Below are 46,538 nucleotides of genomic sequence, written 5' to 3'. Positions count from 1 at the left end.
CGACGGCACCGGCCTGACCATGGCGTCGAACCTCTGCCTCGACTTCCGCTGGCTGCACCCCACAGCGTGGGTCTACTCGCCGCCCGTGTCCGGCGGCTGTTCACCGGCGCCCCCGAGGACCCGCGCTGGGCCCGCCCCGCCCTGTGGGCGGTGCTCGTGCTGGCGACGGTCCTGTACGCCTGGAACCTGTCCTCCGTCACCGGCAACAGCTTCTACAACGCGGCCGTCTACAGCGGTACTCGCAGCTGGAAGGCGTTCTTCTTCGGCGCCCTGGACGCCGGCAGCTTCATCACGGTCGACAAACCGCCGTTCGCGCTGTGGGTGATGGGCCTGTCGGCACGCGTCTTCGGGTACGGCACCTGGCAGTTGGCGCTGCCGATGGTCGCGGTGGGCGTGGGCTCGGTGGCCCTGCTCCACCGCATGGTGAAGCGGGACTTCGGACCGGTCGCGGGCACGATCGCGGCGCTGGCGCTGACCCTCACCCCGATCACCGTCGCGATCACCCGTGACACCAACCCGGACCCGGTGCTGGTCTTCCTGATGCTGCTGGGCGCCGCCGCGCTGATGAAGGCCGTGCGCACCGGACGGCTGATGCCGCTGGTGTGGTCGGGCATCGCGATCGGCTTCGCGTTCAACACGAAGATGATGCAGGCGTACGTCGTCCTGCCGGCGTTCTTCCTGGTCTACCTGTGGGCCGCGCGGGGCGGCCTGGGCCGGCGGATCCGCAACCTCGCCGTCGCCACGGTGGCCCTGGCGGTCTCCAGCGCGTGGTGGATGGTGGTCGTCGACCTGATTCCGGCGTCCTCCCGCCCGTACATCGGCGGTTCGACCGACAACACGGTCTGGGACCTGGTCATCGGCTACAACGGCTTCGGCCGTATCCTCGGCGCGAGTTCGCCGGCGGGCTCGCAGGGCAACGGGGCGAGCTTCGGCGGCGACGCGGGCCTGTACCGGATGTTCAACGAGATCATGGGCGGCCAGATCTCCTGGCTGATCCCGTTCGCCCTCGTCGCGCTGGCCGGCGGGCTGGTGCTGCGCGGGCGCGCTCCCCGTACGGACGCCCGGCGGGCGGCCCTGCTGCTGTGGGGCGGCTGGTTCGTCCTGCACTACCTGACCTTCGCCCTCGCCGAGGGAACCTTCCACCCGTACTACGTCACCGCCATGGCTCCCGGTGTCGCCGCCCTGGCCGGTGTCGGCGCGGTGATGCTCCACCGGGCCTTCGTGGAGCGCCCGGCGGTGAAGTGGGGGTGGGTGCTGCCGGCCGCGGTCGCGGGATCCGCCCTCTGGGCGGTCGTGCTGCTCCAGCGGGTCTCCGGCTCGGGGACGCTGTACACGGTCGCGGAGGTGGTGGCCGGGGTGGCCGGCGCGGCCTCGGTGATCGGGCTGCTGCTCGGCCGGTTCACCCGCAGGCGGCGCCTCATCGGGGTCGCGGCGCTGGCGGCGGTCGTCGCCCTGCTGGCCGGCCCCGCCGCGTACGCGGCCTCGGCGGCGGGCTCCGCGCCCAACGGCACGAATCCCACGGCGGGTCCGGCCACCGGGGGCGGCATGGGTGGCGGCGCCATGGCTGGCGGGCAGCGGCCCGGCGGGACGACCGGGACGACCGGCGGTCCGGGGACCGGCGGCGAGAGCGGGGGCGCGACCGCGCCGGGCGGATCGGGCGAGACCGGTGCCGCTGCCCCGGGCGGGACGGACGTGAGCGGGGGTGGCGGCGGTATGGGCGGCGGTACCCAGGTCTCGTCCGAGATGATCACGTACCTGAAGAAGAACCAGGACGGCGCCGCCTGGCTGGTGGCCGTGGCCAACGACCAGACCGCCTCCTCGGTCATCCTGGAGTCGGGCGAGCCCGTGATCTCCATGGGCGGCTGGTCCGGCACCGACGACGCCATGACCCTGGCCAAGCTCAAGAGCCTGGTGCGGTCCGGCAAGCTGCACTACATCGTGATCAGCGACAGCGCGCAGAGCAGCGGGAGCAGCGCGGAGATCGCCGAGTGGGTCGAGCAGAACGGCACGTCCGTGACCGCGTACAGCGGCCTGTACCGCCTGGACGCCTCCGACGTCGGCTGAGCCGACCGGACACGATGAGCGGGGCGGGCCGCCGGTCGCGGCCCGCCCCGTCCACCGTCAGGCCACCGCCTGCTCCCCCGCCGTCGGGAACCCCGGTGTCCGCAGCACCCGGCGTTCGGTGTCCACGGCGAAGAGCTCGCAGGCGGGGAGTGCGGACGCCCAGTGGATGCCCTCGGGGCCCATCGCGAAGGCGGCGGTGGCGACCGAGTCCGCCTCGGTGAGGGTCGGGGCGACGACCGTCAGGCTGAGCAGGCCCGTCGCCGGGCGCCCGGTACGGCCGTCGATGATGTGGTCGCCGCGCTCGTAGCGGGCGGAGGTCGCGACCGCGCCGTCGGTGAGCTCCAGGACGGTGCACAGCCGGTCGGCGTGTTCGGGGTGCCGTACGCCGACCCGCCAGGGGCCGCCGGCGGCGACCACGTCACCGCCGGCGTTGAGGCAAAAACGCCTCGCCCCGGCCGCCGTCAGCAGCTCCGCCGCCCGCTGCACCGACCAGCCCTTGACCACCGCGCAGGGGTCGAGGCCGCGGCCGGGCAGGCGGACGTCGAAGGCGCCGCCGGTGGCGAGCCGGTAGTGCTCGCACAGGTCGAGGATCTCGGTGAGGTCCGCGCTGAGGTCCGGCAGTTCGCCCCGGCCCAGGCGCGACACCTCGCTGTCCGGCTTGAACGGGCTGAACCGGGCGTCGGCCTCGCGCAGCCACCCGAAGACGGCGTCCGCGGCCGACTCGGGGACGTCCTCGTCGTCGACGCGCAGCGAGACCGGGAACCCCATGACGTGTTCGACGCGGTGCACTGTCAGGCGCCCTTCGCGTCGAGGGCGGCCTGGAGGGACTCGCGGTAGCCGTCGCTGGTGATGGTGGCGCCGGAGACGGTGTCGATGTCCGCGCTCTGCGCCTGAAGTGTCTCCGCGATCAGCTTCGGCACGGCCGCCGTGGTCTGCGGGTGGTTCGGCTGCTGGAGCATGCGGACCGAGCCGATCGCGTCGCCCTCGAAGGTCACCTCGACCTGGACGGGACCCTTCTCGGTGGTCACCGTCGGGCCCGCGACGACCTCGGACGCGGCGGACGCCGAAGGGGAGGGCGAGGCGGACGCCGCCCGCGCGTTCTCGTCGATCGCGGCCTGGAGCGACTCCTTGTAGCCCTCGGTGGTGATGGTGGCGCCGGAGACGGTGTCGATGTCCGCGCTCTGCGCCTGAAGTGTCTCCGCGATCAGCTTCGGCACGGCCGCCGTGGTCTGCGGGTGGTTCGGCTGCTGGAGCAGCTTCACGGCGGTGATCTTCTGGCCCGCGAAGGTCACCTCCACCTGCACGGGACCCTTCTCCGTGGTGACCGTCGTCCCCGCGACGGTGGAGGATCCCGGTGCGGCACCCGGCGAGGAGGCCGCGGACGGCGCGGGCGTGGCGGCCTGGACGGTGGACGTGGCCGCCGACGGTTCGTAGAGCCAGACGGGGACCAGCCCCGCGATGCTCAGGACGACGACAGGTATGGCTCGTTTCACGGTGACTTCCTCATCCCGCCAGGCTGAAGCGCTCGAAGTGGATCTGCGGCCCGGGCACGTCCAGCTCGCGCAGGCTGCCCAGCACCGCGTTCATCATGGGCGGCGGCCCGCACAGGAAGACGTCCCGCTCGGCGATGTCCGGCACGAGCCGTGCCAGCTCGCCCGGCGCCAGCCTGTCGGGGACGGCCGGTCCGGTGACCAGGTGCAGCTCGGCGCCCTTGGCGAGAGCGAGGTCGCGCAGCTCGTCGTAGAGGACCGCGTCCCGGTCGGTGGCGACCCGGTAGATGACGACGGCGTGGCCGTGCAGCTCCTCCAGGAGCGCCCGGATGGGGGTGACACCGACGCCGCCGGCGATGAGCACGGACTCGGCGCGGGTGCGGTGCATCGCGGTGAAGGCGCCGTAGGGGCCCTCGGCGAAGACGCGGGTGCCGACCTTGACGTGCCGCAGGGAGGAGCTGCCGTCACCGGCGGCCTTGGCGGTCAGGCGCAGGGTGCGGCCGTCGGGCGCGGCCGACAGGGAGAACGGGTTGGCCTGCCACCAGCGGTCCCGGGTCAGGAAGCGCCACAGGAAGAACTGGCCGGCCCGGGCGGGCATCCGGTCCAGGTCGCGGCCGGTCATGTAGACCGAGACGACGTTGTCCGACTCGGGGACGACGGCGGTCACGCGCAGCTGGTGGCGCCAGTTGCGCCACAGCGGCAGCACCAGGCGGCCGAGGGCCACCGAGCCGAGGGCGACGCCCCACAGGCCGTACCAGTACGCCGTGGCGGCGTCGGAGGCGGTGAAGGTCGTGCCGACGGCGACCTGGTGGGTGAAGGCCAGCACCACGGCGACGTAGGTGTACAGGTGGATGAAGTGCCACGTCTCGTACGCCAGCCGGCGCCGGGCGTAGCGGGCGGAGACGGCGCCCACGGCGAGGATGATGCCGAACGCGACGACCGCGCGCAGCACGCCCTCGACGGTCTCGGCGAGGTCGACGATCTGGTTGAGGGGGTCCAGGTCGGACGACTCGGCGTAGCCGAAGGTGATGAGGACGGCGTGGGCGAGCAGGGTCCACAGGAGGCCGAAGCCGGTCCAGCGGTGCCAGGACGTCAGCCGGTCCATGCCGATGCGGCGGTCGAGCCAGGGCAGCCGGGCCACCAGCACCAGCTGGAAGGCCATCAGGAGCGCGCCGTACAGACCGGCGAGCCGGCCCAGCACGATGAGGGTGTTCGAGGCGAAGCCGGCCTGCGTGAAGAAAAAGGTGACCACGGCCACGTTGGCGGCCAGCACGGTGTACAGGCCCGTACGGGCCACCACCCTGGGGCGTATCACCGTGGGGGGCGCCGGGGGTGATTGGACGGTCGTCACGGACTGAGCTCCTTGATCCGGGTCCGGGGATACCGAGCTTGTCCGGCAAAAGCTGTCGATCAGCTGTCGTACGACTTTCAAGAGGTTATCGATGTGGCCATGGCGGTGGCCCACCTCTGGCTTCGGCCGCCTGGTGACGCACTATGAGCAGGTGGAAAAAGTACGCCTCCTCGTCGTGGACGACGACCCGCCGATCGCCGACCTCGTGGCGACGGTCGCCCGCTACGAGGGCTGGGACGCGGTCACCGCGAACACGGGCGAGGAGGCGCTGAGGCGCGCCGCCGAGTTCCGTCCCGACATCGTGGTGCTCGACCTGATGCTGCCCGACATCGACGGCTTCGGCGTACTGGACCGGCTGCGTCGGTCCGGGACCATGGTGCCCGTGGTGTTCCTGACCGCCCGGGACGCGGTCGCCGACCGGGTGGCCGGACTGACCCGGGGCGGGGACGACTACCTGGTCAAGCCGTTCGCGGTGGAGGAGCTGATGGCCCGGCTGCGGACCGTGCTGCGGCGCAGCGCCGGGCCCGGTTTCCAGCGCTCGGTGCTGCGGGTGGCGGACCTGACGATGGACGAGGACACCCGTGAGGTGCGGCGCGGCGAGAAACTGCTCACGCTCACCCCGACCGAGTACGAGGTGCTGCGCTACCTGATGCGCAAGTCGCCGACCGTGCTGACCAAGGCGCAGATCCTGGACCACGTGTGGGAGTACGGCTTCGGGGGCCGCTCGAACGTGGTGGAGCTGGTGGTCAGCCGGCTGCGCCGCAAGCTCGACGACACGGGCGAACCGCTGATCCACACCGTCCGCGGCTTCGGCTACGTGATCCGGCAGGCCGCCGAGTGATCGGCCGGCTGCGCCGCACCTACCGCAGGATGCGGCTGGGCACCCGGCTGGCCCTGGGCCTGGGCGTCCTTTCGCTGGTCGTGTTCGCCGTGGTCGGCACGGCCCTGACGACGTACATGCGGGACTATCTGTCGGCCCAGCTCAACGACCAGCTGAAGCTCGCCCAGATCGCCCAGTCCAAGAGCATCGCGGACACCGGCACCCTCCAGGGCAAGCGGTACTACCGCTGGTACTACGCGGTGTACGACGTCTCGGACGGCACCCCCGTGCTCCGCACGCCCGAGAACGCCGGCGACGTGCCGGCGGACGTCGACGAGTTCACCTCCCTGGCCCGTGCCCAGGCCGCGTCGGGCTCGGAGCTGCTGCGCACCGAGCACCTCAAGGGCGAGGGCGTCTACCGGCTGCGCGCCTGCGAGGTGGAACCCGGGGTGCTGCTGGTGAGCGCCGCGCCCATGGACGACATCGACGACACCGTCCAGCAGCTGATCACGATCCAGGTCGTCACGTTCGTGCTCGCGGTGCTGGCGCTGGTGATCTTCGGCCGCAGGATGCTGCGGCGGGGCCTGAAGCCGCTCAGCGACATGGCGTCCACCGCCCACGGCATCACCTCGCACGACCTGACCGAGTCCGCGGCCCGGCTGTCGCTGCGCGCGGACGGCCGGGACGGCGGCGCGGAGGTGGACGAGCTGCGCACCGCCTTCAACACGATGCTGGAGCACATCGACGACTCCCTCGCGGTCCGCGCGGAGGCCGAGCAGCGGCTGCGCCGCTTCGTCGCGGACGCCTCGCACGAACTGCGCACGCCCCTGATGTCCGTACGCGGCTACGCGGACCTCTTCCAGTACGCCGCCGCCAACGCCCCCGGGGAACGCGACAAGCACCTGGCCCGGCTGCGCGCCGAGGCGGCCCGGATGGGCGTCCTGCTGGACGACCTGCTGCTGCTCGCCCGGCTGGACGCGGCCGAGGTGGAGACCCCGCTGCGCCCGGCACAGGCGGACCTGGTGCGGCTGGTCGAGCACGCGGCGGACGCGTTTCGCGCGAGCCACCCGGACCACCCGCTGACGGTGACGCCCGGCCCCGGCACGCTCAGGCTGCGTCTGGACCCGCAGCGCATCCGCCAGGTGCTGGACAACCTGCTCACCAACGCGGCCGTGCACACCCCGCCGGGCACGGAGGTGACGGTCGGCGTCCTGGCCGGGCCGGGCCGGGCGCTGGTACGGGTCGCGGACGCGGGCCCCGGCATCCCGCCCGCCGACCGCGCCCAGGTCTTCGACCGTTTCTACCGGGTCGACAAGGCCCGCAGCCGTGACCGCGGCGGCAGCGGTCTGGGCCTCGCCGTCGCCCGCTCCCTGGTCCGGGCGCACGGCGGCACGATCGAGCTGAGCGACGGACCCGGCACGACGGTCTTCACGGTGGCGCTCCCGCTGACGCCCCCGGGCCTTCCCGCGCCGTGAGGTGACCTCCGGGTGGTCAGCAGCCCTCGGCCCCCTGGAACTGTCGTCCCGACTCCAGCTGGGCCGTCGTCTCCATGAGGGCCACGGTGAAGGGGTGCCGCGGTGCGGTCAGGATCTGCCGGGCCGGGCCCTGCTCGACGAGTTCGCCCGCGTCCAGGACGGCGATGCGGTGGGCCGGCCGGGCCGTGTCGAGGTCGTGGGTGATGAGGACGAGGGACAGGTCGTCGCGTTCGGCCACCAGGTCCGCGAGGAGGTCGAGGAGGCCGCGCCGGGTGACCGTGTCGAGGCCGGAGGTGATCTCGTCGCAGATCAGCACCCGGGGGCGGGCGAGCAGGGCGCGGGCCAGGGCGGCGCGCTGGAGTTCGCCGCCGGACAGCGCGCCGGGCGGGCGGCGCGCCTGGTCGGCCGCGAGGCCCAGCCGGGCCAGGGTCGCCGACGCCTCGTCCCGGGCGGCCGGTTCGCCGGCGCCGCGCAGGCGGACGGCCGTGCGGGCGATCTGGTCGAGGACGGGGCGGTGCTCGTCGAAGGCGGCCCGGGCGTCCTGGAAGACGTACTGCACGGCGGCGAGTTGGGCGCGGGTGCGGTGGCGCAGGCTGCGCGGCAGCGCGGTGCCGTCGAGCCGGATCTCGCCGTCGTGGTCGCGGTGCAGGCCGGCCAGGCAGCGGGCCAGTGTGGTCTTGCCGCTGCCGGAACGCCCGACGACGGCCAGACACTCACCGGAGCGCAGGGTGAGGCGCGCGGCGCGCAGCACCGGGGTCCGGCCGTGGAAGGCGGTCACGTCCCGCAGTTCGAGAAGCGGGCGCCCGGTGCCGCCGTCGGTCTCCTGCCGCGGGGCCGCCGTGCGGGCGTCGAGCAGTCGGCGGGTCCACTCGTGCCGCGGGGAGTGCCACAGCCGCCGCGCCGGGCCCGACTCCACGACCCGGCCCGCGCGCAGCACGAGCACGTCGTCGGCGAGGGCCCGCACCACGTCCAGGTCGTGGCTGAGCAGCACGACCGCGATGCCGCGCGCCGCGACCGCCGCCAGTTCCTCGACGATCCGGCGCTTGGTCAACGCGTCCTGGCCGGTGGTGGGTTCGTCGGCGACCACGACCCGGGCGCCGAGCAGGAGTGCCTGGGCGAGGACCACCCGCTGCTGCTGGCCGCCGGACAGCTGGTGGGGGTGGCGGCGCAACAGCGCTTCGCCGTCGGGGAGCTGGGCGGCGGCCAGCGCTTCGAGGATCCGCTCGCGGGCCGCCGTACGGCGCTCCGCCCGGGGCAGCCCGCGGACCTGGAGGCGGGCGAGGTCGTCGAGCAGCGCGCCGACGCGGCGGGCCGGGTTGAGGACGGACGCGGGGTGCTGGGGCACGTACCCCACCGGGCCGTCCCCGGTCCGCCGCACCTCGCCCGTGACGCGGGCGCCGGGCGGGTACTCCCCCAGCAGCGCCAGACCGGTCGTGGTCTTGCCGCTGCCCGAGGCGCCGACCAGCGCGGTCACCTTCCCGGGCAGCACCCGCAGGTTCACCCCGTCGACGATCGGGCGGCCGTCGATCTCGACCCGCAGACCGCGGATCTCCGCGACCGCTGCGTCCGGTGTGTGGCTCACGGGCGTCGTGGTCCCTTCTTCTCCAGTGCGGCGTCGAACAGCAGGTTGGTGCCCGTCGTCAGCGCCACGATCAGCAGGGCGGGCACCACCACGGCCCACGGCTGGACGAGCAGGCCGGTGCGGTTGCGGTCGACCATGACCGCCCAGTCGGCGGCGTCCGGGGCGACGCCGACCCCGAGGAACGCGGCCGTGGACACCAGGTACAGCACGCCGGTCAGCCGGATGCCGGCGTCGGCGGCGAGGGTGCGCAGAGCCGACCGGCCGACGTAGCCGACGGCGATCCGCCACCACGTCTCGCCCTGCATCCGCAGCGCCTCGACCGCCGGACGGGCGGCGGCCTCCCCCGCCGCCGCCCGCACGATCCGGGCCGCGTCGGGCACGTTCACCAGCGCCACGAGCAGCGCGAGTCCGGCGGTGCCCGGTGAGAACACGGACGCCACCAGCAGGATCAGCAGCAGCGACGGTACGGCGAGCAGCACGTCCAGCGGCCGCATCAGCAGGTCCTCCAGCCGCCGTACGTGGGTCAGCGCGCTGACGAGTCCGACGGGCAGGGCGACCAGGTAGGCGAGGACGGTCGCGGCGAGAGCGGTCAGCACGACGGTACGGCCGCCGTGCAGGACCTGCCGCCAGACGTCCCGGCCGACGAAGTCGGTGCCGAGCCAGTGGCCGTCGCCGAGCGTGAAGGAGGCGGCGCGGGGGCCGGGCCCGCCGGCGAACAGCGGGCCGAGGAGCGCGAGGACGAGGGGGACGGCGACGACGGCCAGCCCCAGGAGGAAACGCGGGGCGACCCGGTGCCGCCGTGCGGGTCCGGTGGTGGTCCGGGGGGTCACGCAGCCACCCCCGCCCGGGGCGTCAGCCGGTGGGCCACCACGTCCGCGCCGAGGTTGAGGACGACGGTCAGCACCCCGAACACCACCGCCAGTCCCTGCACCACCGGGACGTCCCGTTCGGCGACCGCGTTGAGCAGGACCGTGCCGAGACCGGGGATCACGAACAGCGCCTCCACGACGATGACTCCGCACAGCAGCCAGTCGACGGTCCGGGCGAGTTGCTGCGCGGCCGGGGCGAGGGCGTTGGGCAGGGCGTGGGCGTAGCGGACGCGGGCGCCCGGGACGCCGTAGCGGCGGGCGTGGGCCGCGTACGGCGAGGCGAGGGCGTCGACCATGCCCGCCCGGACCAGCCGGGACAGCGAGCACACCGGGCGGGAGAGGAGGACCAGGATGGGCAGGACGAGTGCGGCGGGGTGGGCGAGCAGGTCGGTGCCGTAGCCGACGGCGGTCGGCGGCAGCCAGGCCAGCTTCAGGGCGAAGACGGTCACCAGCAGGACCCCGAGGGCGAACTCGGGGACCGCGTACACGGCCAGCGTCACGGAGCTGACCAGCCTGTCGACGAGCCGGCCTTCGTGACAGGCGGCGAGGACACCGAGGCCGAAGCCGAGCGGGACGAGCAGGGCGAGGGTGAGCGCGGCCAGCAGCAGGCTCGGGCCGAAACCGTCGGCGATGTACCCGGCCACCGGACGGCCGGAGGCCAGGGAGGTCCCGAAGTCGCCGCGGAGCAGGCCCGCCGCCCAGTCGGCGAGCCGCTCGTACGCCGGCCGGTCCAGGTCCATCGCCTCCCGGATCGCGGCGATCCGCGCCGGGTCCGGCTGGTCGCCCGCGAGGGCCACCGCCGCGTCGCCCGGCAGCGCCTCGGTGAGCGCGAAGACCAGCAGCACGACGGCCACGGTCTGCGCGACGCCGAGGAGCAGCCGCCGGGCGACGAAGGAGCGCAGACCGCTCGCTCCCGTGCCCGCCCTCGCCCGTACGCTCACGCCAGCCAGACCTTGTCGAAACGGGCCCAGTCGAGCGTGTTGGCGGGTGCCTTCGTCTCGACTCCCTTCACGGTGCGGGCGGTTCCGATGATCCAGTCGGCGAACCCCCAGATCAGGAAGCCGCCCTCGGTGTACAGACGGCGCTGCATGCGCTGGTAGACGGCGGCCCGTTCGGTCCGGTCGCGGGTGGACTGCGCCTGCTGGTACAGGGCGTCGAAGTCCTTGTGCTGCCACTTGGTGGCGTTGGTGGTGGAGTCGGTGAGCAGCCGCTGGGAGATGTGGGCCTCGATGGGCATGGCGCCGGAGCGGTAGCAGCACAGGGTGCCGTTGTCGAGGATGTCGGCCCAGTAGGAGTCCTTGCTGCCCATCTTCACGTCGACGGTGACGCCTGCCTTGGCGGCCTGGTCGCGGAAGATGCTGGCGGCCTCGGTGAAGCCGGCGGCGACGGCGGAGGTGTCGAGCGTGACCTTGAGCTTCTCGGCGCCGGCCTGCTTGAGCAGGGCGCGGGCCTTGTCCAGGTCCTGCTCGCGCTGCGGGAGGCCGTCGGCGTAGTACTCGTAGCCCTTGCCGAACAGGTCGTTGCCGACCACGCCCGCGCCGGACAGGGCGCCGTCGACGAGTTCCTGGCGGTCGGCGATGAGGAAGAAGGCCTCCCGCACCCTCCTGTCGTCGAAGGGCGGCCGGTCGGTCTTCATGCAGAACGCCTGCATGGCGCTGCCCCGCAGCCGCACGATCTCGATCTGGCCCTTGCCCTCGTGGGCGCGGGCGGTGGTGGGGTTGAGTTCGTGGGCGTACTCGACCTGGCCGCCGAGGAGCGCGTTGACGCGGGCCGACTCCTCGTTGGCGACGACGAGTTCGAGCTCGTCGAGGTGCGGGGCGCCCTCCCAGTAGTCGTCGTAGCGCCGGAAGACGGCCGAGCGGCCGGGGGCGAAGGAGACGAAGCGGAACGGGCCGGAGCCGATCGGCTCCGTGTCGAAGTCGCCGTTCTCCCCGGCGCCCTCGGGCACGATGTACGCGCCGAACGCGGCCAGCACGTTGGGGAATTCGGCGGTCGGCCGCTTGAGCACGAACTCGATGCCGCGTTCGCCGGTGGCGCGGCTCGCGTCGAGGTCGATGGGCTCCAGGGACGCCTTGGCGCGGTACGTCTTCTTCGGGTCGGCGATGCGGCGGTAGCTGTAGAGGACGTCCTTCGCGGTGACCGGCTTCCCGTCGTGGAAGGTGGCGTCGCGGAGGGTGACCTGCCAGCGGTCCAGGGACTTTCCGGCCTCCCACTTCACGGCGAGACGGGGCCGGGCGGACAGGTCGGGGCCGTAGTCGGCGAGCTTGTCGTAGAGGGCCTTGGCGCGGGCGACGTCGGCGAACAGGTTGGCCAGGTGCGGGTCGAGGGTCTCGCTCGCGCCGCCCCCGGCGAACGCGGCGCGCAGGCGTCCGCCGCGCCGGGGCGTGCCGGCGCCGGTCTTCTCGTCCGCCGTGTTCTCCGTGCCGTCTCCGCAGCCCACGAGGGCCACGGCGGCGGCGCCGGTGGTGGCGGCGAGGAAGCCGCGTCGGCGCAGGCCGGGAAAGTGTTCGTCGTACATGACGGGTCCTTGGGTGTGGTGGGTCAGCGGGTGGGGTGCAGGCGGGCGACGAGGTGCAGCCGGTCCCCGTCGGTCGTCCGGCCGGGCATGTCGCCCTCCTGCCACGGGGGTTCGGTGCGCGGGCCGGGGCCGTCGTGGAGGTCGAGGACCTCGAATCCGAGCGCGGTGAGGTGGTGGCGCAGCTCCAGCGGGAGCAACAGCCTCCAGGCGGAGCGCTGTTCGACCGGTGGTGAGCCGTCGTCGGCGGTCCAGACCCGGCGGCGGCGCAGCAGGTGCGCGGTGCGGTCCACGGACAGGGTGGTGGTGGAGCGGAAGTGGGTGCCCCGCCAGGTGAAGGCGTGGACGGCCGGGGTGTCGAGGAGGTCCGTACGGCCCAGGAAGTAGGCGCCGTTGCGCATCTCCGCGACGAGCAGTCCGTCCGGGGCGAGGGCGCGGCGGCAGGAGGCGAGGAAGCCGTCGAGCTGGGCGTCGGTGTGGCAGTACAGCAGGGAGCTGTCCAGGCACACAACCGCGTCGAAGGCGGAGGGGCCGAAGTCGAAGCCGTGCAGGTCGGCCCGGACGTACGCGGGTCCCGGGTGATGCGCGCGGGCGTGCGCGAGCATCGCCTCCGACAGGTCGGCGCCGGTCACCGTACGGCCCGCGCCGTGCAGGTGGGCGGCGTCGCGGCCGGTCCCGCAGCCCATGTCGAGCACCCGCGGCCCGGCCCCGTGCCGGCGCAGGCATTCCTCGGCCCACCGCCCGGCGAGCCGCTCGGGGTCGGGGAAGCGGGCCTCGTACAGCTCGGGGTTGTCGGTGAGGAGGTTGCCGGTCGGGACGTCGTTCGTCACGCGTTGCTCCTCTCCCCGGCCGGGGCGGGCACGGCCGGCACGGCGGCGGGCAGTGCTCCGCGCCGGTGCAGCCACGCCACGCCGCCCGCCGACGCGACTCCGAAGAGGGCGCAGCACGCCCACGGCAGCCAGTTCGCGCCGGTCCGCTCCCCGGTGTCCATGGCCCAGCCGACGACCGCGTTGCCCACGGCGGCGGCGATGCCCGAGACGACGTAGAAGATCCCGAAGTAGGTGCCGGTCAGTCCGGGCCGGCCGAAGCCGGGGATCAGGTCCATCACGAACGGCGAGGCGATCATGACGCCGAGGTACAGCAGCAGGGCGCCCAGCAGGACGGGGACGGCGTCGAGCAGGCCGCCGGACGCCGAGCCCGCCACGAACGCAGGGGGCAGGAAGGCCAGCCCCATCACCGCGAGCCCCACGGCGATCCAGCGCGCCTTGTCCCCCCGATCTTTGAGCGAGCGGGTGATCCGCAGCTGGAGGGCGAGGTTGGTGAGGGTGCCGACGAGGAAGACGAGGCCGGCCGCGCCGTCCCAGCCGGTGGCCTGCCGGGCGCCCTCGGGCAGCAAGAGGTACAACTGGTTCTCCAGGGTGAACATGCCGACCATGGCGAGCGCGAACGCCATGAAGGCACGGTTGCCGACGACCTCCCGCCAGTCCGCGAGGACCCCGCCCCCGCTCGGCTCGACCGCCCGCGCGGGCAGCACCATGGCCTGCGCGACGGTGAGGACCGCGAAGATGCCCGCGGCGGTCAGCGCGGACGTACGGAAGTCGACGAGCAGCAGCGCGCTGCCCAGCAGCGGACCGATCAGCGCGCCGGTGGTGGCGAACACGTTGAACAGGGCGAACGCCTCCGCCCGGCGCTCCCCCGCCTCCTGCGCGAGGTAGGCGCGCACGGCCGGGTTGAACAGGGCCCCGGCGAGCCCGCTGAGCACGGACGCGGCGAGCAGCACCGCCAGCCCGTCGCCGAGCGCGAACAGCGCGAACCCGACCGTGCGCAGGGCGCACCCGGCGATGATGACGCCCCGCGCGCCCAGCCGGTCGGCCGCGGAGCCGCCGATGATGAACAGCCCCTGCTGGCTGAGGTTGCGCACCCCGAGGACGACGCCGACGACGGCCGCCGACATGCCCAGGTTGTCGGTGAGGTGGGTGGCCAGGTACGGGATGAGGAGGTAGAAGCCGGTGTTGACGCCGAGCTGGTTGACCAGGAGCAGCCGCACCGCGAGCGGGAATCCGCGCATCTCACGCCACGTCTTCATGCGCGAGCACCACCTCTTCGACGCCGAGCCCCGGAAGGTCACCGGTGCGTACGACACCGTCGGCGCCGCCGATCCCCGACCACGGGTCGCGGGCCAGCAGCAGGTGCCCGTCGAGGTCGGCCCAGCGGGCGCGGTCGGCGAGGTGGACGGCGGGGGCGAGGCCGAGGGTGCTGGCGGTGAGGCAGCCCAGCATCAGCGCGGTGCCGCTGCCCTCGATCGCCTCGGCGATGCGCAGCGCCGCGTGGACCCCGCCGCACTTGGCGAGCTTGACGTTGACGCCGTGGACGCGTCCGGCGAGACGGCGCACGTCCGCCAGGCCGACGGCGTCCTCGTCGGCGATGACGGGCAGCGGCGAGCGTGCGGCGAGGGCGGCCAGCGCGTCCGGGTCGCCGGGTGCGAGGGGCTGTTCGACGGCTTCGACGCCGAGCTCGGCGAACCTGGGCAGCAGGGCCGTCGCCTGTGCCGTGGTCCAGGCGCCGTTGGGGTCGAGGAGCAGCCGGACGCCGGGGGCCGCGTCGCGGACGACGCGTACGCGCTCCACGTCGTCCTCGGGGTCGGGGGCACCCGCCTTGATCTTGAGGACCTGGAAACCGCGGGCGGCCAGGCGCCGGGCCTCTGCGGCGGCGTGCGCGGGCGAGGTGATGCCGAGGGTGCGGGCGGTCGCGGCCACGGGTGGCGCGGACGCGCCGAGCAGGCGGTGGACGGGCAGGCCCGCACGCTTCCCGGCGAGGTCGAGGAGCGCGGACTCCACGGCGGCGGTGACAGCGGGCGGCACGGCCCTGTCTGCCGCCAGCTCCCCGGCCCGCAGGGCCTCCAGCGCGCTCTCCGGATCGGCGAAGCGGGTCAGGTCGACGGCCGTGAGGAGGCGCAGGAGGGTGTCGGTGTCCAGACCGTAGTACACGCTGGTGACGGCCTCGCCGTGGCCGTGCAGTCCGTCGTGTCCGATGCCGAGCCACACCGCGTCGCGTGCCGACATCGTGGAGCGGGAGATGCGCAGCGGCTCGGCGAGTTCGAGGCGCACCGTGCGCAGGCTGGCCTTCACGGGGTCCCTTCCAGAGGGGAGAGGCTGGTCAGCGGGTCGGCGACCCTCGTGCAGCGCACCCACCCGGTGGCCTCGGCCGCGTACGGGTGCGGTATCTCCACGGGCCGGGTGGCGGCGGTTGCGGGGTCGAGGCCGTGGCCGGTGGTGAAGTCGTCGTCGTAGACGGTGCCGAGGTAGCGGTGCGGGCCGTCGGGGAAGACGGTGGCGACGACCGCTCCCGGGTGGACCCGGGCCGCCCAGGCGGCGACGCGGGCGGCGGCCCCCGTGCTCCAGCCGCCGCTGACGAAGCTGCCGCGGGCCAGCCGGCGGCAGCTGTCGACCGCTTCGGCGGGGCCGACCCAGTGGACCTCGTCGAAGGCGTCGTAGGCGACGTTGCGCGGGTGGATGCTGCTGCCGAGGCCGCGCATCAGCCGGGGCCGGGCGGGCTGGCCGAAGATGGTGGAGCCGGTGGCGTCGACGCCGATGAGCCGCAGCGCGGGCCAGTGCCGGCGCAGCGGGCCGATGACGCCCGCGCTGTGCCCGCCGGTGCCCACGCTGCACACCAGCACGTCCAGGTGGTCGAGCTGGGCGGTGAGTTCGGCGGCGAGGGAGGCGTATCCGGCGGTGTTGTCGGGGTTGTTGTACTGGTCGGGCCAGTAGGCGCCGGGGAGTTCGGCGAGCAGCTCCCGCAGGCGGGCGAGCCGGGCCGCCTGCCAGCCGCCCTGGACGGCCGGGCGGTCGACGACATCGAGGCGGACACCGTGGGCGCGCAGCAACTGCCGCATGGACGGCTCCAGTTCGCGATCGCCGACCAGCACGATCGGGTGCCCGAGCGCCTGGCCCGCGAAGGCGAGCCCGATGCCGAGGGTGCCGGAGGTGGACTCCACCACCGGGGCGCCCGGCCGCAGTTCGCCGCGCTGACGGGCGCCCAGCAGCATCGACACGGCGGCCCGGGCCTTCATGCCGCCGGCCGCGAGTCCTTCGAGTTTGGCCCAGAAGCCGGGGTGGGCGCCCGGCAGGCCGGTGGTGATCCGCACCAGCGGGGTCCGGCCGAGGAGGGCCAGCAACTCCGGTCGTGCGGTGGGGCGTACGGCGGTCGTGGTCATCGCTCGCCTCCGGTGTCCCGGTACTGGTGGATGACTCCGGGCCCGCCGTCCAGCCAGAAGAAGGGGTACGGCTCCGCGCACACCGCGCTCACCCCGTGGCCGAGGAGGCGGGGCAGGACGGCACTGCCGGTCTGGGCGAACACCACCAGCGGCTTGCCGCGGCGCAGCGCGTGCTCCCGCAGTGGTTCGAAGGTGCCGTTGCCGAGGGTCATGCCGGAGACGAGCAGCGCCTCGCAGCGATCGGCGGCGGTGAGCGCGTCGGTGACGACCGGCTCGCCCCACTCCGTCGTGCCGCCCTTGAGATCGCACGGCACATAGCGCAGGCCGCGCGAACGCAACGCTTCCAGCAGCGAGTTGACGACGCCCACCACCAGTACGCGGGCACCGGCCGGCAGGTCGAGCAGCTCGACGACCGCCCGCGCCCGCGCCCGGGACTTCTCCAGGGACGACCCGGCGGGCAGCGCGACCGGCGTGGCCCCACGGGCCGCGGTGTGCGGGCCGATGTGCATGAGGTACGCGTCGAGGGCGGCCACGCGGACCGGCGGCAGCGGGTGGCCGAGGAGCCGGTCCACCTCCGCGCCCACGCAGTCGTCCAGCGCGCTCTCGGGAAGGCTGCCGGGTTCCACCGCGCAGGAGCCGACGGCCTCGCCGAGGCGCAGGCTGAGCACCTCGTTGCGGTAGCCGGTGCCGCGCCCGTCGTGCCGTACGGCCTGCCGGGTGGTGAAGGCGACGGCGATCCGCAGGGTGCGCGGGTCGGGGCCGAGGGCGCCCGCGCGGACCCGGTCCACGAGCGCGTCGTACGTCCGGCAGGGCTGGGCGTCGACGGCGGTCATCGGATCACCAGCCCTGCGCGCAGCCCGGTCAGCAAGGACTCGACGCGGTCGCGGGCGCCGGGGCCGGCGGGGTCGCCGGCCATGACGTGGCCGAGGTACTCGTTGTTGCTGCCCGCCGCCTTCACGGCCGTACCGGGTTCGGCGAGCTGGAGCTCCAGCACGTCGGACAGGCCCCGCAGCTGGCTTCCGTCGAGGGCTTCGAGGGTGCCCGCGCGCTCCGGTACGAGGAAGCCGATGGCGGCGCTGCGCAGCCCGGTGTCGGTGCGCCGCAGGTCGGGGGCGTGGCCCAGGGCGACGTCCACGCAGGCGGCGGCGAGGTCGATGCCGGTGACATGGCGGACCAGCTCGGTGATGCGGTTGCCGGCCGGGCGGGCGTTGACCTCGACGACGCGCGGTCCGGCACCGGTCAGCTTGATCTCGGTGTGCGCCACCACGCCGTCGACCAGGTCGAGCGCCTTGAGCGCGGCCAGGGCGGTCTGTTCGGCGGCCTCGGTGTCGGCGGAGGTGAGCGCGGCGGGGAACATGTGGCCGGTCTCGATGAAGGCGGGCGCTCCGCCGACACTCTTGTCGGTCACGCCGACCACGTGCACCGCGCCGGCGTACGACACGGTCTCCACGCTCACCTCGGGGCCGTCCAGCAGCTCTTCGAGGAGCACGGCGGGGGTGCGGCGCTGGCCGCGCGCGTTGACCGGGAAGCCGGCCAGCGCCCGTACCGCGGTTGTGAGTTGGGCCTCGTCGTCCACGCGGCGCACGTACATGCCGGCGCACAGGTCGACGGGCTTGACGACGAGCGGGTAGCCGATGTCCCGTGCGGCGCGCGCGAGGTCGGCGAACTCCTCGTGCACGGCGAAGCGCGGGCCGGGCAGACCGGCGTCGGCGAGGATCCGGCGGGTGGCGTCCTTGCGGCAGGCGTTCCCGACCGCCTCGGGGCCCGGTCCGGGCAGACCCAGACGGTCGGCGATCCGGGCCGCCGTCGGCAGGTAGTAGTCGCAGGACGTGAGCACGCCGTCGAAGCCGAGCACCGTGTGCAGCCGCTCGACCTCGGGCAGCAGGGTCTCGGTGTCGTTGGTGTCGGCGGTGATGACGTGGCGGGCGCCGAGCAGGGGGTGCGCGGTCCCCTCGGGCGCCGAGCGCAGGTAGTGGTGCAGGTCGCGGGTGAGGAACGTGAACGCGTGCCCACCCTCCCGGATCGCCCGGGGCAGCAGCCTGCTCATCGATCCGACCCAGCTCTCGACCACCAGCAGATGAGCCACAACTCCCCTTTTCGTGCCATCAGTTCAGACGTCAGGGCAGCCCGGCGCACCCCTGCGCCGAAGGGGACCGGGCGTTACGGAGAGACACGCTAGCGATAATCATTTTCATTTACTAGCCCATGACGACACCTCGTCCGGAAACGCACGGGACACGGGGCATCGGGCGCAGTCCGCTGGGCGCGGGGCAGGAGGCCGGTGACCGGCGGCCGGTAGCCGGTGGCTGGTGGCTGGTGGCTGGTGGCCGGTCACCCACGTGTACCGCCTGACGGCCCGCCGGGACCGAACGGCAGGGAGCCGCCGGAGTCAGGGAGCTGGGAGCCGGAGTCAGGGAGCCATGGTCGCGGCGAGTACGGCCGCCACCTCCGGGTGCCCCCAGTACGCGGAATGCGTCCACAGCCCGGTGCGGGCCAGATGGGGCACGGGCACGTCCACCGGCGCGGTGTCGTCGTGCAGCCGGTACAGGCGGGTCGCGGCGAACGCCAGGACGTCGAGCGGCTCCCAGAGGTTGGTCCAGCGGCGCAGCGTCGGCGGCAGGCGCACGGGCTCCGTGCCGTCGTACGGGGCGAGCCGGCCGCCCCGGGGGTCGCAGACGTGGAACAGGGCGGACTGCGAACCGAAGGTGAGCAACTGCCCGGTCCACAGGGGCTCGTCGGCGGTCGCCATGTCGACGGCGACGACCCCGCCCAGACTGTGCGCGGCGATGCGCACCGGCCGGTCCGGGCCGCGCCCGAGCGCCGGGTCCACGGCGTCGATCGTGGCGCGCACCCGCGCGTGGACGGCCGCCTGGTGCCGCTGGTAGACGAGGACGTCACCGACGAACCGTGCGGTGCCGGGGCCGACACGGGAGCGCAGGGCATGGTTCAGCCGGCGCGCGGCGGCCTGCACCGCCGCACCGGCGACCCGGTCGAGATCGCTCAGCCGGCGTCGTACCAGCGCCCGCAGCCGGGCGTCCTCGTCGGCGTACGAGCGCACCTCGAAAGCGGCTTCGTGGGCGTCGAGTTCCGTCAGGACGTCGGCGAGTGCCGCGCCCACCTCACGCAGGAGTCCCGGGTCGTCGGTCCTGCTCAGCCAGCGGGTGCCGGACCACATCTGCGCGACCACGTCCAGGAGTTGACCGGGATCGCGCTCGGCTCCGGGTCCGGCCCGCAGTCCGTCGTCGGGGGCGTCCAGGTCGTCGGCGCGTGCGCGGGCACCGGCCGCCACGTGCGGCCACTGCTGCCGTACGTCCACCACGTCCGTCACATCCACCACGTCCGCCGTGTCCGCCGGCTCCGGGCCGGTGACGGGGTCCGCCTCGCCGGCGGCGTCGTCGCGCAGCGTGCCGGGCAGCGCGGGCAGGGTGACGGCGAAATGCGTGTCGTCCGCGCCCAGGTCACCCCAGTAGACCGGTACGAGGTCGACACCGGAGGCCTTCTGCAGTGCGGTCACGGCGGCCACGAAACCGTCGCGGTCGCGGTTGCCCACACCGTGGATGACGAAGACCGGGTCTGTCATGCGGTGACACTCCTCTACGCGCTCGGGGCGGGAACCTGGCTGACGGTGGCCGCGGGGCTGCCGTACACGGCGTAGGCGAGCCAGGTCGGGTCTCCGTGCTGGTCGCGGATCGCCTGGCGGGCCGCCAGCGTCGCCCGGCCCAGCGGTTGCCGCCCGGCGATCAGCTGATCGTAGAACGCCTCGGAGAACTGGAGTGCCGACCGCGACCTCACCGGCCACAGCGTGCCGATGAACGCTCCCGCGCCCGCTCTCAGGAACTGCTGCGCCCACCCCAGGTCCGCGCCGAACCAGTCGATCTCACCGGCGCTGCGGCAGGCGTTGAAGAACACCAGCGGATGGTTGTCCCGGAGACTGCGCAACTCGGCGGCGAAGGACAGGTCGATGGGGTCGAAGGGGCCGTCGGCCATGGTCACGCGTGATCCGCCGGGGCCGAAGGCGTTGTGGCAGGCGAAGTGCAGCAGTCCGACCCCGCCCCCTTCGATGAGGCGCGTGAGCGCGGCCCGTTCGGTGAGCACGCCCAGGTCGCCGACGGACGGACCGATCCGCGCCCGCACCGCACGGATCTCCTCCTCGGTGTCGGCGGGCGAACCCGGGGGCACGACGAAGGCGGCGCCCGGAAGCCGGAAGCTGCGCACCCGGTCCTGCCCGAACACCCGGCGCACCACGGGAAGCCATTCGGCGAGGAAGCCGCCGTCGTCCTGGTCCTTGCTCAGCGGATACATCAACTCCCAGGGGACGACGTCCTGTTCTCCGAGCACCGTGAACGACGTGACGTGGTCGCGCTGCTGCCAGAACTGCTCCTGCACGGCCCTCGGGACCACGGAGGACCACAGCTGCACGCCGTGGTTGCGCAGCCGGTCGCGCAGGTACGACGGGTCCTCCGTCCGCCTGCCGGCGGCCGCGGCCTTCAGTTCCGCCTGGATGAGCCCGGCCGCCTGAGCGGGGTCGCCGGCCCGGAAGCGGTGGGTCTCCGGCGCGTAGCAGGTCTCGCCGAGCAGCTGGAAGCTGAACGTCCCGGCCATCTCGTCCCTCAGCACCTGCAGGGTGACCTCGCCCGGGTCGAACGCCACCGAGGGCAGCGGCACCGACCGTCGGGGGCCGTCCCGGGTGACCCCGCCGGGTTCGACGGAGACCTGGCAGCGCAGCTCCCCCAGGAAGCTGCCGCCCCGGAACGCCCGGACGGTCACCTCGTGCAGTCCGGGGACGTCGGCCTTGAAGAGGAAGCGCAGGACGTCGGAGTCCTGGCGCGGACGCACCGTCAGTTCCTGGTGGAGGTCGCTCAGCGCACGCAGCCCCACGGCGTGCACCGTGATCCCCAGCACCGCGCCCTCCTCGGGGATCCGGAAGGCCCGCAGCGGCGCGCCGGGTCCGGCCGCCCCGCAGACGACCTGCACATGGAGGGGCAGGGTGCGCCCCTGGGCCGTCTGCTCCGCGAGCTCCGTCACCAGACGGCGGGGTTCCTCCGCGCCGGTTCGCTCGTCGGACACCTGCCGCTGCGCCGGGGGCAACGCCTGGGCCCATGCGCCGGCCGGTGCCGGTCCGTAGGAAGGAACGGCCGAGTCCGGTGCGAGGGCACACCCCGCCTGCCCCGGCGCGTCCGTCCGAGGGGCGGAACCCGCCTGCCCCGGCGCCGAGCCGACAGGCCGTCGCCCGGACTGCGCCCTGTCGTGATCGGCGTCCGGTCTCGTCGGGCGTGCGTCGACACCGGATCGCTCACCGGCGTACGGCGACGCCTCCGGCTCCGGCTCCGACTGCAACTCCGGCTCCGGCTCCGGCTCCGGCTCCAGGTCAGCCTCCGACTCCGACTCCGGCTCCGGCTCCGGCAACGGCAACGGCTCCGCCCCCCACCCCGGCTGCGGCTCCACCCCCCACCCCGGCTGCGACTGCGGCATCCCGTACCCGCGCCACTCGCCCTGACCAACCCCACCCCCACCCCCGTCCCTGTCCCTCTCCCTCTCCCTCTTCCTCTCTCCGCCCCGGATGTCCTCTCCTGCCCGGTCCCCGGACGCCGCGTGCCGGCGCAGGTCCTCGCCGACCAGTGCCGCGAGGTCGAAGTAAGCCCGGTACACCCCCGACCGCACCCGGCCGAGGTCGATCTCGGCGCCGGCCGCGAGATGTTCGTCGAACGGGACGGTCACCACGCCCCGGCAGCGCGCCTCGAAGTACGCCACCATCCGGTCGACCTTGACGGTCCGGGACGTCCTGCGGACACCGGACACCACGACGAGGGACCGCCGCACCAGGTCGGCGTAACCGTGGCCGGCGAGCCAGTCCAGCGTGTTGCCAGTGCCGACCGCCCCGTCCACCGACGGCGCGGTGACGAACACGACCTGGTCGGCGAGGGTCAGCGCTCCGTGCATCGCGCTGTGCAGCAGCCCCGTTCCGCAGTCGGTGAGGATGATCGGGTACTGGGTGCCGAGCGCCTCGACCACCGCCCGGTAGTCCGCGCCGCCGAAGACGACGGACTCTCCCGGATCGATGTCATTGGCGATGACCTCCAGGCCGGACTCGGTGCGTGAGGTGAAGCGGCGGAAGTCCGGGTAGGAGTCGAGCCGCGGCAGCGCCCGCACCACGTCGCGGACGGTCGCGGACGTCTCCCGGGCCAGCCGGCCGCCGAGCGTCCCGCCGTCCGGGGTGGCGTCGAGCGCCAGGATCCGGTCCGTGCGCTCCGCCGACAGGACGCTGCCCAGCGCGGCCGTGGTCGTGGTCTTCCCGACGCCTCCCTTGAGGCCGACGACCGCGATCCGGTAGCAGGACAGGACAGGCGTACGGATGAGGGCGAGCTTGCGCTGTTCCTCCGCCGCGGCGGCCCGCCGGCCCGGCAGCAGCCGGCCGACCGCCCCGCGCCCGCGGTGCCGCACCCGCGGTGTGCGCCGCGCCCGCAGCAGACGGTCCGCGCTGAGCCCCGCCGGATCGGCCGGCCCGCGCGCGTCCCCGCCCGGGGAAGGCGGCGGCGCACCGGGGAAGGGCGGAGGCGGAGACTCACCCGGCGAGGGCGAGGACGGAGGCGGGGACTCACCCGGCGAGGGCGGCGGTGGCCCGCCCCGGCCAGGCGGCGGCCCGCCCCGGCGCAAGGCCTCGACGGTCACGGCCAGTTCCCGGCTCTGGCGGGCGAGCGCCTGCGGCACATAGGCCGAACGCACGCTCAGGAAGTGCAGCACGTGCAGGCAGATGAGGTGCAGCAGGGTCGAGTAGAGGGCGGTGGCGTCCGGACCGAGCCCTTCGGCCGCGCCGGGTGCCAGTGCGCGCAACCGGTCCGCCAGTCCGCCCGGCCGCAGCGCCACGGCCTGTACGTCGCTCAGCCGGACGCTGCCCAGTTCCAGCAGGGTGGTGGCCAGGGCGTCGGTGACCGCCGCGTAGGCGTCGGCGTCCATCGCGGGGGCGTCCGGCCGCGCGTCCGCCGCCTTGCGCACCTGCTCGGCGAGGAGGTGGCGGATCTCCCTCTCGACGCGCTCTGCGTCCGGTCCCGGGAGCGAGAGCTGTGCGGCCAGCGGGACGGGCCGGTCCGTGGGAAGTCCGGCGCCGGCGCTCGCGGCGAACAGCCGTCGCACCAGGTGCGGGACCGTGTCGGACACCGCTCGCGTCATCGGCGATGCAGGCAAAGCCTCCATGTCACTCCCCGGGACCCCCGTGAACTCTGTGACGGAGACTACCCGTTGAGTGCCGCCCGGCAGACGGGACGACCGGACACCCAGCGCCGCCGCCCGCCACCGACGTCACCCGTCACCGCTCACCGCCACAGCTCGCGGTGCGGCGGATCCGGCCCGCGTACCGCCCTCTCGACGATCACGTCGTTGACGCCGGAGCCGGAGATGATGACGAAGAGGTCCTCGGGGGGCGTCGCCAGGGGCTGGTGCCCCCGAACCGGGGAGGTCGCGAGGCAGTGACACCGGCCGGGGATGACTTGGACACACCACCTCCTCATGCGGCACGGGGGACATTTCCGGCCCGCGCGTCTATCCTGAGGAGACATGGAGGGGGCTACGGGGATGGACGCGTCCGGTGAACCGCCGGATTCCGACGGGCCGTTCGGGCAGCTCGTCGTGATGGCCCCCTATCTGCGGGCCGCCCACGTGAAGCTTCCCGAGGAGAGTCCCGACCCGGGCCTGCTGCCCACGATCACCCTGCTGGAGCGGGCCGCGTCGCGCGGCGCCGACCCGGACGGGCTCCCGTTGCCGCCGGGACAGCTGCTGGCCGGGCAGTACCGGCTGATCCGATCGCTCGGCTACGGCGGCATGGGCGAGGTCTACCTGGCGCTCGACACCGAGGTCGACGACCGCGAGGTCGCCATCAAGATCCTGCACCCCGGCCAGGCGGCGGGCGCCCTGGTCCGGGAACGGCGGGCGCTGGTCGACCTCAACCACGACGACATCATCCGGGTGTTCAACTACGGCCATCACCCCGAGGTCGGCGACTTCCTCGTCCTGCAGTACGTGGACGGGCTCACGCTGGAGGAGGTACGGGCCCGGGCCCAGGTCAACCCCGCCGAGTTCGGCGGCAGCCGCTTCCATGAGTTCGTGCTCGCCTACGGAGTGCGCATCCTCGCCGCGCTCGGCCATCTGCACGACGGCCGGCTCGGCAAGGTCTACGGCGACCTGAAACCGGACAACGTGATGCACGACGGCACCACGACGAAGATCGTCGACGTGGGAAGTGTCCGCGCGGCCGGCCTGCCCGGCCCCACCACGGAGGGGTTCCGCGCCCCGACCGTCGGCCCGAACGGCGAATCCACCGGCCAGGACGACCTGTTCAGCCTCGGCGAGACACTGCGGCGGCTGAGCGGTCTGGGGCGCTCGCCCAAGGATCTGGCGGAGCTGGGCTCGCTGGGCATGCTCAGCGGGCTGGACACGCCCGCCGACCCCGACGACCCCGCGTTCCCCGAGGCGCACGGGATGACGGCACCCGCTCCCCGCGGGCTCGGCCTCCTGTCGCTCGCCCGCGTCCTGCACCGCGCCACCTGCGCCGAGCAGGCCGAACGGTTCGCCACCGCACGCGAGATGGAGGATCAACTGCGCGGCGTCTTCAGGGAGCTGCGGTCCCTGCGCACCGGGACGGAGACCTTCGAACCGTCGCCGCTCTTCCTCCAGTCGCCGTACGCTCTCGACGGCGAGCTGGGGTCCGCGCCGCCCCCGGCACGCTGGGCCACGCCGGACACCCCGACGGCGTTCGCGCCGCCGTCGCCCACCGAGGTCGCGCGGCGGCTGCCCGTCCCCCGGCCGGATCCGGACGACGCCCACCACGCGGAGCTGAGCAGGCTGGCCGACGCCGCTCCGGAGGCGCTGCTCCAGCACACCGGGGACTGGCGGGAGTCAGCGGAGGTCCATCTGCTGCGCTGCCGCGTACGGTTGCGGGCTTCCGGCGGCGGAACCGACGACGCCCTGCGGGAGTTGAGATCCGCCGAGGCGCTGATCGGGCCGGAGCGTGCCCCGTACGACTGGCGGCTCGACTGGCACCGCGGGCTGCTCGCGCTCGCCCGCAGCCATGTGACGGCGGCGCGGCGGCACTTCGACCGGGTGTACGCGGCCCTGCCGGGTGAGTACGCGCCCAAGCTCGCGCTCGGCTACTGCGCCGAACTCCTGGGCCGCTGGCACGAGGCGCTGACCTTCTACGAGGCGGTCCGGCTGCGCAACCCGTCGCTGGGCGGCGCGGTGTTCGGCGCGGTGCGGGCCAGCCTCGCGCTGGGCGGCGAACGGGCCCGCGACGACGCCGTACGCGCTCTCGACGCGGTGCCGCAGCACTCACGGCACCGCACCGCCGCCCGTACGGCCGCCGTCCGCGTCGGAGTCGAGCACGTGCGCACCGCCGAACGCGCCGACGAGGTCGCCGAGCGGCTGCGCGAGGTGCTGGAGCGGCTGGCCCGGCTCTTCCACGCCCACGGGCTGACGGACGAGCAGGCCAGGGTCCGGATGACGGCGGAGGTGTGGGAGACCGTGCGGTACGCCCTCGCGCGCGGCGCCCTCAGCCCGCCGGGCCTGGCCGCGCTGGCCGCCGTCGCCGACGTACGGCTCGGGCTGCCGTCCGGCGAAGCCGGCCTGCGCCGGGACCTGTCCCGGCTGTATCTCGCCCTCGCCCACCAGGCCGCCCGGTCCCCCGCCCCCGAGGACGCGGCCGTCGCCGAGACGCTGCTCGACCGCGCCTACGAAGTCCGCCCGCCGGCCTTCCGACACCACAGGGACAGCCCATGGCTCGGGAAACGGCTCACCGACTGGCTCCGGACGATCGCCCTCGCGTCGTCGGCGAAGACCACGAAGAGCCGCCGGACGGCCCACGGGTGAACCGGGGGAGGCGGCCACGCGCGGGTGCCGGTACGCGCTTACGTCCTCCGCGCGGTGCCCGGGCCGTCCTCGCCGTCGCCGCCGAACTCGCCCGCCGCGTCCGGCGCTACCTGTGGCCGACCGCGTCGGGCCGCCGCAACCGGGTGTTCCTGCGGGACCGGCTCGTCGCGCTGCCGCTGCTCGCCGTGGTCGGGTTCGGCGCGTTCGGCTGGGCCTACGCGGACGTACGGGGAGACTCGGCGTATCTGCGGGACCGGCTGGCGCCCGCGCTGGTGGGGCTCGCGGACGCCAGGGCCTCGCTGTTCGTCGCGCAGGGCGAGGCCGAGCGGATCCTGGGCGACGAACAGGCGGCGAGGATCGGCACGCTGAGCGAGCGGTACCGGACCCGGGTGGCACGGGCGACGCAGAGCCTGAACCAGGTGGCGCGCAGCGGAGCGCTCACGGTGGCCGAGGAGCAGGAACTGCGTGTGGTGTCCGCGCTGGTCGTGGACTTCACGGGGGAGATCGGCGAGGCCCAGCAGACCGACGACCCGGTCCTGCGAGAGGCCGGCCTGGCGTCCGCGCACAGCATGCTCTGCTCCGCTCCGGACTCCGAGGCGCACCGCCGGGAACGCTACCCGCCGTGCCCGGCCACGACCGACTCCGGCGTGACCTCGATCGAGGACCTGGTGTCGGGGCTGGAGCGGCAGCTGCGCGAACGGCTCGCGGACCGGGCGGGCTGGGGCGACGGCGTCCTGGCCGCCGCCGCGGTGTCCGGGCTCGCCTTCACGCTGTTCACCGTCGGGCTCTGGCGCACCCTGGCCTTCCTGCGCCACCGCTTCCGGATCCGGCTGAGCATTCCGCTGGCGGCCGGCGCCCTGCCGCTGCTCGCCGTCCCGCTCCTGACGGCGGACGCGCTGCTCGCGCAGCACGCGCAACGGGAGACCCTCCCCGTGGCGGACACCCTCGCCAGGGGAACCTCGCCCGCGACGGAGACGGTCGCCGAGGACTACCCGTTCCGCACCCCGCCCCCGCAGGCCATCGGGGTACTGGGCGACCGGATCGACGACGGTCTCGCCGACGGACGCCTCGCCTTCCTCGACGGGACCGCCCCCTTCGTGTTCCCGGCGGGCCTGGCCGGCGCCGGCCTGATCGGCGGCGCCCTGCACGTCTACCGCCGCGAGTACCTCGTGGTGACCCGTCCGGGAGCCGCCGTATGAGTCAGGGTCCGAGCCGTGTCCTGCGCGCCCTGCTGACGGCCGTCTGTCTGCTCGCCCTCGTCCCCGGCTGCTCCACCGGGACCCCCGCTCCCCTGGTCGTCCTGGGCCCGTGGACCGGTGCGGAGGGCGAGGCGTTCGAGAACGCGCTGGAGCGGCTCGACGACGGGACGGGCCGGACGTACGCCTACGAGGGCACCCGCTCGCTGCGCGAGACGCTCGTCTCGCAGCTGGAGGCCGACGACCCGCCGGACGTGGCGATCCTCAACAGCATCGGCGAACTCACCGAATACGCCCGCCGCGATCAGCTCAAGCCGCTCGCCCAGCAGGCCGCCGAACGCGCCTACCCGCCGTGGGCGCCGACGCTGCTGGTGGACAACAAGCGCCGCCCCTACTGGGTGCCGCTGAAGGTCGACCTGAAGAGTCTGGTGTGGAGCAAGAAGGGGACGCCGGACGACGGCCCCCGCTGGTGCGTGGGCCTCGCCTCCCAGGCCACCACGGGCTGGCCCGGCACCGACTGGATCGAGGACATCCTGCTCCACCAGGCGGGCCCGACCCGCTACGAGGAGTGGGCCACCAGCAGGCTCAGCTGGCGCGATCCGGCCGTCCGGCGGGCGTGGACGACCTGGGGCCGGCTGCTCGGCGACCGTTCCGCCGAGTCGGTGGAGCAGTCCCTCACCACGTCGTACGAGGGCTCCCCCGGGGCCCACGCGCCGCGCGGCCTGCTCGACTCCCCCGGCTTCGACTGCACCCACGAGCACCAGAGCGCGTTCATCCGGTACCTGTACGCGGGCGACGACATCCAGGTGCAGTCGTCGGCCCGCTTCCTGGGGGGACCGGCCGAGTACCGCGACACGTACGAGGTGGCCGGTGACATGGCCGCCGTCTTCAGCGACGACCCCGCGGCCCAGGAACTGGTGGAGCGGCTGTCGAGCCCGGCCGGGCGGGCGCGCTGGCGAGCGGAGGCGGACCCGGCGGTGCGCCCGCTGTTCCCGAACCCGACCGGGCCGACGCCGGCGGATCCCGTCGAGCGGAAGATCGACACCCTGCTCACCTCGGGCGCCCGCAGCCTCTGCTTCGACGCGTCGGACGTCATGCCGCCCGAGCTGCGGGACGCCTTCCACCGCGCGGTCATCGAGTTCTTCCGCAACCCCCCAAAGGCCGATCTCACCCTGCTGCTGGAGCAGTTGGACACGGTGCGCGCCCAGGTGGACGAGCAGTCACCGGACGACCGCTCGTTCCGTCCGCCGGAGAACCTGTGCGCGAGCCCCGGAGGGTGACCCCGCGGCTCAGTCCTCCCGCGGGGTCAGCCGCAGCGAGATGGAGTTGATGCAGTACCGCTGGTCGGTCGGCGTCGGATACCCCTCGCCCTCGAACACGTGCCCGAGATGCGATCCGCACCGCGCACACCGCACCTCGGTCCGCACCATCCCGTGGGACCGGTCGGCGATCAGCTCCACCGCGTCGGTGTCCTTCGGGTCGTAGAAGGACGGCCAGCCGCAGTGGGACTCGAACTTCGTGGTCGAGGTGAACAGTTCGGCGCCGCAGGCGCGGCAGGAGTAGACACCCTCGGTCTTGGTGTCCGTGTACTCGCCGGTGAAGGCGGGCTCCGTCCCCGCCTTGCGCAGGACGGCGTACTCGGACGGGGTCAGTTCCGCGCGCCACTGCTCGTCCGGCTTCTCTACGTCGTACGACATGTCGGCCAACCCCTTGCTTCCGTTTACCTCTGGGCCAGACGGTCCAGGATCCGCGGGCCCAGGTCCGTCACGTCACCCGCGCCCATGGTGAGAACGAGATCACCGGGCTTCGCCATTCCCGCGACGAGCGCCGGCACCTCGTCCTGGCCGGCCACCGCCGTCACGTCGGCGCCCGCGGCACGGGCCGCGGCGACGACCAGGGCGCTGGTCACCCCCGGGAGGGGGTCCTCGCGGGCCGGGTAGATGTCGAGGACGACCGAGGAGTCCGCCAGGGACAGGGCCTCGCCCATCTCCTTGCCCAGCTCCTGGGTGCGGGAGAACAGGTGCGGCTGGTAGACGACCAGGATCCGGGCGTCACCGACCGCGTCGCGCATCGCCTCCAGGTCGGCCGTCATCTCGGTCGGGTGGTGGGCGTAGGAGTCGACGACCTGCACGCCCGCCGCCTCGCCCTTGAGCTGGAGGCGCCGCTTCACACCGGTGTACGCGCCCAGGGCCTGGGCCAGCGCCCCGGGCGGCAGGCCCAGGGCGGCGCCCGCCACCAGCGCGGCCACCGCGTTGTGCGCGTAGTGCCGGCCGGGCACGGAGACCGCGAAGGTGAGTTCCTCGCCGTCCAGGACGACCGTGACCTCGCTCTTCAGGCCCTGCGCCCGCACCGACAGGATCCGTACGTCGGCGTCCTCGGACTCCCCGTAGGTCACCGTCCGCACCGATCCGGCCAGCCGCCGGGTCAGCTCCCGCGCGCCCTCGTGGTCCGCCGTGATCACCAGCGTGCCGCCGGGCACGATCTTGCCCGCGAACGTCTCGAAGGACTCGTAGATCTCGTCCATGGAGGCGTAGTTGGCGTGGTGGTCGAGCTCCACGTTGAGGACGATCGCGACCTCGGGGGCGTACGTGTGGAAGCTGCGGTCCGACTCGTCCGCCTCGGCCACGAAGATCTCGCCGTCGCCGTGCAGGGCGTTGGAGCCGGGGGTGTCCAGATCGCCGCCGATCGCGTACGACGGCTTCAGACCCAGCTCGCTCAGCGACACGGCCAGCATCGACGTGGTCGTGGTCTTGCCGTGGGTGCCGGCGACCGCGATCGGACGCAGACCGTCCATCAGGCGGGCGAGCGCGTCCGAACGGTGGACCACCGGGATGCCCAGCTCGGCCGCCCGCGTCAGCTCCGGGTTGTCGGCCCGGATCGCCGACGAGACGACGACACAGGTGGCGTCGTCCGCCAGGTGCTCCGCCGCGTGCCCGACGTGCACGGTCGCGCCCAGCGCGCGCAGCGCCTCGGCGGTCGCGGACTCCTTCGCGTCGCTGCCCGCCACCTTCGCCCCGCGCTGCGCGAGGATCTTCGCGATCCCCGACATCCCGGCGCCGCCGATGCCGATGAAGTGCGGTCGGTCCATGGCGGTAGGAAGGCCGGGTGCCATGCGCGTTTCTCCCCAAGTGGTACGTGGCTGAGCGCGCCCGGGCAACGGACGCGCCCCCAGCCTATTGCGTGCGGCGGCCGACCCCGGTGAGGGGCGCCGCCCCGCCCCTACGCCTTGCTGTGCGAGAAGAGCTTCAGCACCGGCACCCCGACCTTGTGCCGCGCCCGGGACGCCCAGTCCCGGTGGAAGAACTCCTCCACGTAGTGGGGATCCGTCAGCACGATCACCTCGTCGGCGCCGGTCTCGTCGACCAGCGACTTGAGCACGTCCAGCGGATGGTCCTCGATCAGCTTGCCCGCGGCCTCGCTGCCGGCCGCGCGCAGGGCTCTCAGGGACACGTCGAGGGCCTGCTCGGCGGGACCTCGCGCCTCCTGGCCCTGCGGGGTCTCATGCTCCCGGGCGGCCTCGTCGAGTTCGCCGAGCGCGACGTCGTCGATGGCGCGCAGCAGCCGGTCGGCCTGGTCGCCGCGCGGTTGCAGCAGGACGTAGAAGGCGACCTGCTCGTCCCCGTGCAAGGTGGTGACGAACTCCACGTCGGCGGACGTCAGGGCTTTCTCGATCATCAAAACGCTTGTGAACACCAGGCGCCCCTTCTCCTTCGAAGACCGGCGGGTCTTCTCTCCTCCGCGAGCCGTGTGCCCGGCCCTCGCGGGAACCATCCTGCCCCGAGATCGCACGGGTACTGCCGGACTCAGTGTGCCCGCCGGAGAATGAAACGGAACGGCGGATTCCGCCGATGTCGGGACAGCGGGGCGATCGGCCCCTTTTCGGGCGAGCGGTACCTGGCGAGCGGTACCGCCGGGGGCGGGCTCAGGATCGCCGGTACCGGCTGAACAGGAAGCCCTCCTCCTCCAGCAGGGACGCCAGGACGAACCGCTGCGGCACCGCGACCGACGGCCCGCCGGCGATGCGCTGCGCGTCCCCCGCGGTGAGCAGCGGGGCCACGGTCAGGCAGAGCTCGTCCAGCACCCCGGCGGCCACCAGCTGGCCGAGCAGGCGCGGACCGCCCTCGGTGAGCAGCCGGGTGTGCCCGAGCCCGGCGAGGGCGCTCACCGCACGGGCGGGCTCCACGCCGACGCCGTCCCCGGCGGTCACCACCCGGGCACCCGCCTTCTCGGCCGCGGCGATCCGGTCCGGGGGAGCCGCGGCGCCCGTGAGGATCAGGGTGGGGACCAGGGGCGAGGTGTACAGCGGGAGCGAGAAATCCAGGTCCAGACCGGCGCTGACCACCGCGATCGCGGGTGCGGGCCCCTGCCCCGCGGCTTCCCGCAGCGGTGCGAACTCCGCCCGCGCGCGGGCCGGACGGTACCCCTCCTGGCGTACCGTCTCCGCGCCGACGACCACGACGTCCGCGAGGGCCCGCAGGGTGCCGAAGACGCGCATGTCGGCCGCGCTGGAGATGGGGTGCGAGCGGCCGTCGTGCTGGCCGGCCCCGTCGAGCGTGGAGACCATGTTGGCCCGCAGCCAGACCCCGGGCCCGCCGGACCCGGCCTCCGGCCCGGGCGCCGGATAGGCGTAGGCGTCGGCCAGCTCCGCGAGGGACCACTCGGCATCCTCCCGGGCGCGGGCCGCTGTCTCTTCGGTCACAGGGAACAGGCGTCGCATGCCGTGCAGTGTTCCACGCGGGAGGGAAACGTCACTTCTGCACGGCGGGCCCGCACCGAAGGCGCCGCCCCGCCCGCTCCGGGCAGGGCCTAGCATGGGTGACCGTGTCTACCACCCCCGCCGCGTCCGGATTCGGCCCCACGGCCGACGCCGCCCCGCTGTCCCTGTGCGCCCGCGAGCCGCATGTCCCCGCGGACCGGCTGGTCGCCGAGATGGTGCCGCCGCCGCGGTTCGACTCGGTGCGGTTCGACACGTACCTCCCCGACCCGAACCAGCCCAGCCAGACCGAGGCGGTCCGCGTTCTGGCGGCCTTCGCGGCCGGGCTGGGCGGAGCGCACGCCACCGGCGCCGGCAAGCGCGGCTTCTTCGGCCTCGGCCGGGCGAAGGCCCCGAAGACACCCGCCGGACCCCGCGGCGTCTACCTCGACGGGGGATACGGCGTCGGCAAGACGCACCTGCTGGCGTCGCTGTGGCACGCCACCCCGGCCGAGCCCGCGCTCAAGGCGTTCGGCACGTTCGTGGAGCTGACCAACCTCGTCGGCGCCCTCGGCTTCCAGCAGACCGTGCGGACCCTTTCCGGCCACCGCCTGCTGTGCATCGACGAGTTCGAGCTGGACGACCCCGGCGACACGGTGCTCGTGTCGACCCTGCTCGGCAAGCTCGTCGACGCGGGCGTCGCGCTGGCCGCCACCTCCAACACCCTTCCCGGCAAGCTCGGTGAGGGCCGCTTCGCGTCCGCCGACTTCCTGCGCGAGATCCAGGGCCTGTCCGCCCACTTCCGCGCCCTGCGCATCGACGGCGAGGACTACCGCCACCGCGGCCTGCCCGAGGCCCCGCCCCCGTACAGCGACGAGCAGGTCACCCGGGCCGCCCACGCCACCCCGGGCGCCTCGCTCGACGCCTTCCCGCAGGTGCTGGAGCACCTCGCCCGCGTCCACCCCAGCCGCTACGGCGCGCTGACAGACGGCCTGCGGGCCGTCTGCCTCACCGACGTCCGGGCGGTGCCCGACCAGTCGACGGCCCTCAGGCTCGTCGTGCTCGCGGACCGGCTCTACGACCGTGAAGTCCCGGTGCTCGCCTCCGGGCTGCCGTTCGACCGCCTGTTCAGCGAGGAGATGCTGAACGGCGGCTACCGCAAGAAGTACTTCCGGGCGATCTCCCGCCTCACCGCCCTGGCCCGGGACGCCAAGGGACTCGTCCAGCCGAACTGAGAACTGACGGCCCTTTACCCGATCGGTTCCCCCAAGATCAAGAGCGGGTTCCGGCCACCCCACCCGCACCCTTCAGCCTCTCTTCAGCTCGAAACGTTAAGTTAACCCTGCAAACAACTTTGCCGGGCTAAGGTGTTTCTTGACTAGTCATTGACCAACCGTTGGTCTGGACTAGAGACAGGCTGGAGACGCGAATTACCTGAAGGGGGGCACATGTTCCGAGGTACGACCGTACGGACCGCACTCGGGCTCCTCACCGCCGCCCTTCTCGCCCTCCAGCTCTTCGCACCCACCGCGTCCTTCGCAAGCGCGCACACCGGCCGTCAAGCAGAGGCCAAAGCTCAGCCCGGATTCAAGCTTCCCGGCAAGGCGTTGCGCGACGAGACCGCCGCGCAGCGTCACTGCGACCCCGCAGGCGACCCGACCGGTCCCCTGCGCACCCGCGACCGGCATCGCGCCGTCGATGTCGCCCCCGAGGGACCCGAACGCCCCACGCAGGCACCGGATCCGTCGGCCGCACCCCACCCCGTGCCCAGCGCGCCCCGGCTGTCGAGACCCCCGACAGCCCACTCCCCGGCCGCACTCCAGGTCTTCCGCTGCTGACAGCAGCGCAGTCCCCCCACTTCTGTCATGTACGTCCGACGCGCCGCCCTGGCGCGCCAGGAGGAGTCACCACATATGCAGCCCCTCATCGACAACGCCCGCACGTTCGGACAGCGCCCTGAGGAGTTCGCCAGACTGGCCGAAGGCCAGTCGCCGCAGGTCCTGTTCATCACCTGCTCCGATTCCCGGGTCGTCCCGGCTCTGATCACCGGCGCCCGGCCCGGCGAGCTCTTCGAGCTGCGCACCGCGGGCAACATCGTCCCCCCGTACGCCTCCGAGCACCCCACCAGCGAGGCGGCCACCATCGAGTACGCCGTGGAGGTGCTGGGCGTCCGCGACATCGTGGTCTGCGGGCACTCGCACTGCGGCGCCGTCGGCGCCCTGGTCCGCGGCGACGACCTGACCGCCGTACCGGCCGTGCGCGACTGGCTCACGCACGCGACGCCGCGCCCCACCGGCGCGGTCGAGGACCCGTGCGTGGCCGAGGGCGTGCAGAACCACGTCCTGGCCCAGGTCCTGCGCCTGCGCTCCTACCCCTTCATCGACAAGAAGCTGGCGGAGGGTCAACTCACCCTGCACCCCTGGTACTACGAGGTTCACACGGGATCGGTCCTGACCCACGACGTGTCCTGCGACACCTTCCGCGCGCTGTGAGGCCGGCCATGGAGAAGCAGACCAGGTTCCCCCACCTGCGGCAGGACTTCGCCGCGTCCCTCGTCGTCTTCCTCGTCGCCCTGCCCCTGTGCGTGGGCGTCGCCGTGGCCTCCGGTGTCCCGGCGGAGCTCGGACTTGTCACCGGCATCGTCGGCGGCATCATCACCGGCCTCATGCGGGGCAGCAGCCTCCAGGTCTCCGGACCGGCGGCCGGCCTGACCGTGCTCGTCTACGAGGCGGTGACCGAGTTCGGACTGCCCGCGCTCGGCGTGATCGTGCTGGCCGCCGGCCTGTTGCAGCTCGCCATGGGCGCCCTGAAGCTGGGGCGCTGGTTCAGGGCGATATCCGTCTCGGTCGTCGAGGGCATGCTGGCCGGTATCGGCCTCGTGATCATCGCGGGCCAGCTGTACGCGGCGGCCGGCCTCAAGGCTCCGTCCTCCGGTCTCGACAAGATCATCGGGCTGCCCGGGGCCGCCGCCGACGCGCTCGGCAGCACCGCGGCACTCGCCTCGCTCGCGATCGGCGCGGGCACCATCGCGGTGATGGTGCTGTGGAAGAAGCTGCCGAAGAAGGCGCAGACGGTTCCGGGCGCGCTCGCCGCGGTCGTCCTGGCCACGCTGATCACGCTCGCGTTCAGCCTGCCGGTCGCCACCGTCGAGGTGAACGGCCTGCTGGACTCCATCCAGCCGCCGGGCACCGAGGCCTTCGGCGAACTGGCCAACCCGGCCCTCCTCGGCACGATCCTCGCCTTCACCCTGATCGCCTCCGCCGAGAGCCTGTTCAGCGCCGCCGCGGTGGACCGGCTGCACGACGGTCCGCGCACCGAGTACGACAAGGAGCTGATGGCCCAGGGCGCCGGCAACGCGGTGTGCGGGGCGCTCGGCGCGCTGCCGATGACCGCGGTCATCGTGCGCAGCTCCGCCAACGTCCAGGCGGGCGCCAAGACCAAGGCGTCCCGGGTGATGCACGGTGTGTGGCTGCTGCTGTTCGCCGCGCTGCTGCCGTCGACGCTGGCGCTGATCCCGCTGCCCGCGCTGGCCGGCATCCTGGTGCACGCCGGCTGGAAGCTGATCCCCTTCCGCGGGGTCGTCTCGCTGTGGCGGGGGCACCGCGGTGAGGCGCTGATCCTGGTGATCACGGCGGTGTCCATCGTCGCGGTGAACATGTTCGAGGGCGTGTTGATCGGTCTGGCCTTGTCCGTGGTCAAGACCGCCTGGCAGGCCTCGCACCTCAAGATGGAGATCGTCGACAAGGGCGCCGGCCCCGTCCAGGCGTACCTGTCGGGCAACGCGACCTTCCTGAGGCTGCCGAAAATACTCGACAGTCTGGAGGCGCTGCCCCAGGACCGCCCGGTCGAGCTGGACCTGTCCGGGCTGCACCACCTGGACCACGCCTGCCGTACGGCACTGGAGAACTGGGCCGAGCGGCACAGCGCGGTCGGCACCGAACCCGTGCGGGTCACCGCGCTGGAACCGGGGCGGCTCACCACCGCGTCGTGAACCCTCAGGTGCCCGGTCCGGAGCCGCTCATGGCCCCGGACCGGGCGCCGGGCATATCGTTGCAGGAGCAGACAGAGCGGACCTCTGGACGAGGAGGCCGGGATGCTCCAGGAACTGTTGACGGCGGCTGTGGCGACCGGTACCGCGGGCGTGGTCTACGTCGCCTCGGCGGCGCGGGTCGTCAAGCAGTACGAGCGCGGGGTGGTCTTCCGGCTCGGGCGGCTCGCCGGACACGTACGGCCGCCGGGTTTCACGCTGGTGATCCCGTTCGTGGACCGGCTGCACAAGGTGAACATGCAGATCGTCACGATGCCGGTGCCGGCCCAGGAGGGCATCACCCGCGACAACGTGACGGTGCGGGTGGACGCGGTCGTGTACTTCAAGGTGGTCGACGCGGCGAACGCGCTCGTCCAGGTCGAGGACTACCGGTTCGCCGTCTCGCAGATGGCGCAGACCTCGCTGCGTTCGATCATCGGCAAGAGTGATCTGGACGACCTCCTCTCCGACCGCGAGAAGCTCAACCAGGGCCTGGAGCTGATGATCGACAGCCCGGCCGTCGGCTGGGGCGTGCAGATCGACCGCGTCGAGATCAAGGACGTCTCCCTGCCGGACACGATGAAGCGCTCCATGGCCCGGCAGGCCGAGGCGGACCGTGAGCGGCGGGCCCGGATCATCAACGCGGACGCCGAACTCCAGGCGTCGAAGAAGCTCGCCGAGGCCGCGCAGCAGATGCAGGACACGCCCTCCGCACTCCAACTGCGGCTGCTGCAGACGATCGTGGCGGTCGCCGCCGAGAAGAACTCGACGCTGGTCCTGCCCTTCCCGGTGGAGTTGCTGCGCTTCCTGGAGCGGGCACAGGAACACCCCGCCGACCAGTCACGGGAGCACCCGGCCGACCGGTGACACGTTCTACGCGCGTGTTCCCGTGGCTGACCAGTAGGTGGTAGACACGGCGGGGTCACAGGTTCCTGTCCGCCAGCAGGAAGGTCGTCACCCCATGTCCGAACCCACCGAGACCGCCGCTTCCTCCCGCCGCCAAGTGCTCGCCCGCACCGGCGCGTTGGGCGTCTCGATCGCCTTCGCCGGAAGCCTCTCCGAACTCTTCGCGGGCACCGCCGCCGCGCAGACCCTCGGTCACACCGGCTACGGCCCCCTGGTCCCCGATCCCAGGGGCCTGCTCGACCTGCCGAAAGGATTCCGCTACCGGGTCCTCTCCCGTGAGGGCACCCCGCTGCGCTCCGGTGAGGGCCAGGTCCCCTCGAACCACGACGGCATGTCGGCCTTCCCCGGCAGACACGGCCGCGTCCACCTGGTCCGCAACCACGAGAACCGCAACACCGCCGCGATTCCCGTCCCGACGGTCGAGGGCCTCACCTACGACCCGGCGGGCAAGGGCGGTTGTACGGCCCTGACGCTGGACTCCCGCGGCGACGTGCTGTCGGAGCGGGTCGCCATCGCCGGTACCGCCGTCAATTGCGCGGGCGGTCCCACGCCTTGGGGCACCTGGCTGACCTGCGAGGAGACCGAGGACAAGGCGGGCACCAACGGCTACACCAAGGACCACGGCTTCATCTTCGAGGTCGACGCGGCCGACCCGCGCCGCTCCGGCGCCGTCCCGCTGACCGCGATGGGCCGCTTCCAGCACGAGGCGATCGCCGTCGACCCCCGGCGCGGCGTCGTCTACGAGACCGAGGACGCCTTCCTGAGGCCCTTCGGCCTCTTCTACCGCTTCCTGCCCGACCGGCCGCTGGGCGGCCTCGGTTCGCTGCGCGCGGGCGGCCGACTCCAGGCGATGCGCGTGCCCGGCGTCCCCGACCTCTCCTCGATCCAGGAGACGGGCGCCTGCTTCGACGGTGTCGAGTGGGCCGACGTACCGGACCCGCTCGCCGCCGAAACCCCCATCCGGCTCCAGGACTTCGGCCCGAGGGGCATCACGCACGCGCAGAAGCTGGAGGGCTGCTACTGGGGCGGCACGAGCGTCTACTTCGTGTCGTCGTTCGCCCGCAGCGCGGAGGGTTCGGCGGCCGACCACTACGGCCAGATCTGGCGCTACGACCCGTCGGCGCGCCGCCTGACCCTGGTGGTCGTCTTCGGCCCGGACACCGACGTCCAGCTCCCCGGCGAGTCCCCGGACAACATCTGTCTCACCCCCAGCGGCGGCCTGATGGTCTGCGAGGACGGCAACGGCGCCCAGCACGTCTACGGCGTCACCCGGCGCGGCGAGGTCTACCCGATGGCCCGCAACCGCCAGGACATCGGCACTCCTCAGGAGCCGGAGTGGGGCGAGTTCGCGGGCGTCACCTTCTCCCCGGACGGCAGGACGATGTACGTCAACTGCTACAGGCCCGGGACGACGTTCGCGGTGACGGGACCCTGGCGCGGGTAGCCGCGCCGGTGGCGCGGGAGCCCGGGCGGCAGGGCCCGGCTCCCGTGTCGCGGCCCCGGCCGCCGCGCCGCAGGATCGAGGAACCGACCGGAAGGGGTGCCCCGTGGGCGAGAAGCGCGCGAAGTCCCGCACACGCGAGGAGCCGGACCTGCGCGGGCTGCTGCGTGTGCCCGGCGGCGAGCCGGTCGACCTGAGCGGGTACGACACCCGGGCGGCCACCGCCGGCCCCGGGGACAAGTCCGCGGGCCGGGCGGCCACCGCGGCGATCGGCGCGCACCTCGCCGGCCTCCAGGAACGCCTGTGGGCGGCGGGCACGGCGGGTGACCGGCGCCGGGTCCTGCTGGTGCTCCAGGGCATGGACACCAGCGGCAAGGGCGGCACGGTCAAGCACGTCGCCGGGTACTTCGCCCCGTCCGGCTGCCGTGTCCGCGCGTTCCAGGCACCCACCCCCGAGGAGCGCCGGCACTCCTTCCTGTGGCGCGTCGAACAGGCCCTTCCGCACCCCGGCGAGATCGGCGTCTTCGACCGCTCGCACTACGAGGACGTCCTGATCGCCCGCGTCCGCGCGCTAGCCCCGTCCGCCGAGATCGAACGCCGCTACGACCGGATCAACCGCTTCGAGCGGTCCCTGGCCGGCGACGGCGTGACCGTGGTCAAGTGCTTCCTGCACCTCTCCTACGACGAGCAGCGCCGCCGTCTGCTCAAACGCCTGGACCGGCCGGACAAGCGCTGGAAGTTCAGCCCGTCCGACATCGACGACCGCGCGCTGTGGCCCGCGTACCAGCGGGCGTACGAGATCGCCCTGGAGCGCTGCTCCACGCCGGACGCCCCCTGGTACCTGGTCCCGGCGGACCGCAAGTGGTACCGGAACTGGGCGGTGAGCCGACTGCTCCTGGAGCACCTCAGGGCGCTGGACCCGCACTACCCGAAGGCGGACTTCGACGTGGCCGAGTGCCGTGAGCGGCTGCTGGCGGACCCGCCCCACTGAACCGGCCGCGACGGGGTACCCGACCCGCATGACCGAGAATCCCCACGTCAGCGGCTCGTACTGGCTCCAGACCGCGCCCGGCCCGGACCGGCCCGCGCTGGCGGATGACCTCACGGTGGACGTGGCCGTCATCGGCGCCGGAGTGGCCGGGCTGAGCACGGCCTGGGAGCTGACGCGGGCCGGGAAGCGCGTGGCCGTGCTGGAGGCCGGCCGGGTCGCGGCCGGCGTCACCGGGCACACCACCGCCAAGGTGACCGCGCTGCACACCCTGATCTACGACAAGCTGCGCCGCACCCGGGGCCCCGAGGGGGCGCGGCTGTACGCCCGCTCGCAGTCCGAGGCGATCGAGCGCGCCGCGCAGATCGCGGACGAGCTGGGCGTCGACTGCGACTGGGAACGCCGGAGCGCGTACACGTACGTCTGTGACGCGGGCCGGGTGGAGGAGCTGCGGGCCGAGGCGCGGGCCGCCCACGAGGCCGGGCTGCCGGCGTCGTTCGTGACGGAGACCGGGCTGCCGTTCCCGGTGGCGGGCGCGGTGAAGGTGACCGGGCAGGCGCAGTTCCATCCGCGCACGTACCTGCTGGCGCTCACCGACGACCTGGTCGCGCGGGGCGGGCAGGTGTACGAGCACACCACGGTCGTCGGCCTGGAGGAGGGCGAGCCGTGCCGGCTGACCACCGACACGGGCGTGACGGTGACCGCCCGGGACGTCGTGGTCGCCACGCACTACCCGCTCTTCGACCGGGCCCTGCTGTTCGCCCGGCTCTCCCCGCGCCGCGAGCTGGTCGTCGCCGGGACGATCGCCGCCGACCGGGACCCGGACGGCATGTACATCACTCCGGACGAGGGCACCCGCTCGGTGCGTACCGCGCCGCACGGCGAGGACCGGCTGCTCATCGTCACCGGGGAGCACTTCACCCCCGGCACCGGCAACACCCGGGCCCGCTTCGAGCGCCTGTCCGACTGGGCCGCCGAGCACTTCCCCGACGTCACGCTCACCCACGCCTGGGCCACCCAGGACAACGACCCCACGGACACCGTGCCGCTGGTCGGCCTGTTCCACCCGGGCGCCCACCACACCTACGTCGCCACCGGCTTCGGCGGCTGGGGCATGAGCGGCGGGATGATGGCGGGCCGGCTGCTCACCGCCCAGATCACCGGCGAGCAGTGCGCGTGGAGCGAGCTGTACGACCCGCGCCGGCTGCGCTCGGCCGTGCGCGAGGCCCCGTCGTTCCTGAAGACCCAGGCCGAGGTGGCCCGCCACTTCGTCGGCGACCGGCTGCGGCCCGCACCGCCGGTCGAGTCCCTGCCGCCCGGCGAGGGCGCCGTCGTCCGCGTCGGCGGCGAACGCCTCGCGGTGTACCGGGACGAGGCCGGTCACCCGCACGCCGTCTCCGCGCGCTGCACCCACATGGGCTGCCTGGTCGCCTTCAACGCCGCCGAACGCGCCTGGGAGTGCCCCTGCCACGGCTCCCGCTTCGACACGGACGGCAAGGTGGTCCAGGGCCCGGCGGTCCGGCCGCTGGAGCAGCGGGACATCTGAGCGGGACCCGGGTGGGGGCGCCGGGCGGCGGGACACCGACGAGTTCCTCCACGGCCGGCGGCTGCCGGGTCACGTCTCCCACGGGGCGGCACTCGGCCGCCGCGCGGATCGCCTCGCCGAGCACGGTTCCGGCGCGGCGCCGAGCGGGTGACCTCTCCGACGGGTCGGCACCCCTGGAAAAACCGATCACCATACCGTCGTACCGTGATCACTCCCGTACGCCGTGTCACGGTCGCCTGCGTCCTGAGCGCCACCCTCGCCGCCCTCGCCGGGTGCGGCACCGCCCAGGCCCCGCGGGCCGCCCGGCCGGCCCCTTCCGCGCCCTCCGCCGTGCCGTCCCGGCCGCCCACGCTCGCTCCCGGCCCCGCCGGCCTGACGCCCGTCTTCGAGAACGGCCCGCGCACGCACGGCAGGACGGTCGCGCTCACCTTCGACGCCGACATGACCGCCGGCCAGGGCCGGCGGGCCGCGGCGGGCGAGCGGTTCGACAATCCGCGGCTGATCGCCGCCCTGCGGGCGCTGAAGGTGCCGGCCACGGTGTTCATGACCGGCCGGTGGGCCGAGCAGTACCCGGCGCAGGCCCGCTCCATCGGCCGGGACCCGCTCTTCGAGGTCGCCAACCACTCCTACAGCCACTACGCCTTCACCGACGACTGCTACGGCCTGCCGACCGTGCCGAAGGACGCGATGCGCGCGGACGTGGAGCGCGCGTACGGCGCCTTCCGCGAGGCCGGGGTGCCGGATCCGATGCCGTACTTCCGTTTCCCCGGCGGGTGCTACGACCGGCGGGCCCTGAAGGCGCTGACCCCGGCCGGTGTCACCGCCGTGCAGTGGGACGTGGTCGGCGGGGACGCGTTCGCGACGGACGCGGACGCCGTCGCCCGGCAGGTGCTGGAGGGGGTGCGGCCGGGTTCCGTGGTCGTCATGCACTGCACGACGAGCGCCGCCCCGACGACCGAGCGGGCGGTACGGACGATCGTCCCCGAGCTGCGCCGGCGCGGCTTCCGGTTCGTGAAGGTGTCCGAGCTGATCGGGGCCGCGGGCGACCGGCGCTGACCGTCCTACGCTGGACACATGAGCGAGGACGACTACTGCCTGATCGACGCGGCCCGGCCGCCCAGGGCCGACGGGCCGCCGTACGCGGAGTGCGTACTGTGCGGGAAGCCGACGGAGTACCCGGAGTCCTACAAGGGCATCACGCTGTGCCCGGTCTGCGAGTGGCAGGAGGCGCAGCGGACGGCGTGCTCAGGGTGACCGGCGGGAGCCGGAGGACATCACGGCGTGGGGCCGGTACGGACCGGTCGGGCCTGCTCACGTCCGCGCGGCGGAGCCGCACACCGGCGCCGCCCCGTGCCCGTGAGGTTGGCAGACTGTGCCCGTGAGCCATGACGTGACGCCCGTGAATGACAGCCCCTTCCGGTCCGAACCCAGCACCCGCGATCACGCCCCGCAGTTCGTGCTGCCGCTGGTCGTCCGGATCGAGAAGGGCGCGCCCCCTGCCCGTACCGACGCCCTGGAGACCGCCGCCCGGGCCGTGCTCGTCCTGCTCGGCGACGAGCGGTCGGCCGGTGAGGGTGAGTGGGCGGGGGCCGTGCGGGACTGGCAGGACGCCCGGATCCGCAAGGTGGTGCGGCGGGCCCGCGGGGCCGAGTGGCGGCGGGCCGAGGCGCTGCCCGGGATCACGGTGTCGGGGAAGTCGGCGGAGGTACGGGTCTTCCCGCCCGTGCCGCTGGACGGCTGGCCCAAGGACCTGGCACGGCTCCAGGTGTCCGGGACCGACCTCGACGATCCCGAGCCGCCGGTCGACGCGGACCCCTCGGCACCCGTGCTCTGGCTGAACCCGGACCTGGACATGTCGGCCGGCAAGGCGATGGCGCAGGCCGGTCACGGCGCCCAGCTCGCCTGGTGGGGGCTGTCGGACGAGGAACGGCACGACTGGCGCGACGCGGGCTTCCCGCTCGCGGTGCGCACCGCCGACCCCGGCCGCTGGGATGAACTGACCACCAGTGGACTGCCGTTGGTCCGGGACGCCGGTTTCACCGAGATCCCCGCCGGGTCCAGCACGGTGGTCGCGGACCATCCGGCGCTGCGGTGATCCGTCCCGACGGCCGGGGTGAACGGGCACCCGCACCCGCACCCAGCGCTCGGTGCCGCACCGCACCGCGCGCCCGGCTTCGCCCCCGCGCGCGCCGGGACTGACGCGGCGCGGAGTGTGCGCGCGCCAGCCGTACGAGGCGTGGCCCGACCGTCCGGAGCGGGACCGTCCGGAGCGGGACCGTCCGGAGCGGGGGCTTCTCCGGGTGCTCCGGGTGCTCCGGGTGCTCCGGGGTGATCACGGGTGATCCGGGCGGCACGGTGCCGAGGGCGACCGCGCGACGTCTTCCTCCCCGTGAGTCCCTCCGGGGTTCTGAACGCCACGGCCCCCGTCCGCGTATCTCCTGGCGCCGGGCCGAGCGACACCACGGACCACGCGGCACGGACCCTGCGTCGGCCGGCGCCCCGGACCCGAAGCTCAAATGTTGCTCTGAACGTTCCCGCCGCGGGGTTCGGGCGCGGATGCCGGGGCCATACCCCCGTCACGCGTCACGCCCGGGGAGGCGACACCGCACAGCCGGAGGAAGCCGAAGAGGGGACCATGGAGCGACTGGGGACGGGCATCGGATGGCGGCCGGAGATCGCGGACGCCGTGGAGCGCATGCCGGGCATCGACTGGGTCGAGGTCGTGGCCGAGAACGTGTGCCCGGGGCACCTCCCGCCGTCGCTGCTGCGCCTGCGCGAACGCGGGGTCACGGTGGTCCCGCACGGCGTCTCCCTCGGCCTCGGCGGCGCGGACCGCCCCGACCGCGACCGGCTTGCGGCCCTCGCCGAACGGGCCGAGGCGCTGGGCTCACCGCTGGTCACCGAGCACATCGCGTTCGTCCGGGCCGGCGGCCCGCTGACCGCGTCCCCCCTCCTGGAGGCCGGCCACCTGCTGCCCGTGCCGCGCACCCGCGACGCCCTCGACGTGCTGTGCGAGAACGTCCGTGTCGCGCAGGACGCGCTGCCGGTACCGCTGGCCGTGGAGAACATCGCCGCGCTGATCTCCTGGCCCGGTGAGGAGATGACCGAGGGGCAGTTCCTGTACGAGCTGGCCGACCGCACCGGCGTACGGCTGCTCATCGACGTGGCGAACCTGCACACCAACCACGTCAACCGCGGCGAGGACCCGGCCGAGGCGCTCGCCGACCTGCCCCTGGAGGCCATCGCGTACGTCCATGTCGCGGGCGGCTTCGAGCGCGACGGCGTCTGGCACGACAGCCACGCCCACCCGGTCCCCCGCCCGGTCCTCGACATCCTGACCGACCTCGCGTCCCGCGTCTCCCCGCCCGGTGTGCTGCTGGAGCGCGACGAGAACTTCCCCGCGCCGGCCGAGCTGGAGAGCGAGCTCGGAGCGATCCGGGACGCCCTGGAGAAGGGCGACGCGAAGGGCGGCGCGAAGGGCGGCGCGAAGGGCGGCACATCTTCCGGAACCCGGGCCTGCGGCACCGGCACCGGCACCGGCTCTGCGTCCGCTGCGGCCACCGCCCCGGCTCCGGCCGACGACCTCACCCGTCAGCGCCTCGCCCTCGCGCAGACGGCCCTGCTGTCCGCGCTGGTCGCGGGCACCCCCGTCCCGGAGGGCTTCGACCGGGTGCGGCTGGGCGTGCAGGCCCGGGCGCTCGCGGCGAAGCGGGCGGACGTCGTGGCCAAGGTCGCCCCCGAACTCCCGGCCGTCCTGGGCGCCGCCTACCGTCCGGCCTTCCTCGCCTACGCCCACGGCCGCCCGATGGCGCACGGCTACCGCCGGGACGCCCTGGACTTCGCCGAACAGGTCCTGCTGGCCGGGCGGGTGGAGGACGCGGGCGTGCGGCGGCAGCTGCGGGAGTGGTGGCTGGAGCGGTCGGGTCCGGCACCGAGGTCGCAGCGCCCGGCGGCGCGGCTGGCGCGCGCCACCCGGCGGGTGCTGCTGCGGCGTTGATCGAGCCCACGGCGAACACTGCCGGTCCGACACCGGCTTGGACGTGCCGAACGCCCGAGCCCGACGACCGGCAGCGGTGGCTCTCGACGCTGACCGCGGCCCAAGAGGCCGACCGCGACGGGCAGTTCGCCGGCATCCTTCCGCCGGCGCACAGCCCGGTGCTCTCCGTCGTCGCCCAGGTACGGTCCGCACCCGCGACGCGCTCGTCCGCGCCCTCGCCGACGACGCCGACCCGACCGTGCTGGACCACATCACGGTCCTGGAGGCCACCGGCCACGTCGACTTCGACGCGCCGGCCCGGGACATGGCGGCCGGCGGCATGCCCCCGCCGGCCAACTCACCGGCGTCCCGCACCTCCTGACCGCGTCCTTCGCCCACCGGAACGTCACATACCGACAACACTCCGCCCGGATGGTGAAGCAGGCATGGCGTCGCACGCACCGGGTCGCATAGAAAATTGCATATGTTCTGGGCCCTTCTTCTGCTGATGGCCTGGGCCGCCGCCGGCACGGCGTGTACGCGGCTGTGCCTGGCCGCCGTACACGCGGCGGCCGTCGACGCGGGCGCGGGCCGGGCACACGATCTGACGCTGTACGAGGCCGCCTTCCTGTCCGGCGGCCCCCGCCGGGTCGCCGATCTGACCCTTGTCTCCATGGCGCGCCAGCGGCGGCTGCTGCTCGCCCGCACCGGCTGGGCGACCGTCGTCGACCCGCGCGGGAGGGACGACATGGAACGGTCGGTGATAGGCGCCATCGGGCCGGAGGGCCAGTCGCGCATCGCCCCGGTGCGGGCCGCCGCGGCCACCGCGGACGCCGTGCACGGCATCGCCGACCGGCTGGTCAGCGCGGGGCTCGCCGTCCCCGACGGCGCCCGGGCGGGGGTCGTCTCCGGGATCCGCCAGGTGCGGCTGGCCGCGGTGGCCGTCGTCGTGCTGGGCGCCGTCGCCCTGCTGACGCCCGTCCAGTCGGACATGCCGCGCGTTCTGGTCGCCCTGTGGTTCGGGCTGCCCCTCGCCCTCAGTCTCAGCTGCCTCGCCATCGCGCAGATCGAGGTGCACCCGTACTCCCGCTGGGCCTCGCCGGCGGGTCAGCGGCTGCTCGGCGCGCTGACCCGGCGCGCCGCCGGGGACGACCGTACGGATCTCACGTCCGTGGCCGTCCACGGCATCCGCGCGGTCGGCGAACCGGACCTGCGCGCGGCGTTCGCCCACAGCGAGCCACAGTACTGGCGCGCTTAGCGGCGCCCCGGGGGCGCACGGGAGCATTGGGGCCGACACCGGCGGGCGGTGCTTGCCTCGGCCAACGGGCGGACGAACCATCCCTTTTGTTGCTTCCGTGCACCGAAGGGATACGCGATGAGAGCCCCCGCCCTCTACTCGGCCGCCGGGTCCTTGCTCCTGACCGCGCTCACCGCCGGCCCCGCGGCCCCCGCCGGCGGCGCGCCGGCGGTCCCGGGTGGAAGGACAAGGCCACCGGACGCACCTACGCCCTGGTCAGCCAACGCGAACGCA

39 protein-coding genes are annotated in these 46,538 nt (G+C 73.7%); 20 read left to right on the top strand and 19 right to left on the bottom strand.

What is annotated here, in order from left to right; translation table 11 throughout:
• Nucleotides 1–66 precede the first annotated feature (66 nt).
• Nucleotides 67–2,064 carry an ArnT family glycosyltransferase gene (locus tag ACWD0J_RS29690; protein ID WP_451498929.1) on the top strand — a complete coding sequence of 666 codons (1,998 nt, stop codon included), beginning with the start codon at nt 67–69 and terminating at the stop codon, nt 2,062–2,064.
• A 57-nt stretch (nt 2,065–2,121) separates the two neighbouring features.
• On the opposite strand, the gene ACWD0J_RS29685 is transcribed toward ACWD0J_RS29690, so the two are convergent.
• From ACWD0J_RS29685 to ACWD0J_RS29675, 3 genes are read right to left on the bottom strand one after another with little or no spacing between them, the layout of a single operon-like run.
• Nucleotides 2,122–2,853, bottom strand: a complete 732-nt coding sequence (locus ACWD0J_RS29685) for an FAD:protein FMN transferase (protein ID WP_451498928.1) — start codon at nt 2,851–2,853, stop codon at nt 2,122–2,124.
• 2 nt (nt 2,854–2,855) lie between these two features.
• On the bottom strand, nt 2,856–3,557 hold the full coding sequence (locus tag ACWD0J_RS29680; RefSeq protein ID WP_451498927.1) for an FMN-binding protein: 702 nt from the start codon (nt 3,555–3,557) through the stop codon (nt 2,856–2,858).
• Nucleotides 3,558–3,567: 10 nt separating this feature from the next.
• Entirely contained in the window at nt 3,568–4,905 is a 1,338-nt protein-coding gene (locus ACWD0J_RS29675; RefSeq protein ID WP_451498926.1) for a ferredoxin reductase family protein, read from the bottom strand.
• 151 nt (nt 4,906–5,056) lie between these two features.
• Between ACWD0J_RS29675 and ACWD0J_RS29670 the strand changes: the two genes are divergently transcribed.
• Both ACWD0J_RS29670 and ACWD0J_RS29665 read left to right on the top strand, forming a co-directional pair.
• Complete coding sequence (locus ACWD0J_RS29670) at nt 5,057–5,746, top strand: response regulator transcription factor (RefSeq protein ID WP_451498925.1); 690 nt, start codon at nt 5,057–5,059, stop codon at nt 5,744–5,746.
• On the top strand, nt 5,743–7,200 hold the full coding sequence (locus ACWD0J_RS29665) for a sensor histidine kinase (protein WP_451498924.1): 1,458 nt from the start codon (nt 5,743–5,745) through the stop codon (nt 7,198–7,200). The genes ACWD0J_RS29670 and ACWD0J_RS29665 overlap by 4 nt, the downstream gene beginning before the upstream one ends.
• A gap of 16 nt (nt 7,201–7,216) precedes the next feature.
• Here ACWD0J_RS29665 and ACWD0J_RS29660 read toward each other — a convergent pair whose 3' ends face one another.
• From ACWD0J_RS29660 to ACWD0J_RS29605, 12 genes are all read right to left on the bottom strand, one after another.
• Nucleotides 7,217–8,782, bottom strand: a complete 1,566-nt coding sequence (locus tag ACWD0J_RS29660; RefSeq protein ID WP_451498923.1) for an ABC transporter ATP-binding protein — start codon at nt 8,780–8,782, stop codon at nt 7,217–7,219.
• Nucleotides 8,779–9,612: an ABC transporter permease gene (locus ACWD0J_RS29655; protein ID WP_451498922.1), complete on the bottom strand. Its 834-nt coding sequence runs from the start codon at nt 9,610–9,612 to the stop codon at nt 8,779–8,781. Before ACWD0J_RS29655 ends, ACWD0J_RS29660 begins: the two co-directional genes overlap by 4 nt.
• On the bottom strand, nt 9,609–10,592 hold the full coding sequence (locus ACWD0J_RS29650; protein ID WP_451498921.1) for an ABC transporter permease: 984 nt from the start codon (nt 10,590–10,592) through the stop codon (nt 9,609–9,611). The genes ACWD0J_RS29655 and ACWD0J_RS29650 overlap by 4 nt, the downstream gene beginning before the upstream one ends.
• On the bottom strand, nt 10,589–12,169 hold the full coding sequence (locus ACWD0J_RS29645) for an ABC transporter substrate-binding protein (protein ID WP_451498920.1): 1,581 nt from the start codon (nt 12,167–12,169) through the stop codon (nt 10,589–10,591). Before ACWD0J_RS29645 ends, ACWD0J_RS29650 begins: the two co-directional genes overlap by 4 nt.
• Nucleotides 12,170–12,192: 23 nt before the next feature.
• The gene (locus tag ACWD0J_RS29640) at nt 12,193–12,996 is read right to left on the bottom strand and encodes a class I SAM-dependent DNA methyltransferase (protein ID WP_451498919.1); all 804 of its coding nucleotides are present in this window, start codon (nt 12,994–12,996) and stop codon (nt 12,193–12,195) included.
• The gene (locus tag ACWD0J_RS29635) at nt 12,993–14,252 is read right to left on the bottom strand and encodes an MFS transporter (RefSeq protein ID WP_451498918.1); all 1,260 of its coding nucleotides are present in this window, start codon (nt 14,250–14,252) and stop codon (nt 12,993–12,995) included. Before ACWD0J_RS29635 ends, ACWD0J_RS29640 begins: the two co-directional genes overlap by 4 nt.
• Nucleotides 14,236–15,294, bottom strand: coding sequence for a dipeptide epimerase (locus ACWD0J_RS29630; protein WP_451498917.1), 1,059 nt, complete (start codon nt 15,292–15,294; stop codon nt 14,236–14,238). The genes ACWD0J_RS29635 and ACWD0J_RS29630 overlap by 17 nt, the downstream gene beginning before the upstream one ends.
• Nucleotides 15,291–16,379 carry a PLP-dependent cysteine synthase family protein gene (locus ACWD0J_RS29625; RefSeq protein WP_451498916.1) on the bottom strand — a complete coding sequence of 363 codons (1,089 nt, stop codon included), beginning with the start codon at nt 16,377–16,379 and terminating at the stop codon, nt 15,291–15,293. Before ACWD0J_RS29625 ends, ACWD0J_RS29630 begins: the two co-directional genes overlap by 4 nt.
• Complete coding sequence (locus tag ACWD0J_RS29620) at nt 16,376–17,212, bottom strand: Rossmann-like domain-containing protein (protein ID WP_451498915.1); 837 nt, start codon at nt 17,210–17,212, stop codon at nt 16,376–16,378. Before ACWD0J_RS29620 ends, ACWD0J_RS29625 begins: the two co-directional genes overlap by 4 nt.
• Nucleotides 17,209–18,465 (bottom strand): ATP-grasp domain-containing protein, encoded by a 1,257-nt coding sequence (locus tag ACWD0J_RS29615; RefSeq protein WP_451498914.1) that lies wholly within the window; start codon nt 18,463–18,465, stop codon nt 17,209–17,211. Before ACWD0J_RS29615 ends, ACWD0J_RS29620 begins: the two co-directional genes overlap by 4 nt.
• A gap of 324 nt (nt 18,466–18,789) precedes the next feature.
• On the bottom strand, nt 18,790–19,959 hold the full coding sequence (locus tag ACWD0J_RS29610; protein WP_451498913.1) for a hypothetical protein: 1,170 nt from the start codon (nt 19,957–19,959) through the stop codon (nt 18,790–18,792).
• A gap of 14 nt (nt 19,960–19,973) precedes the next feature.
• Nucleotides 19,974–23,534, bottom strand: coding sequence for an NACHT N-terminal Helical domain 1-containing protein (locus ACWD0J_RS29605; RefSeq protein WP_451498912.1), 3,561 nt, complete (start codon nt 23,532–23,534; stop codon nt 19,974–19,976).
• Nucleotides 23,535–23,930: 396 nt separating this feature from the next.
• Here ACWD0J_RS29605 and ACWD0J_RS29600 point away from each other — a divergent pair, with 396 nt between their 5' ends.
• From ACWD0J_RS29600 to ACWD0J_RS29590, 3 genes are read left to right on the top strand one after another with little or no spacing between them, the layout of a single operon-like run.
• Nucleotides 23,931–26,234 carry a tetratricopeptide repeat protein gene (locus ACWD0J_RS29600; protein ID WP_451498911.1) on the top strand — a complete coding sequence of 768 codons (2,304 nt, stop codon included), beginning with the start codon at nt 23,931–23,933 and terminating at the stop codon, nt 26,232–26,234.
• Nucleotides 26,231–27,433: a hypothetical protein gene (locus tag ACWD0J_RS29595; RefSeq protein ID WP_451498910.1), complete on the top strand. Its 1,203-nt coding sequence runs from the start codon at nt 26,231–26,233 to the stop codon at nt 27,431–27,433. The genes ACWD0J_RS29600 and ACWD0J_RS29595 overlap by 4 nt, the downstream gene beginning before the upstream one ends.
• Nucleotides 27,430–28,710, top strand: coding sequence for an alpha-glucoside ABC transporter substrate-binding protein (locus ACWD0J_RS29590; RefSeq protein WP_451498909.1), 1,281 nt, complete (start codon nt 27,430–27,432; stop codon nt 28,708–28,710). The genes ACWD0J_RS29595 and ACWD0J_RS29590 overlap by 4 nt, the downstream gene beginning before the upstream one ends.
• Before the next feature lie 9 nt (nt 28,711–28,719).
• Here the strand turns inward: ACWD0J_RS29590 and msrB are convergent, their stop codons facing one another.
• The 4 genes from msrB to ACWD0J_RS29570 all read right to left on the bottom strand — a co-directional run bounded on the left by msrB (nt 28,720) and on the right by ACWD0J_RS29570 (nt 32,147).
• Nucleotides 28,720–29,127 carry a peptide-methionine (R)-S-oxide reductase MsrB gene (gene msrB, locus ACWD0J_RS29585; RefSeq protein WP_451498908.1) on the bottom strand — a complete coding sequence of 136 codons (408 nt, stop codon included), beginning with the start codon at nt 29,125–29,127 and terminating at the stop codon, nt 28,720–28,722.
• Nucleotides 29,128–29,150: 23 nt separating this feature from the next.
• Nucleotides 29,151–30,542, bottom strand: a complete 1,392-nt coding sequence (gene murC, locus ACWD0J_RS29580) for a UDP-N-acetylmuramate--L-alanine ligase (protein WP_451498907.1) — start codon at nt 30,540–30,542, stop codon at nt 29,151–29,153.
• Between the two features lie 107 nt (nt 30,543–30,649).
• Complete coding sequence (locus ACWD0J_RS29575; protein WP_451498906.1) at nt 30,650–31,123, bottom strand: indole-3-glycerol phosphate synthase; 474 nt, start codon at nt 31,121–31,123, stop codon at nt 30,650–30,652.
• Between the two features lie 229 nt (nt 31,124–31,352).
• Complete coding sequence (locus ACWD0J_RS29570; protein WP_451498905.1) at nt 31,353–32,147, bottom strand: pyrimidine reductase family protein; 795 nt, start codon at nt 32,145–32,147, stop codon at nt 31,353–31,355.
• Between the two features lie 104 nt (nt 32,148–32,251).
• Between ACWD0J_RS29570 and zapE the strand changes: the two genes are divergently transcribed.
• The 14 genes from zapE (at nt 32,252) to ACWD0J_RS29500 (ending at nt 46,265) form a co-directional block, all read left to right on the top strand.
• Nucleotides 32,252–33,358 (top strand): cell division protein ZapE, encoded by a 1,107-nt coding sequence (gene zapE / locus ACWD0J_RS29565; protein WP_451498904.1) that lies wholly within the window; start codon nt 32,252–32,254, stop codon nt 33,356–33,358.
• Between the two features lie 213 nt (nt 33,359–33,571).
• A complete protein-coding gene (locus ACWD0J_RS29560) occupies nt 33,572–33,961 on the top strand; it encodes a hypothetical protein (protein WP_451498903.1) in 390 nt (129 codons plus the stop codon).
• A 75-nt stretch (nt 33,962–34,036) separates the two neighbouring features.
• On the top strand, nt 34,037–34,615 hold the full coding sequence (locus ACWD0J_RS29555; RefSeq protein ID WP_451498930.1) for a carbonic anhydrase: 579 nt from the start codon (nt 34,037–34,039) through the stop codon (nt 34,613–34,615).
• A gap of 8 nt (nt 34,616–34,623) precedes the next feature.
• Nucleotides 34,624–36,114: a SulP family inorganic anion transporter gene (locus ACWD0J_RS29550; protein ID WP_451498902.1), complete on the top strand. Its 1,491-nt coding sequence runs from the start codon at nt 34,624–34,626 to the stop codon at nt 36,112–36,114.
• A gap of 102 nt (nt 36,115–36,216) precedes the next feature.
• Nucleotides 36,217–37,017 carry a slipin family protein gene (locus tag ACWD0J_RS29545; RefSeq protein ID WP_451498901.1) on the top strand — a complete coding sequence of 267 codons (801 nt, stop codon included), beginning with the start codon at nt 36,217–36,219 and terminating at the stop codon, nt 37,015–37,017.
• A 94-nt stretch (nt 37,018–37,111) separates the two neighbouring features.
• On the top strand, nt 37,112–38,500 hold the full coding sequence (locus ACWD0J_RS29540; protein ID WP_451498900.1) for a PhoX family protein: 1,389 nt from the start codon (nt 37,112–37,114) through the stop codon (nt 38,498–38,500).
• A 103-nt stretch (nt 38,501–38,603) separates the two neighbouring features.
• Nucleotides 38,604–39,488, top strand: coding sequence for a PPK2 family polyphosphate kinase (locus ACWD0J_RS29535; RefSeq protein ID WP_451498899.1), 885 nt, complete (start codon nt 38,604–38,606; stop codon nt 39,486–39,488).
• Between the two features lie 28 nt (nt 39,489–39,516).
• Complete coding sequence (locus tag ACWD0J_RS29530; protein ID WP_451498898.1) at nt 39,517–41,031, top strand: FAD-dependent oxidoreductase; 1,515 nt, start codon at nt 39,517–39,519, stop codon at nt 41,029–41,031.
• Between the two features lie 204 nt (nt 41,032–41,235).
• A complete protein-coding gene (locus ACWD0J_RS29525; protein ID WP_451498897.1) occupies nt 41,236–42,087 on the top strand; it encodes a polysaccharide deacetylase family protein in 852 nt (283 codons plus the stop codon).
• Nucleotides 42,088–42,105: 18 nt separating this feature from the next.
• Nucleotides 42,106–42,285 carry a hypothetical protein gene (locus ACWD0J_RS29520; protein WP_451498896.1) on the top strand — a complete coding sequence of 60 codons (180 nt, stop codon included), beginning with the start codon at nt 42,106–42,108 and terminating at the stop codon, nt 42,283–42,285.
• Nucleotides 42,286–42,409: 124 nt separating this feature from the next.
• The gene (locus ACWD0J_RS29515; RefSeq protein ID WP_451498895.1) at nt 42,410–43,126 is read left to right on the top strand and encodes a peptidyl-tRNA hydrolase; all 717 of its coding nucleotides are present in this window, start codon (nt 42,410–42,412) and stop codon (nt 43,124–43,126) included.
• A gap of 540 nt (nt 43,127–43,666) precedes the next feature.
• Nucleotides 43,667–45,028, top strand: coding sequence for a DUF692 domain-containing protein (locus ACWD0J_RS29510; RefSeq protein ID WP_451498894.1), 1,362 nt, complete (start codon nt 43,667–43,669; stop codon nt 45,026–45,028).
• Nucleotides 45,029–45,266: 238 nt separating this feature from the next.
• Entirely contained in the window at nt 45,267–45,389 is a 123-nt protein-coding gene (locus ACWD0J_RS29505; RefSeq protein ID WP_451498893.1) for a hypothetical protein, read from the top strand.
• Nucleotides 45,390–45,491: 102 nt separating this feature from the next.
• Nucleotides 45,492–46,265 carry a TIGR04222 domain-containing membrane protein gene (locus ACWD0J_RS29500; RefSeq protein ID WP_451498892.1) on the top strand — a complete coding sequence of 258 codons (774 nt, stop codon included), beginning with the start codon at nt 45,492–45,494 and terminating at the stop codon, nt 46,263–46,265.
• Nucleotides 46,266–46,538: the final 273 nt, after the last annotated feature.

It is taken from the genome of Streptomyces sp. NPDC003011 (assembly GCF_053591515.1).
Note: the sequence above shows the minus strand (reverse complement) of the source record. Positions and strands in the feature narration are given on the sequence as shown.

Coding starts and splice junctions, on each gene's coding strand:
- ACWD0J_RS29645 (WP_451498920.1), bottom strand. CDS start 12,169: ATGTACGACGAACACTTTCCCGGCCTGCGCCGACGCGGCTTCCTCGCC.
- ACWD0J_RS29635 (WP_451498918.1), bottom strand. CDS start 14,252: ATGAAGACGTGGCGTGAGATGCGCGGATTCCCGCTCGCGGTGCGGCTG.
- ACWD0J_RS29625 (WP_451498916.1), bottom strand. CDS start 16,379: ATGACCACGACCGCCGTACGCCCCACCGCACGACCGGAGTTGCTGGCC.
- ACWD0J_RS29620 (WP_451498915.1), bottom strand. CDS start 17,212: ATGACCGCCGTCGACGCCCAGCCCTGCCGGACGTACGACGCGCTCGTG.
- ACWD0J_RS29610 (WP_451498913.1), bottom strand. CDS start 19,959: ATGACAGACCCGGTCTTCGTCATCCACGGTGTGGGCAACCGCGACCGC.
- ACWD0J_RS29600 (WP_451498911.1), top strand. CDS start 23,931: ATGGAGGGGGCTACGGGGATGGACGCGTCCGGTGAACCGCCGGATTCC.
- ACWD0J_RS29590 (WP_451498909.1), top strand. CDS start 27,430: ATGAGTCAGGGTCCGAGCCGTGTCCTGCGCGCCCTGCTGACGGCCGTC.
- msrB (WP_451498908.1), bottom strand. CDS start 29,127: ATGTCGTACGACGTAGAGAAGCCGGACGAGCAGTGGCGCGCGGAACTG.
- murC (WP_451498907.1), bottom strand. CDS start 30,542: ATGGCACCCGGCCTTCCTACCGCCATGGACCGACCGCACTTCATCGGC.
- ACWD0J_RS29570 (WP_451498905.1), bottom strand. CDS start 32,147: ATGCGACGCCTGTTCCCTGTGACCGAAGAGACAGCGGCCCGCGCCCGG.
- ACWD0J_RS29560 (WP_451498903.1), top strand. CDS start 33,572: ATGTTCCGAGGTACGACCGTACGGACCGCACTCGGGCTCCTCACCGCC.
- ACWD0J_RS29555 (WP_451498930.1), top strand. CDS start 34,037: ATGCAGCCCCTCATCGACAACGCCCGCACGTTCGGACAGCGCCCTGAG.
- ACWD0J_RS29550 (WP_451498902.1), top strand. CDS start 34,624: ATGGAGAAGCAGACCAGGTTCCCCCACCTGCGGCAGGACTTCGCCGCG.
- ACWD0J_RS29545 (WP_451498901.1), top strand. CDS start 36,217: ATGCTCCAGGAACTGTTGACGGCGGCTGTGGCGACCGGTACCGCGGGC.
- ACWD0J_RS29540 (WP_451498900.1), top strand. CDS start 37,112: ATGTCCGAACCCACCGAGACCGCCGCTTCCTCCCGCCGCCAAGTGCTC.
- ACWD0J_RS29530 (WP_451498898.1), top strand. CDS start 39,517: ATGACCGAGAATCCCCACGTCAGCGGCTCGTACTGGCTCCAGACCGCG.
- ACWD0J_RS29520 (WP_451498896.1), top strand. CDS start 42,106: ATGAGCGAGGACGACTACTGCCTGATCGACGCGGCCCGGCCGCCCAGG.
- ACWD0J_RS29510 (WP_451498894.1), top strand. CDS start 43,667: ATGGAGCGACTGGGGACGGGCATCGGATGGCGGCCGGAGATCGCGGAC.
- ACWD0J_RS29500 (WP_451498892.1), top strand. CDS start 45,492: ATGTTCTGGGCCCTTCTTCTGCTGATGGCCTGGGCCGCCGCCGGCACG.